This window comes from Stenotrophomonas sp. 1L-E-5-B-C3 (assembly GCF_057292075.1).
Map to the genome: position 1 here is coordinate 1 of NZ_JBXAWS010000015.1, position 54,387 is coordinate 54,387.

The following is a 54,387-nucleotide window of genomic DNA, read 5'->3' on the forward strand; positions in this document are numbered from 1 at the left end:
GCCTCTTTGGCGACCTGCAGTTTGAAACGCGCGTCGTATCTGTTCATGTATCCCTCGGGGTTGGATCTGGTGTCCAATTCCCGGGGGTCACTTCACCCCCTGGGGGCTTGGCCGCGGCATCCATGCCGCGGACACCCCCGCGAACCCACCCCGCCCGGCCTATGACAGTTTCCGTGGGCGTCCAGCCACGGAAAAGAAAAAGAAAAGCAAAAGCGGGTCGCTTCGCTGCGCTTGCTCTGGTGACGACCAACGGTCGTCACCCACCACAAGCAAGACACGTATCAACCAAGGTCGACACCCACCAACAGCAGTGCAGTACGCAGTCCCGGCAGATCGCGGGAACCTGTCGAAGGCGGGGCGCTGTGGGCTTGCGGGGTGTGAGCCGCATGGATGCGGCGACCAAGCCCCCATGGACGGGTTTACGGCGGCCCCGCAAGCCCACAGCGCCCCGCCTCCCCTCAGGAAGCCAGCCTTTGACGTTGACGTTGCTTCGGCTTCGGCGGGTGCAGGGCGCAGCCCTGCCGAACAACATCCCTCAGTAACGCGGCCGGCCTTCTTCCAGCACCTGGCGCAGGAACGGCACGGTGATCCGCCGCTTCGCCGCCAGCGACTCACGGTCCAGCCAGTCCAGCAGCGTGATCAACCCACCCAGCTCGCGCCCGGTATGCGACAGCAGCCACTCGATGGATGCCTCGTCGATCGCCAGCCCACGCCGCAGCGCGCGCTCGCGCAGCACCGCGGCCCGCCCTTCCTCGTCCAGCGGCTGCAGCAGCACGCGCACGCACTGGCCCAGCCGCGAACGCAGGTCCGGCAGTACCAGGCCCAGTTCGCCCGGCGCCTTCTGCGCCGTGTACAGCACGGTCACGCCGGCAGCGCGCGCGCGGTTGTGGAAATCGAACAGCGCGATCTCGTCCTCGCGGTTGCCGGCAATCTCATCCAGGCCGTCCAGCGCCACCAGCTCGCGCGCCTCCAGCCCATCCAGTGCCGCGCGCACGCGGCCGGCGGCGCTGGCCAGCGGTACATAGGTCGGCAGCCGGCCAGCCTGCTCCGCGCTGGAACACATCGCCAGCGCCTGATGGGTCTTGCCGGTGCCCGCCGCGCCTTCCAGGTAGACCCAATCATGGCTGGCGCCGACCGCGATCGCACGCAGCTGCGCCAGCGCACCGTCCGGCGCGCCGATGAAGGTCTCCAGGCGCTGGTCCCGCGGGTAATGCAGGGCCAGCGGCAGTTGCGGCACACCCATCACTTCAGGTCGGGGCCCTTGTCGGTCGGGAGGATGATATGGGGCTGGTCGACCACGCCATCAAGCACGATCGCCGGCTTCTCACCCACGTACAGTTCACTCTGGCGATAACGCTGGTGCGCGTAGCGCAGCAGCACGTTGGTCACCGCTGCCACCGGCAGCGCCAGCAGCATGCCGAGGAAGCCGAACAGCTGGCCGCCGGCCATCACCGCGAAGATCACCGCCACCGGGTGCAGGCCGATCTTGTCGCCAACGATGCGCGGGGTCAGCACGTAGCTTTCCAGCAACTGGCCCACGGTGAACACCACACCGACCAGGATCAGCAGCTTCAGGTCGAAGCCCTGCGCCTGCACCAGCGCGGCCACGATGGCCATCAGGATGCCGGTGGTCGCGCCCAGGTAGGGAATGAAACTGATCAGGCCGGCAATCAGGCCGATCAACAGGCCCAGCTTGAGGCCGACCAGCGACAGGCCACCGGCATAGATCACGCCCAGCGCCAGCATCACCAGGAACTGCCCGCGGATGAACGCACCCAGCACTTCGTTGGATTCACGCGCCAGCGCGCTGATGGTGCCGATCTGGTTGCGCGGGATCACCGACGCGACCCGCTCGACCAGCTTGTCCCAGTCACGCAGGAAGTAGAACGCCAGGATCGGCAGCAGCAGGATGTTGACCACCCAGGTCACCATCGCGAAGCCCGAGCGCGAGACGTAACCCATGAACGTGGTGGCAAAGCCGCCGGCCTGCTGCCAGTGGCTGCGTACCCATTCGATCAGGCGGTCCGGATCCATCCACTGCATCACTTCCAGGCCGGTCTTCTGCTCGAACCAGGGAATGCCCTTTTCCATCAACCACGCCTGTGCCTGCGGCGCGACCGCGATCAGGGTGGTGATCTGGCGCTCGATCATCGGCACCAGCACCAGCAGCAGCGCCACGATCACCAGCACCATCGCCGCGAACACCAGCACCACGCCGGTCATGCGCGAGCGGCCGGTGGCCTCGATGCGGTCCACCAGCGGGTCGCCCAGCCAGGCCAGCGCCAGCGCCAGCACGAACGGGGTCAGGATCGGTGCCAGCAACCAGACGATCCAGCCGATCAGGCCGGCGAACAGGATGTACTTCAGCCGGCGCAGGAACTGCGCGATTTCCGCTTCCGGGGTCAGGGTCATCGCAGGCGGTACTCGTTGCTGACAGGCGGGGCCACCGGGGTGCCAGTGGTGTCATCGATGGGCGTCGGCAGCGCCGGCAGCGGCGCACTCGGCACCAGCACGCCGTTGTCGCCCAGCATGCGGTTGAAGCCGGCCAGGCCGGTGGTCATCTCCAGGTTCAGCTCCAGCTGGCTGGCAGAGGCGTGCAGCGGGGTGACGTTGCGCACCACCGGTACCTCGCGCAGGCCGGCAGCCAGGCGCAGGTAGTCGTCGGCGCTGTTGATGCCGGTGACCACCACCCGGTAGGTGCCGGCCTGGCCCACGGCCGCGCCGGCCTTGGCATAGCGCTTGACCAGCGCATCGGCGGCACCATCGGCACCGGCCGCCATCGCGCGCATCGCGTTGGCGTCCTTGCTGGTCCACTTGTTCAGCTCACGGCCGTTGTCGACGAACACCCAGTCCGCCTGCCAGCCGCCGTTGGCGCGGTACAGCTTGCCGATCAGCTGCATCGGCGGCGAGTAGCGCGAAGAGGCGCGGGCCACGGCGGCGCTGTCCTGGCGCCAGATGGCACCGGCCAGTGCCTGTTCGGCGGCACCACCGCTGGGCAGGCCCAGCTTGTAGCCGCGCTCGATGGCGCGGTTCAGCAATGGGCGGGCGGCGTTGGCCTGCTGCACGCTGACCAGGCGCGGACCGCTGCCGTCGTCGACGGCCAGCCACAGCACCGGCTTCGGTCGCGGCTGCGGCCACAACGGCAGGCCCAGCGCCGACACCAGCGAATCAACGTCATCCTCGCGGAAGCGGGCGACCAGCAGCGTCCGGAAGCTTGGGGCACCTCCAGCGCCCACGCTCTGGTCCTGCTTGTAGTCGTAGCTGGCCACGTAATCCTTGGCATTGCGCAGCGCCTGCGCCACGCCAGGGCGCGACATCACGCTGCGATCCCCGGACAATTTGCCCAGTACAACGCTCAAGGCGCGGGCCAGGGCGCCGTTGCGATCGGCCTCGGCTTGGCTGTTGACGGGCACTTCGGCCTCGTACGCGCCACTGGCGGTGGCGACATCACCCTCGGTGCGAAGGCCGCTCTGGGCCATCGTGGCCACCGGCAGGCTCAGCGCAAGGAGCAGGGTCAAAATCAGGCTGCGGCGCATCAGGACATCCATTGGCTCGACGTATCCGGGGGAATTGTTGCCCGAATACGGCCTTTGCGCCAATGCGGCCTGTTAAAATCGCCCGTTCAACCCCTGCCAGCGCCGACGCCCGTGACCAACACCCCGTCTTCCGCCCCTTCCCCCCTCACCTACCGTGACGCGGGTGTCGACATCGACGCCGGCAACGAGCTGGTCGAGCGGATCAAGCCCCTGGTCAAGCGCAGCTTCCGCCCGGAAGTGATGGGCGGCCTGGGCGGCTTCGGCGCCCTGTTCGACTTGTCCAACAAGTACCGCGAGCCGGTGCTGGTGTCGGGTACCGACGGCGTGGGCACCAAGCTGAAGCTGGCCCACCAGCTGAACCGCCACGATACGATCGGCATCGACCTGGTCGCCATGTGCGTGAACGACGTGCTGGTGCAGGGCGCCGAGCCGCTGTTCTTCCTGGACTACTTCGCCACCGGCAAGCTGGACATCGACACCGCCGCGGCGGTCGTGGGCGGCATCGCCAACGGCTGCACCGAGGCCGGCTGCGCGCTGATCGGCGGCGAAACCGCTGAAATGCCCGACATGTATGCCCCGGGCGAGTACGACCTGGCCGGCTTCACCGTCGCCGCGGTCGAGAAGAGCGAGCTGAAGGATGGCGCCAGCGTGGCTGCCGGCGACGTGCTGATCGGCATCGCTTCGTCCGGCCCGCATTCCAACGGCTACTCGCTGGTGCGCCGCATCTACGACCGTGCCGGCCGCCCGGCCGAGCTGGAGCTGGAAGGCGGCGTGAAGCTGGTCGACGCGCTGATGGCACCGACCCGGCTGTACGTCAAGCCGATCCTGTCGCTGCTGAAGTCGCACGGCGCGGCCATCCACGGCATGGCCCACATCACCGGTGGCGGCCTGACCGAAAACATCATCCGCGTGGTACCTGAAGGCCTCGGTCTGGACATCCAGGCCTCGTCCTGGACCCTGCCGCCGGTGTTCCAGTGGCTGCAGAAGGAAGGCGCGGTGGCCGACAGCGAGATGTGGCGCACCTTCAACTGCGGTATCGGCTTCGTGCTGATCGTCGCGCCGGACCAGGTCGCTGCCGTGTCCGAGGCGGTCAAGGCCCAGGGCCTGGACCACTGGACCATCGGCCAGGTGGTCACCGCTGAAGGCGCCGAGCGCGTCCACATCGGCTGATCCCGGCAACCCAGGAGCCCGCATGGACGCAACGCCCCCCTTGTCGCCCGCCCCCGTGCCGCCGCCGCTGGCGACGGTACCGGTGTTCAGCACTCAGGATGCCGACCACCTGCGCATGCTGGCCATCGCGCACTACGTGGTCGGCGGCCTGATCGCGCTGTTCTCGCTGATCTTCATCATCCACATCGTGCTGGGCATCACCGCGCTCACCGGCAACCTGCCGATGAATTCCGGCGGCCAGCCGTCGTCGCCGGCCGAGCAGCGCCTGTTCGGCTGGATGTTCACCATCATCGGCTGCGTCATCGTGTTCGGTGGCGTCACCCTGGGCGCGTTCGTGGCCTATGCCGGCCGCTGCCTGACCCGCCGCCGCCGCTACCTGCTGTGCCTGATCGTGGCCGGCCTGGCCTGCTTGTTCGCGCCAGTCGGCACCGTGCTGGGGGTGTTCAGCCTGATCACCCTGCTGCGTCCGCAGGTCAAGGCCGCCTTCGACCTTCCCGCCACGCCCGCATGACCGCCTCCGGCAATCCGCCGCCGCTGCCGCGGCAGACCCTGGCGCAGCTGCAACTGGCCAGCCATCTGCAGACGCTGAAAGTGCTGTTCTACGCGTTGGCCGGCTTCCATTGGTTCGCCACAGTGGCCTTCCTCGGCCTCAGCGGCTGGGTGGCCCACTCACGCGGGCTGGACGATGCCTGGATGCTGACCACGGTCTATGCCTCGATCGCCGTGCTGGCGGCCGTGCTGGGGTTCGTGCAGCTGCATACCGCGCGCCTGTTGACGGCCCGCACCGGGCTGGCCTGGTGCCGGCGCGCGGCGTGGCTGGCGCTGCTGGCCGGTCCGCTGGGCATGGCCCTGGCCGCCTATGCCTGGGTGTTCCTGTCCAAGTCGGAAATGGCCGCGCTGTTCGACCGCGGCGACCACCTCAGCGTCTGAGCCGGCAGGCAGACGAACCATCCCCCTTTCGATCGACCCGACATGTCCTCGCCTGCCATCGCCACTACCGCCGCTGCAACCGCCTACCGTTTCTCCGGCCCCAAGAAGCTGGCCTTCGCCGCCGTACTGGCGGTGTTCGCGATCAGCTGGGTCCATCCGCTGTGGCCGATCGAGCAGGCCCTGCACAGCACCCTGACCGTGATCGGCCTGGCCGCGCTGCTGTGGGTGGACCGCCGCGGCGGTTGGCTGGGCAATGGCGCCTTCATCGCGATCTGCGGCTTCATCGCCCTGCACTGCGTGGCAGCGCGCTGGCTGTATTCCAACGTGCCCTATGACGCGTGGTCGCAGGCGCTGTTCGGCTGGTCGCCCAACGCGGCGTTCGGCTGGCAGCGCAATCATTTCGACCGCCTCATCCATTTCCTGTTCGGCGTCTGCTTCACCCCCGCCCTGCTGCAGCTGGCCCGCCACGCCTGGCCGGCACTGCGGGTGGGCCAGGCCTTCACCCTGGCGGTGATGACGGTGATGTGTGCCAGCCTGGTCTACGAGTGGTTCGAGTGGGCCATCGCGCTGGCCCTGTCGCCGGATGCCGCCGAGGCCTACAACGGCCAGCAGGGCGACATGTGGGACGCGCATGCCGACATGCTGATGGCCACCGTGGGCAGCCTGCTGACCTGGCCGCTGATCCGCCGGAGTTCGCTGCAATGACCACCCCCACCCGTATCGCCGTGCTCGCCTCTGGGCGCGGCAGCAACCTGCAGGCGATCCTCGATGCCATCGGCAGCGGGCGCCTGCAGGCTGAAGTGGTCGGCGTGTTCTCCGACCGGCCCACCGCGGAGGCGCTGCAACGCGTGGCGCCTGCACTGCGCTGGGCGCATGCACCGAAGGAATTCAGCGACCGCGCTGCCTACGAGCAGGCACTGGGTGATGCCTTGGCTGCAGTTGAGCCGGACTGGATCATCTGTGCCGGCTACATGCGCATCCTCGGCGCTGGCTTCGTGCAGCGCTTCGATGGCCGCCTGGTCAACATCCATCCGTCGCTGCTGCCGCTGCACAAGGGCCTGGACACGCATGCACGGGCCCTGCAGGCCGGCGATGCCGAGCACGGTGCCAGCGTGCACCTGGTGGTGCCGGAGCTCGATGCCGGCGCCGTGCTGGCGCAGGTGCGTGTCCCGGTGCAGCCGGGCGATGACGCGGACAGCCTGGCCGCGCGCGTGCTGGCGGTAGAGCATCCGCTGTTGATCGCCACGCTGCAGCTGCTGTGTGGCGGCCGCCTGGCTGAACGGGAGGGCCAGCCCTGGCTCGACGGTCACCCCCTGTTTAGCCCATTGGCCCTAGATTCCGCCGGTAACCTGAACCGGTAACTCCATTGCACACGCCCCGCTGACTGCGGGGCTGGCATCCTGCCTCCTCCTGCGGTCCCTGTCCTCCATGAAGACCACGACCCTGTTGTCCACTTCACTGCTGCTGTCGCTTGCCGTGCTTCCCGCCGTGGGCTGGAGCCAGGCGCAGGCGCCCGCCACCCCGCCGGCACCCGTGCCCGTGGCGCAGCCGCCCGCCGAACCGGCCGTACCGATGCCGGCGGCGCTGGCCTGGGAGCCGCCGCCGCTGCAGCCGTTCAGCGCCACTTACCAGGCCTTCTACAAGGGCAAGGAGGCCGGCGATGCCAGCATGCAGGTCACCCATACCGGCGGCAGCCAGTGGCGGGTGGACATGCAGGTGGTCGGTCGCCGCGGCTTCGCCAGCGTGCTCGGCCTGAACATCGAGCAGAGCACGGTGTTCGAGGAGCGCAGTGGCATCTATGCACCGCTGAGCCAGAGCACCGTGCGCAAGGGCCTGTTTCTCGGCAAGAAGGCCGTGGGCACCTACAACTGGCAGGCCGGCACCGCGCAGTGGAGCGGTGACGTGAAAAAGGAGCGCGCGCAACCGATCCCGCTGCAGGCGGGTGACCAGAGCGCGCTGCTGATCAATCTGGCGATCATGCGCGATGCCCGCCCGGGTGCCGCCATGCACTACCGCTACGTGGACATGGGCAAGGTCCGTCAGCACGACTACCAGGCCGCAGCACAGACCGAGAACGTCGAGGTCGGTGACCTGTCCTACAACGCGCTGCGGGTCTATCGGACCAACGGCGGCAACAACGAAACCATTCTCTGGATCGCCAACGGTGTCCCCACCCCGGTGCGCATCCTGCAACGCGAGGACGGCGAAGATCGCGTCGATCTGCGCCTGATCGAATACCAAGGAGTCTGAGCATGAACACCCTGACCCGCCCCCTCACCTGGATCGCAGCGGCCGCACTGACCGTGGCCAGCCTGCCGGCCATGGCGCTGGAACCGTTCAAGGCCGATTACCTGGCCAGCTACATGGGCATGCAGGCCAACGGCACCATGACCCTGGCCAGCGAAGGTGCCAACAAGTGGCGCTACAGCCTGCAGGTGAAGAACCAGCTGGCCGACCTCAGCCAGAGCACGGTGTTCGAGGAAGTGCGTGGCCAGCTGCGCCCGCTCAGCAGCCAGGACCGTTCGGCGCTGCTGGTGAAGAAGCGCAACGTGCAGGCCAACTACAACTGGAGCAGCAACCAGGCCACCTGGACCGGCGACATCAAGCCGGACCGCGCTGGACCGATCGCGTTGAAGGCCGGTGACATGGACGCGTTGCTGATCAACCTGGCGATCGCCCGTGACCTGGCCGCCGGCAAGCCGCTGACCTATCGCATGGTCGACGAAGGCCGCATCAAGAACATGACCTATCGCGTGATCGGCAAGGAGTCGATCACCGTGGCCGGCAAGAGCTATGAAGCCACCAAGGTCTCGCGTGCCGACGGCAACAAGGAACTGATCGCCTGGATCGTGCCCGAGTTCCCGGTGCCGGCGCGCATGCTGCAGCGTGAAAGCGGCCGCGATGCGCTGGACCTGACCATCAGGGCGATGAACTGATTGCAGGGGTCGGATCCCTTCCCCGGGAAGGGCTCTGACCCCGGTTGCGACATGGTGGGGTCAGAGCCCTTTCCGTCGGAAAGGGATCCGACCCCGCGCAAAAGAAACGCCCGCTTTCGCGGGCGTTTTCTTATTTCTTCGCTTCAGCCGGCTTCTGTTCCTCGGCCGGTTTGAACTCGGTCCGGCAATCCACCCGGATCTGCTCGCCGCTGCTGCGCCAGACAAAGGTCCGGCAATGGCGGCTGCCGTCCTGGCTGTCATTGACCGACACCGCATAGAACGACTGGATGATCTCGTCACGCGAGACCGTGCCGTCGCCGTTCCAGTCCATGTCCTTCTGCTCGATGCCCTGGGTGATGGCCAGGTTGGCGTACCAGGCATAGCCCAGCCACGCCAGCACGATCAGCACCAGCGCCAGCAGCGCCTTGCGACGCGGGCTGAACCTCCCGCGCAGGATCATGGCACGCGCCGGATGGTGGCACCGAGCGAAGACAGCTTCTCTTCGATGTTCTCGTAGCCACGATCAAGGTGGTAGATGCGGTCGATGGTGGTCTCGCCGCTGGCCATCAGGCCAGCCAGGATCAGCGAGGCCGACGCACGCAGGTCGGTGGCCATCACCGGCGCGCCGCTCAGGTGTTCGTTGCCACGCACGATGGCGGTATGGCCTTCGACCTGGATGTCCGCGCCCAGGCGCAGCAGTTCGTTGACGTGCATGAAACGGTTCTCGAAGATCGTTTCGTTGATCACGCCAACGCCATCGGCCACGCAGTTGAGCGCCATGAACTGCGCCTGCATGTCGGTCGGGAACGCCGGGTACGGCGCGGTGCTCAGGTTGACCGCCTTCGGCCGCTTGCCCTGCATGTCTAGGGTGATGGTGTCGTCGGTGGTCTCGATCTTCGCGCCCGCTTCGACCAGCTTGGACAACACTGCGTCCATGGTGTTCGGGCGCGCACGGTTGACCGTGACCTTGCCACCGGTCATCGCCGCGGCCACCAGGAAGGTACCGGTCTCGATGCGGTCGGGCAGCACTTCATGGCGGCCGCCGGACAGGCGCTCGACGCCTTCGATCACCAGGCGGGCAGTGCCCAGGCCTTCGATCTTCGCGCCCAGTGCGATCAGGCAGTGCGCCAGATCAGTCACTTCCGGCTCCATCGCGCAGTTGTCGAGGATGGTGGTGCCTTCAGCCAGCACCGCGCCCATCAGCACGTTCTCGGTACCGGTGACGCTGACCATGTCGAAGGTGAAGTGGCCACCCTTCAGGCGCTTGGCGGTGGCCTTGATGAAGCCGTTCTCGACCACGATCTCGGCACCCAGCGCCTGCAGGCCCTTGATGTGCTGGTCGACCGGACGCGAACCGATCGCGCAGCCGCCGGGCAGCGACACTTCCGCCGCGCCGAAACGCGCCAGCAGCGGGCCCAGCACCAGGATCGAGGCGCGCATGGTCTTGACCAGCTCGTACGGCGCAACGTGCTGGTTGACCGAACGCGGGTCGACCACGATCGCGCTGCCGCGCGACAGCGTGCCCTGGTCGATGGTCACTTTCGCGCCCAGTTCGCCCAGCAGCTTCACCGTGGTGACCACGTCGTGCAGGTGCGGCACGTTGGTGATCTCCACCGGCTCGTCGGCCAGCAGGGTCGCGCAGAGAATGGGGAGGACGGCGTTCTTGGCGCCGGAGATGCTTACTTCACCGTGCAGCGCAGCGCCGCCGGTCACAACGATCTTGGCCATGTATTCGGGATCTTCTGCGGTTCAGCCGGCTTCGGCCGGGGTCACGGTTTTCAGTGCCAGCGCGTGGATCGCGCCGCCCATCAGGTCGCCCAGAGTGGCATACACCATGCGGTGGCGTGCCAGCGGCATCTTGCCGGCGAAGGCGTCACAGACCACGGTCGCTTCGAAATGCACGCCATCGTCGCCCTGCACGTCGGCGCGGGCGCCGGGCAGGCCGGTTTCGATCAGATTGCGGATGGTGTCGGCGTCCAACGGGCTTTCCTAATAAAATGTACGTCCATTCTACTTCCGCTGCGTGGCGTCCGCATGGCCGAATCCCTGTTGCCCCCCCGTTCCGTCGACCCTGCCGGCCTGGTCGCCAGTGGCCGCCGCGTGTTCGAGATCGAGCGGCAGGCGCTGGATGCCGTGGCCGACCGCCTCGGCGAGGCCTTCCAGCAGGCCTGCCAGGCGATCCTGGCCAGCCGCGGCCGGGTGGTCGCCACCGGCATGGGCAAGTCCGGGCATATCGCCCGCAAGATCGCCGCCACCCTGGCCTCCACCGGGACCCCGGCCTTCTACGTGCACCCGGGCGAGGCCGGCCATGGCGACCTCGGCATGATCACCGAGGACGACGTGGTGCTGGCGCTGTCCTATTCGGGCGAGTCGGACGAAGTGCTAATGCTGCTGCCGGTGCTCAAGCGCCAGGGCAACGTGCTGATTTCCATGACCGGGCGCCCGCAGTCCAGCCTGGGCACCGCCGCCGACATCCATCTGGACGTCAGCGTACCGGCCGAGGCCTGCCCGCTGGCGCTGGCCCCGACCTCCAGCACCACCGCCTCGCTGGCGATGGGCGATGCGCTGGCGGTGGCCCTGCTCGATGCGCGCGGCTTCACCGCCGATGACTTCGCCCGCTCGCACCCGGCCGGCAGCCTCGGCCGCCGCCTGCTGCTGCACATCACCGACGTCATGCACACCGGCGACGACCTGCCCAGCGTCGGCGCCGGCGCCAGCCTCAGCGAAGCACTGATGGAGATGAGCCGCAAACGGCTCGGCATGACCGCCGTGGTCGACGCGGACGGTGTGCTGATCGGCCTGTTCACCGACGGCGACCTGCGCCGTGCGCTGGACAGCGCGCTGGACGTACGCACGGCGAAGATCGCCGATGTGATGACCCGCAACCCGCGCACCATCGGTGCCGACCAGCTGGCGGTCGAGGCCGCGCGCCTGATGGAAACCCACAAGATCACCGGCCTGATCGTGGTCGATGGCCAGGGCCGCGCGGTCGGTGCCCTGAACATTCATGACCTGTTGCGGGCGCGGGTGGTTTAACCGACAGTCCGTAGACCCCATTCAGTCTGTAACGCCGCACCCGCCCCCACCGAGCCTGCCGCCCTGATGCCCTGGTCCCCCCTGCCCGCCTTCCCCGCCCACCTGCATGCCGCCGCGGCCCGTATCCGCCTGGCCTGCTTCGACGTGGACGGCACCCTCACCGACGGTCAGCTGTACTACGACAAGGACGGCAACGAGAGCAAGGCGTACTTCGTGCAGGACGGCCTGGGCCTGAAACTGCTGCAGCAGCACGGCATCCACCCCGTGCTGATCACCGCGCGCAACAGCCAGTCCGCGCTCAGGCGCGGCGCCGACCTCGGCATCGATACCCAGATTGCCGTGGGCGACAAACTGGCCAGCGTGCAGGCCCTGTGTGCCCAGCACGGCATCGGCCTGGAACAGGTGGCGTTCATGGGCGATGACCTGCCTGACCTGGCACCGCTGGGCGCGGTCGGACTGGCGGTGGCGCCGGCCAACGCGCATCCGTGGATCGCCGAGCGCGTGCACTGGCAGACCCGTGCCGACGGCGGCCGTGGTGCTGCACGCGAGCTGTGCGACGTCCTGCTGGCCGCACAGGGCCATGTCGATGCGGTGCTGGCGAGGTTCGGCGCATGAATGCTCCTTCGCTCAACTGGCGCACCCTCCTCGGCATCGGCCTGCTGCTGGCGGCCCTGCTCAGCAGCTGGGCGGCGCTGCGCAACCGCGACAAGGGGCCGGCCAATGACGGCAAGGAAGTCGGCGTGGACTACATCCTGCACGACTTCCAAATCGTCGCCCTGGATGAGCACGGCAAGGAGTCCACCACCCTGCGTGCACCGCTGCTGGAGCGCCAGCGCGGCGACCAGACCATCAACATCGCTACCCCGCTGTTCGAGATGCCGGACAAGGATGGCAAGCACTGGACCCTGCGCGCCGAGACCGGTTGGCTCAGCGCCAAGGGCGATGAGATGAAGCTGCGCGGCAACGTGGCTGGCGACAGCCCGGCCGCACCGGGCACCGTGCCGACCACCTTCCGCACCGACCACCTGGACGTGTTCCCCAAGGAGAACCGCGCCCGTACCGATGCCCTGGTGACCATGACCCGCCCCGGCATGGAACAGTCCGGCGTGGGCTTCGAGGTGGATTCGAAGAACAACACGTATCATTTCCTCAGCCAGTCCAAGGGCCGCTACACGCCCAAGCACTGATTCCGCCGCCAGCCTGCGACGTCTCCGGACAGGCGCAAGGCCGGCAGCCCCACCCGCACGCCCCCGGTCCACCCGGGAGGCCCCCACCGGTAGAACGGACCCCGATGAAGATTCCCTTTGCAGCCGTACTCGCGCTTGGTCTTCTTGTCCCCAGCGCCGCCTTCGCCAAGTCCACCGACCGCAACGAAGACATGCACATCGATTCCGGCGCGCAGTCGGGCATGCTCACCGGCGACGGCAAGACTGTGCTGTCGCAGGGCGTGGTCATCACCCAGGGCACGCTGGACCTGCGCTCGTCCGAGGCCGAGATCTACCTCAAGGACGGCGAAGCGGTGCGCGTGGTGTTCACCGGCAAGCAGGCCAAGATGAAGCAGCAGCTCGACGATGGCACCTGGATGGATGCCCTGGCCGACCGCATCGACTACGACATCAAGACCGAGATCATCACCCTGACCGGCAACTACAAGGTCACCAGCGCGCGCGGCACCAATGCCGGCCAGCGCATGGTCTACAACACCCGCAGCGGTGAAATGAACTCCGGCGGCGACGGCAGCCGCGTGCGCACCGTCATTCCGCCGAAGAACAAGACGCCGGCGGCACCGGCCGCACAGCCCAAGGCCAGCACGCCGGCAGCACCGGCCGGGAGCAAGAAGTAATGCTCGTCGCCAAGGGCCTGCGCAAGCGCTACAAGCAACGCGAAGTCGTCAAGGATTTCGGGTTGACCCTCGATGCCGGTGAAGTGGTCGGCCTGCTCGGCCCGAACGGCGCCGGCAAGACCACCTGCTTCTACATGATCGTCGGCCTGGTCGCCGCCGATGCCGGCAGCATCGTGCTTGACGGCAAGGACATCACCGGTGACCCGATGTACACCCGCGCCAAGCAGGGCGTGGGTTACCTGCCGCAGGAACCGTCGGTGTTCCGCAAGTTGAGCGTGGCCGACAACATCCGCCTGGTGCTGGAACTGCGCGAGAACCTCGATTCGAAGGGCCGCGAGCGCGAATTGAACAGCCTGCTCGACGAACTGCAGCTGGGCCACGTGGCCGACCAGCTCGGTGCCAGCCTGTCCGGCGGCGAGCGCCGCCGTTGCGAGATCGCCCGCGCACTGGCAGCACAACCGCGCCTGATCCTGCTCGACGAGCCGTTCGCCGGCGTCGATCCGATTTCGGTCGGCGAGATCCAGCGCATCGTCACCCACCTCAAGCAGCGTGGCATCGGCGTGCTGATCACCGACCACAACGTGCGCGAGACCTTGGGAATCTGCGACCGCGCGTATATCCTCGCCGAGGGCAGCGTGCTGGCCCAAGGCTCGCCGGAAGCGATCCTGGACAACGCCGACGTGCGTCGCGTCTACCTTGGGGATTCCTTCAAGCTGTGACGGCTAGCGCCGGGTCCCTCTCCTTCCTTTCGGCACAGGCATGAAGACTCGGCTGCAGACATCGTTGGGACAGCAGCTGGTGCTCACGCCCCAGCTGCAACAGGCGATCAAGCTGCTGCAGATGTCCAGCACCGAGCTGGAACTGGAAATCGCGCAGGCAGTGGAAAGCAATCCACTGCTGGACTGGGCCGACAGCAGCGACAGCAGCAGCGCCGCCAACGAAACCAGTGACAACCCCGACGGCGATGCAGCGGCCGAACGTGCCGACAACGGCGACGACTGGGCGCCGGCCGAACTGGACTGGAGCGCGGCCGGCAGCGGCGGCAGCTTCGACGATGACGACGATACCGGCAGTGCCGCCGAACGCGTGGCCGAAACCGAAACCCTGGCCGATCATCTGCTGTGGCAGCTGCACCTGTCGCACCTGACCGCACGTGATCGCAGCATCGGTGCCGCACTGATCGATGCACTGGACGACGATGGCTACCTGCGCGAACCGCTGGCAGGCATCGCCGAAACCCTGCTGCCGGCCATCCATGCCGACCAGGACGAGATTCTTGCCGTGCTGCACCGGATCCAGCGTTTCGATCCGGTCGGCGCGGCCGCGCGCACCCTCGGCGAATGCCTGCAGCTGCAGCTGGAGGTGCTGGACGACACCACACCGGGCCTGGCATTGGCGCGACAGATTGCCGCGGGCCCGCTGGAACGGTTGCCGCGCAGCGGCGTGGCCGGGCTGGCCCACGAGTTGAAACTGCCGCTGGCCGAGGTCGAGACTGCAGTGACCCTGCTGCGTTCGCTGGATCCTCGGCCGGGCACGCAGATCGCCCCCCTGTCGCAGGACACCTACGTGGTACCCGATGTCGTGGTGTGGCGGCAGAACGGCGTGTGGCGCGCTGCACTGGCCGCGCATGCCGGGCCAAGGGTGGTGATCCACCGCGGCTACGAACAGCTGATCCGCCGCTGTGGCGAGGCCGATGCCGGCTACCTGCGTGCACAGCTGCAGGAAGCGCGCTGGCTGCTGAAAGGGCTGCAGCAGCGTGGCGAAACCCTGCTGCGCGTCGTGCGCAGCCTGATCCTGCAACAGGCTGGCTTCCTTGAATTCGGCGAACAGGCGCTGCGCCCTCTGACACTGCGCGAGATCGCCGCCGAGCTCGGCCTGCACGAATCGACGGTGTCGCGCGCGATTGCCCGCAAGCACGTGCGTACGCCACGCGGCACCCTGCCCCTGCGCGCCTTCTTCGCCTCCGGCATCGACACCGAAGGCGGCGGCGAGGCCTCCAGCACGGCCATCCAGGCGATGATCCGACGCCTGATCGACGACGAGAACCCACGCAAGCCGCTTTCTGACGCCAAGCTGGCTGACCTGCTCAAATCGTCGGGAATTCCAGTAGCGCGGCGCACCGTGGCGAAGTATCGTGAAGCCATGAACATCTCCGCCTCGCACGAAAGGGTCAGAATCGCTTGACGCGCCGCCGCGCCCGGCGGAGAGGTTCATTGGCACATCCGAACACAGGAGAAACCCGATGCGCATCGAAACGTTTGGCAAAGATGTCGAAGTCACCCCGGCCCTGCAGTCCTATGTAGAGGAGAAGCTGGCCCGGATCGGCAAACACTTCGACCAGCACTGCGAAGCGCGGGTGACCCTCAAGCTGCAGAAGACCGAACACCACGTCGACGCCAGCCTCAACATTCCCGGCCAGACCCTGCACGCCGAGGCCAATGCCCAGACCATGTATGCCGCGATCGACCTGCTTGCGGACAAGCTTGACCGTCTGGTGATCAAGCACAAGGAGAAAAAACAGCAGCACGCGCCACTGCCGGTGGGCGACAATGGTGGCTGATCGCCACCGTTCCCCGCAGACATGCCCCTGACTGACCTCCTGGCGGCCGTGCAGACCCAGCTCTGCACGGCCACCGACCGCGACAGCGTCCTGCAGGCCGCCGCCGGGTTGCTGGCCTGCCGCCAGGCCAACGCCGAACAGATCTACCTGAACCTGTGCCAGCGCGAAGCGCTGGGCAGCACTGCGATCGGCCACGGCATCGCCATCCCCCACGGCCGCGCGCCGACGCTGGACCGCCCCCGTGGCGCACTGCTGCGGCTGGCCACCCCGGTCGACTTCGGTGGCGATGAGCCGGTGGACCTGGTGTTCGCGATGGCCGTCCCTGCCCACTACACCCACCAGCACCTGATGCTGCTGTCCGAGCTGGCCGAGCTGTTCTCGATGCCCGCCATCCGCGATGCCCTGCGCGCGGCCGGCGATGCCCGGGCCCTGCGCGAGGCGCTGGAGCTGACCCCACCTGCGAGTGCCGCATGAATACCAGCATCACCGCCCGTGAACTGTTCGAACAGCAGCGCGAGCGGCTGGGGCTGCGCTGGGCCGCAGGCAAGTCCGGCGAGAAGCGTGAGCTGGAGGCCGGCAACACGGTCTCGCGGCGGCCCTCGCTGGCCGGTTACCTCAACGCGATCTACCCCAACAAGGTGCAGATCCTCGGTACCGAGGAACTGTCCTGGCTGGATGCGCTGGAACCGCGCCAGCGCTGGGAAACCATCGAGAAGATCATGCAGTCGCATCCGCTGGCGCTGGTGCTGACCCGCAACCAGCCCTGCCCGGAAGACCTGCGCGCGGCGGCGGACGAATCCGGTACGCCGCTGTGGCTGTCGCCCAAACGCGGCCACGAACTGCTGAACCATCTTTCTTATCACCTGGCGCGCACGCTGGCGCCGCGGGTGATCCTGCATGGCGTGTTCATGGAGATCTACTCGATCGGCGTGCTGATCACCGGCGAGGCCGGTTCGGGCAAGAGCGAACTGGCGCTGGAGCTACTCAGCCGTGGCCACCGCCTGGTCGCCGACGATGCGCCGGAGTTCACCCAGATCGCCCCGGACGTGCTCGACGGCACCTGCCCGGAGCTGCTGCAGGACCTGCTGGAAGTACGCGGGCTGGGCGTGCTGAACGTGCGCGAGATGTTCGGCGACACGGCTGTAAAGAAGAACAAGTACCTTCGGCTGATCGTCCACCTGACCAAGCCGATGACCGAACCCACCCCACATGGCTACGAGCGCTTGACCGGCGATTCGGGCACCCGCCATGTGCTGGACCTGGATGTTCCGCTGATCACCCTGCCGGTGATGCCCGGCCGCAACCTGGCCGTGCTGACCGAGGCGGCCACCCGCCTGCACATCCTGCGCACCAAGGGGATCGACCCGGCGGCCATGTTCATCGCCCGCCACAGCAACCTGCTGGAACGGCGAACACCCTGACTCCCCCGTCCCTCGAAGAGCCTGTCCATGAGCACCGCACCCCCCTCCGCCCCGACCCTGATCATCGTCAGCGGCCTGTCCGGCTCGGGTAAATCCGTCGCCCTGAAGACCTTCGAGGACCAGGACTACTACTGCTCGGACAATCTGCCGATCAACCTGCTGCCCGATTTCGTGCGCAGCCTGCTGGCCAACCATGACGGCAGTGCACCGCGCCGCCTGGCGGTGGGCATCGACGTGCGCGGCCAGTCCAACCTGAGCCAGCTGGGCAACTGGCGGCAGCTGGCCACCGATGCCGGCGTGGAAGTGGAGGTGCTGTTCTTCGAAGCCAGCGACGAAGCGGTGCTCAAGCGCTATGCCGACACCCGCCGTCGCCACCCGCTGAGCCAGCTGGGGCTGTCACTGCCCGAAGCGATCGCCCGCGAGCGTGAATTGACCGCACCGTTGCGCCGTGAAGCCGATGCGGTGATCGACACCAGCACGCTCAACGTGCACCAGCTGCGGCGACGGATCATCACCGAGTTCGCGCTGGACCACGCCACGCGCCTGTCGCTGCTGTTCGAATCGTTCGCCTACAAGCGCGGCGTGCCGGCCGAGGCGGATTTCGTGTTCGACGCGCGCGTGCTGCCCAATCCGCACTGGGATCCGGACCTGCGCGCGCTGAGTGGCCGCGAACCGGGCGTGCGTGATTACCTGGAAGCGCAACCGGACGTGCAGCGCTACCTGGCCCAGCTGACGGATTTCCTCGATACCTGGCTGCCGAAGCTGGGGGATGGCACGCGCAGCTACGTGACCGTGGCGTTTGGCTGCACCGGCGGCAAGCACCGCTCGGTGTTCCTGGCCGAACGCATGGCGCGCCACGCCCGTGAGATGGGCTGGGAAGACGTGGCGACCTACCACCGCGAACAGGATTGAGGGTGGTCGGCCGGGCTGCGCCCGGCACCCGCTGGTAGTGCCGGCCGCTGGCCGGCAACAGCAAAAGCAAAAGCGGCATTCCGTGGGATGGCGAGGCGGTGTGGGTAGGCAGGACACGCCGTAAACCCCGCTCCGCGGTCCGGCCCAGCCGCTGGCGGCTGTGCGTTCGGGCGCTTGCAAAGCAGTGCTTCGCAAGCAAAGCGCCCTCACCCCTGGGGGCTCGATGGCGCCTTGCTCGTGTGCGCTGTCCTGCGCACACAGCAAGACCGGGGTTGGGCGTCCTGCCCAACCCGCCCGAGGCATGCCTTGGGCCCATGGCGCCAACGGTCCTGCCTACCCACACTGCCCCGCCTCTGACAGATTCCGTGTGCTGTTGGTAGATGTCGACCCTGGTCGACACGGTAGATCCATGCCATGCGTGGATGAATCTCTGTCAGGCATCGAAAAAAACGGATGGGGTCGGATCCCTTTTCAACGGAAAAGGGCTCTGACCCGAGCAACACTGAATACGGGACACTGTGCCCCTCTCCTGCTGCTATCGCCAATTCACCTTGACCTGTTAACGTGCAGTAATGACCTGTGGCATTCTCCTCGTAACACATCCTGGGGTCGGGACCGCCCTGCTTGACGTGGCGACCCGGCTCCTGCGGCAGTTGCCGCTGAAAACAGAAGCTTTCGAAGTACCGTTCGACGCAGACCTGGACGCCCTGCTTCCGCTCGCCTCGGCCGCCCTGCGGCGGGTCGATGGGGGAAATGGCGTGCTGATCCTGACCGACCTGTACGGTGCCAGCCCCGCCAACCTTGCCGGGCAGCTGGCCCGGCTGGGTACCCCGGTTCGCCGGGTGTCGGCGCTGAGCCTGCCGATGTTGCTGCGGGTGATGAATTATCCGGAACAGGGACTGGATCAACTGCCCGCCACAGCCGCGGCGGGTACCCGTAATGGAGCGATAGTCGACGATGCTTGAACGAGAACTCACCGTCAGCAACCGCCTGGGCCTGCATGCCCGGGCCACCGCCAAGCTGGTGCAGACCCTGGCGCCGTTCCGCTGCAACGTGACCATGGCCGCCAAGGGCCGTGAGATCAACGCCAAGAGCATCATGGGCGTGATGCTGCTGGCCGCCGGCCAGGGCACCCCGGTCACCGTGCGGATCAACGGCGAGGACGAAGTCGCCGCGATGGAGGCGGTGGTCGGCCTGTTCGAGCGCCGCTTCGACGAGGACAACTGAGCGTGCCACGCGCACGCGCCGGCCAGGTCAGTTCCGGCCAACGGCCGGTACAGCTGCTGGCCGGCCATGGTGCGGCCCGAGGCACCGCGATGGGCCGCGCCCGTGTGCGCCTGCCGCATGCACTGGAGGTTGCCGAGCAACGGGTCGCCGTCCACCAGGTCGAGGCCGAACTGGCCCGCCTGCACCGTGCCGTGGATGCCGCGCGCACGGAAATGCACGAGCTGCGACAGCGCCTGCAGGGTGCACTGAACCAGGAAGTGGGCGAGTTCCTCGACCTGCATGCTCTGCTGCTGGACGACCCCGAGCTGCTGTTCGGGCTGGACGAGCTGATCCGCAGCGGCCCGTACAGCGCCGGCTATGCGCTGCGCCTGCAGCGTGACCGCCTGGCCAAGGTCTTCGATGGCATGGACGATGCCTATCTGAAGAGCCGCATGGATGACCTCGACCATGTGATCGGCCGCATCCATGCCTTCCTGCAACCCGAGCGGCCGCCAGCGGTGAAAGGCCTCGCCGGTGAAATCCTGGTCTGCGACAACATCGCGCCCTCCGAGCTTGCCCAGTTGCAGGCGCAGGGCGTGGTCGGCATCGTCACCGCCGCCGGCAGCGCGCTGTCGCACAGTGCGATCCTGGCGCGCAGCCTGCACCTGCCCTTGATCGTCAACGTGCCGCAGCTGCTCAGCCGCATTGCCGATGGCGACGTGCTGATCATCGACGGCGCAGACGGCAGCATCACCTCCAACCCGCAGGCCGACAACCTGCGCGACTACCGCGCGCGGCTGAAAGAACACGCACGCGAGCAGCGCGAACTTGGCCGCCTGCGCAGCAAGCCCAGCCGTACCCGCGACCAGGTCGACATCGCCCTGCTGGCCAATGCCGAATCGCTGGAGGACGTCACCCAGGCGCATGCGCTGGGCGCACACGGGCTGGGCCTGTACCGCACCGAATTCCTGTTCCTGCAGCGCAACGAGCTGCCGGACGAAGAAGAACAGTTCCAGACCTACCGCGATGCCGCACTGGGCATGAGCGGGCGACCGGTGACCATCCGCACCCTCGACCTCGGTGCGGACAAGGCCGACCGCACCGGCCTGACCCTGAGCAACGAAGAGAACCCGGCACTGGGCCTGCGCGGCGTGCGCCTGTCGCTGGCGCGGCCGAAGGTGGCCGACACCCAGCTGCGCGCGATCCTGCGCGCCTCGGCCTACGGCAAGCTGCGCGTGCTGGTGCCGATGGTCAGCACCCGCGAGGAGCTGCTGGCGGTGCGCCGGCGCATGCTCAAGCTGACCGAGCAGCTGCGAGGCGAAGGCCACATGGTGTCCGACCACGTGCCGCTGGGCGCAATGATCGAGGTACCGGCCGCCGCGCTGGCACTGGAGAGCTTCATCGATCTGGTCGACTTCCTGTCGATCGGCACCAACGACCTGGTGCAGTACCTGCTGGCGGCCGATCGCAACAACGAAGCGTTGGGCGAACTGTACTCGCCGCTGCATCCGGCGGTGCTGCGGCTGCTGCAGATGGTGATCGAGACCGGCGTGCGCCATCGCATCCCGGTGGCGGTGTGTGGCGAGATCGCCGGTGATGCACGAATGACCCCACTGCTGCTGGCACTGGGCCTGACCGAATTCAGCCTGCACCCCGGCACCCTGCTGGAAGTACGCCGCGCGATCCGCGACGCCGACCTGGGGGCACTACGCGCACGAGCTCCCAAGCTGCTGGCCGCCCGCGACCGCCGTGCCATCGAGCGCTGGCTGGCGCTGGTGGCGGACGCGTCCTGATCGCAGCACACCCCGTTCGCCGGGCATGGCCCGGCGCTACCGCCGCACGTCGCCTGGTAGCGCCGGGCCATGCCCGGCGGCTATGCGTTGAAACATCCCCTTGCGATAATGACGCGCTGAACACCCCTGTTGCCGCATCCTTGCCAGGATCGCGGCTTTTCTTATCCCGCGGGAGCTGCGATGGCTGAGGCTGTACGCCACGACAAGACTGCGCGCCAGTTGCGGATGCTGTCCGATGCACTGGACAGCGGCCGACTGGGCCCGGTGCGCCGCCTGGTCAATACCCTGGCGCCGGCCGAGATCGGCAACCTGCTCGAATCGCTGCCGCCCGGCAAACGCGAGATCGTCTGGGGCCTGGTCGATCCGGAAGATGACGGCGAGGTGCTGGTCCACGTCGGCGACGACGTGCGCGAAAGCCTGCTCGCCGACATGGACCCGGACGAGATCATCGCCGCGGTCGAAGACCTGGACATCGACGATCTGGCCGACCTGGTCGAGGATCTGCCGGACACGGTCATCGACGAAGTCCTCAAGTCGATGGACCGCGAGAACCGCGAGCGCCTGGAACAGGTGCTGTCCTACCCCGAGGACAGCGCCGGCCGCCTGATGAACCCGGACGTGGTGACCGTGCGTGCGGACGTCAACGTCGACGTGGTGCTGCGCTACCTGCGCCTGCGCGGCGAGCTGCCCGACCACACCGATCACCTGTTCGTGGTCAGCCGCCGCCACCAGTACCTGGGCCGGGTGTCGCTTGCCTCGCTGGTGACCCATGAGGACACCACGCCGATCAACCGCCTGATCGACGATGAGCAACCGGCGATCGATGTCGGCGAGAGCGACCAGGAGGTGGCGCGGCAGTTCTCCGACCATGACTGGATCTCCGCGCCGGTGGTGGATGACAACAACATCCTGATCGGCCGCATCACCATCGATGACGTGGTCGACATCATCCGTGGCCAGGCCGAGCACCAGGCGCTGGGCGCCGCCGGCCTGGACGAGGACGAGGATCTGTTCAGCCCGGTCTGGCGTGCGATGCGCCGCCGCCTGATGTGGCTGTCGGTGAACCTGTGCACCGCCTTCCTCGCCTCCAGCGTGGTCGGCCATTTCGAAGGCACCATCGACAAGCTGGTGGCGCTGGCGGTGCTGATGCCGATCGTTGCCGGCCTCGGTGGCAATGCCGGCACCCAGGTGCTGGCGCTGATGGTGCGTGGCCTGGCGTTGGGCCAGGTCGGCAGTTCCAACGCACGCACGCTGTTGTGGAAGGAAGTACGGGTGGCCCTGCTCAACGGCGTGGTGCTCGGCTCGCTACTGGGCCTGATCGTGCTCGCCTGGTTCCATTCACCTGGTCTGTCGGCGGTGATCGCCATCGCGCTGACCTGCAACCTGCTGTTCGCCGCGTTGGCCGGCGTGCTGGTGCCACTGACGCTGAAACGCTTCGGCTTCGACCCGGCGCTGGCCAGCGGCATCTTCCTGACCGCCGTGACCGACTCGATGGGCTTCTTCACCTTCCTCGGCCTGGCCACCCTGGTGCTGCTGCACTGACCGTATCAAGGGTCGGATCCGCACCGCGCGGGGCGCTGACCCGATCCCAACTGGAACACCCATGGCAACGACGATCGAAAATTACTTCCAGCCCGGCTGGCGTGACCAGCAGTACACCTGCACGGCCTGCGAATGGAAGGGCAGCTCGCGCGCCATGGTGATGGAGTTGGACGAAGACGCCACCGAGTACGACTGCCCGGTCTGCGAGAACCCACTGCTGGTGGTGCTGCATCCGGATATGGCGCAGGTGCAGGCGGCCGCCGCCGAAGGCAATGCTGAAGCACAGGAGCAGCTGGACATCATCGCCAGCTTCCCGCACCCGGAGTGACGCAGCGCATGATGCCAGGCTGATCGCGGCGGACTACGATGCGGACGATCCTGCCGCTACGGGAAAGCCCATGGTCCGTTCGCTGTCGCGCTGGCTGCCACTGCTGGCCGTTCTGATGATGACCGCTTGCACATCGCTTCCAGACAGCGCGCGCGGACGCTTCGAAGCCCGCGCGGTGAAGGTGGATGGCGAGACGGCCTACTACCAGGTGTTCATTCCGGCCGGCGTGCAGGCCGCCGCTCCCACCCACCTCCCGGTCATCCTGTTCCTGCACGGCTCCGGCGAGCGCGGCAGCGATGGTGTCAGGCAGACCCACGCCGGGCTGGGACCTTACTTGCGCGAGCACCCCGGCTTCCCTGCGCTGGTGGTGTTCCCGCAGGTGCCAGGCCACGAGGAATGGAGCGGCCACAACAACCGTGTCGCGCTGGCGGCACTCGATGCAGCGATCGCCGAATTCGGCGCCGACCCTGCCCGGCAGTACCTGACCGGCATGTCGATGGGCGGCTACGGCAGCTGGAATATCGCCCTGGACGACCCACGCCGCTTTGCCGCGATCGTGCCGGTATGCGGTGCCGTGCTGGCACCGCGTGCGAAGCGGCCGACCCTGTTCGTCGAGCAGGTCGCGCAGGAGTCTGATCCGTATGCGGAGATCGCCAAGCGCCTTCAGCACACACCGATCTGGATCTTCCACGGCGCGCTGGACGATGTGGTGCCACCGGACGACGACCGCAGGCTGCATGCCGCATTCCAGAGCGCCAACGCACGCGACGTGCGCTACACCGAATACCCGGAAGGCAACCACAATGCCTGGGACGCCACCTACGCCGACCCGGCGATGTGGGCGTGGCTGTTCGCGCAGAAGCGCTGAACCGCAGCTTCTGCTGGAAAACATCTGTTGGTGGATGCCTACCGTTGGTCGGCTTGGGTATTGGTGGGTGGCGACCGTTGGTTGGCTTGGGTATTGGTGGGTGCCGACCGTTGGTCGGCACTATCTCTCCGCTTCGGGGTAATCCATTGCTTGGTACCTCCCATCGATCTCCCATCGGCACCAGGCATACGGATACTCTCCCACGCAGCTCGCCAAGTTCGCCCTGAGCGGGTTGGCGACGATGTACATCGCATGGCGGAACAGTGATTCTTCAGAACGAATGGCGTGATCGTGATAGCTCGATTGCCAGAATGGTCCTGTCCTACCCAGCATGCGGTTGATCCGCAATGCACTGCTCGATTTGAAGCGTTGCATGACGTAGTCCAGCGAGAACGCACGGACCTCCACCAGCCAATGGATGTGGTCCGGCATGACCACATAGGCAAGTGAGTGCGTCAGGCCTTCAGCATCAATGCGACGGAACACATCCATCACCTCCTGTGCCGCAGTGGCATCATCGAAGTAGCGTCGACGTTCCTGGGTGACGGTGGTCAGGATGTAGGATTGCCCGATCCGGGAATGGCGGCCAAGTCTCAGGCGTGCGCGGTTCATGGGCACAAGCGTGTGCCTGCCGGCATCCCTCTTCTATCGGGCAACCACGTCAGTACAGGTAGGCCCGGAACCATTCAAAGGCTAGGCCCGCACTTCACCGCACTGATGGTTCAGTGCCGATCAACGGTCGGCACCCACCGGATCGGATAAGGACAGATCAACCGTGCCGACCAACGGTCGGCACCCACCCAGACAGTTCAGGGTGAATCCCTTTTGTGCCGACCAACGGTCGGCACCCACCAGGGCGATCAGCCCAGCAGCGTTTCCAGCACGGCCATGCGCACGGCGACGCCGTTGGCGACCTGGCGCAGCACCCACGACTGCGGGCCGTCGGCCACTTCGTCGGTCACTTCCACGCCGCGGTTGATCGGGCCTGGATGCAGCACGGCTGCATCCTTGCCGGCGCGGGCCAGGCGTTCGTTGGTCAGGCCGTACTGCGCGTGGTACTGCTCCAGCGACGGCACCAGGCCTTCCTCCATGCGCTCGCGCTGCAGGCGCAGCATCATCAGCGCGTCGACGCCTTCCAGCATCGCGTCGAAATCATCACCGACCACGCAGCCCTTCAGGGTCTCGTCGTCGGGCAGCAGCGACTGCGGGCCGCACACGCGGATCTCGCCCACGCCCAGCGTACGCAGCGCATGCAGGTCGGTGCGGGCCACGCGCGAATGCTTCACGTCGCCGACGATCACCACCTTCATCTTCGAGAAATCAGGGCCCTTGGCCTGGCGCAGGGTCAGCATGTCGAGCAGGCCCTGGGTCGGGTGCGCGCTGCGACCGTCACCGGCATTGATCAGCGCGGTGCCCTCGCCCGCCGCTTCGGCCAGTGCGGCCACGGCGCCATCATCGGGGTGGCGCACCACGAAGCCGCGCACGCCCATCGCTTCCAGGTTGCGCAGCGTGTCGCAGGCGGTTTCGCCCTTGCGCGTGGACGAGGTCGAGGCATCGAAGTTCAGCACGTCGGCGCCCAGGCGCTGCGCGGCCAGCTGGAACGAGCTGCGGGTGCGCGTGGACGGTTCGAAGAACAGCGTGCACACCGCTGAGCCGGCCAGCACCTGGCGCTTGTTGCCGACACGACCGACCGCGGCATCGCGGATCTGGCCGGCGCGGTCAAGCAGCTGCAGCAGGGTCTCGCGCGGAAGGCCTTCGAGGGTCAGCAGGTGGCGCAGGCGGCCGGAGGCATCGAGTTGCTGGGCGGTCATGGCGGTGTCGGGCAGTCAGGGAATGGGGATGGCATCGTCGGGGGACGACAGCCAGCGGTCGATGATCACCGCCGCGGCCACGGCATCGAGGGCGGCCGCATCGCGGCGGCGCTTGCGCCCTTCGGCGCGCTCGACAGCGAAGCGGCGGGCGGCCTCGACCGAGCTGGAACGCTCGTCGATCATCACCACCGGCAGCTTGAAACGTTCCCGCAGCTGGCGGGCAAAGCCCTGCGCGCGCTTGCGGTTGGGCTGGTCCTGGCCGTCCAGGGTCAGCGGGTCACCGACCACCAGGCCATCGGGCTTCCATTCCTTGATCAGGCGTTCGATCGCGGTCCAGTCCGGGCCGTTGCCGTGCACGTCGACCACGGCCACCGCGCGCGCATGCGCAGCGAAGGCACTGCCGATGGCCACGCCGATACGCCGCGAGCCGACATCGAAACCCAGAACGGTGCCGTCACGGCGGATGACCGGGGCAGCAGACACCGGTGCGGGCGCGGTCGGCTCAGACATGGCCGCTGTAATCGGTCAGCCGGAACAGGTCCACGCCGATGCGCGAGGCCGCGCCCTGCCAGCGCTGCTCCAGCGGCAGCTGGAACACCAGCTCGGCATCGGCTGGCACGGTCAGCCAGCTGTTCTCGGACAGCTCGCTTTCCAGCTGCCCTGCGCCCCAGCCCGCACAGCCCAGCGTGACCACGGCATTGGCCGGGCCTTCGCCGCGCGCCATCGCTTCGAGGATGTCGCGCGAGGTGGTCAGGTACAGGCCTTCACCCACGATCAGGCTGGAATCCCATGCGCGCGCGTCGTCATGGATGACGAAGCCGCGTTCGGGATGCACCGGGCCGCCATTGAGCACCATGCGCGCCTGCAGGTCGCCATCACCGGTGGTGATGTCCATCTGTGCCAGCACTTCGCCCAGCGTGTATTCGGAAGGTTGGTTGACCAGCACACCCATCGCACCGTTCTCGTCGTGCTGGCAGATCAGCGCGACGCTGCGGGCGAAGGTCGCGTCGAGCAGCGACGGCAGCGCAACGAGCAGGTGATCGGCGAGGGAGGTCGGCGTTACAGGCATGCCCCCATTCTACCTGCTGGGGGCGGGATGGTCGCGCGATGGACGCGCGCGGCGATCGGCTAGGATGGTGCTTTGCCATGGAAGGTCGTCGATGCAGTCTTCATCGCCCCTGACCCTGCCCGCACGCAGCGCCATCGTCCTGATCGCGCTGCTGCAGGGCCTGATGCTGTATGCCGCGCAGGAGCTGTCTGATGCGTGGCCGTTCCGCGATATCGGCTGGCGCTACTGCTGGTACGCCTGGGTGCTGGCTATTCCCAGCGCGGTGGCGCTGAGCCTGGTCGATCTGGGCCAGCGCCGCCTGTGGCTGCAGGCCATGCTCGGCTCGGCGGTGGTGCTGGCGCTGGCCGCCTGGATCGGCTGGAACCTCAACGGCGAAACCGCACTGGAATCGGGCGCACTGCAGTTCCCGCTGACCCTGGGCATGGCCGTGGCAGTGTTCGTGGCCCTGCCCTGGTGGCAGTTCCAGCTGCAGCATGGGCATTGGCGCGCCAGCTATCCGGAGCTGTTCGAGCGTGCCTGGCAGAACGGCCTGACCCTGGCCCTGGCGGCGCTGTTCACCGGGCTGACCTGGCTGCTGCTGTGGCTGTGGGCGGCCCTGTTCCAGCTGCTGGACGTGACCTTCTTCCGCGATCTGTTCCGGCAGGACGCGTTCATCGCGCTGGCCACCGGCAGCCTGGCCGGGTTTGGTGTGCTGATCGGGCGCACCCAGCACCGCGCGATCCAGATCACCCGCCAGGTGCTGTTCGCGATCTGCCGCGGGCTGCTGCCGCTGCTCTCGTTCATCGCCGTGCTGTTCGTGCTGAGCCTGCCGCTGACCGGGCTGGAACCGCTGTGGAAGACCCGTTCTGCCGCGAGCCTGCTGCTGGTGCTGTCGCTGCTGCTGGTGTCGTTCACCAATGCGGTCTACCAGCAGGGCGACGACACCGCGCCCTACCCCCTGCTGCTGCGCCGGCTGGTCGAGGCCAGCCTGCTGGCGCTGCCGGTCTATGCGGTGCTGGCGCTGTATGCACTGGGCCTGCGCGTGGTGCAGTACGGCTGGACCCTGGACCGCTTCTGGGCGGTGCTGATCGCGCTGGCCGTGGCCGGCTATGCGCTGGGCTACGCGTTGGCGGTAGTGCGCCGGCGGGGCCGCTGGCTGCAGACGCTGGAGCCGGTCAACCGCTGGATGTGCTGGGCGGTGCTGGCACTGGCATTGCTGGGCAACTCGCCGCTGCTGGACCCGGTGCGGCTGACCCTGTCCAGCCAGCTGGCGCGGCTGCGTGCGGACCCGCCGGCGATCACCAGCAGCGACGTCAACGTGCTGCGCTTCGACCTCGGCCACCGTGGCGTGCAGGCGTTGCGCGAACTGCAGGACGATCCGGCCATCACCGCCGATGCCAACGCGCCACAGGTGATCGCCGATGCGCTGGCACGCACCTCACGCTGGGACGGCGGCACCCGCCTGGACAAGGGCCCGCAGGATATCGCCGCCCTGCAGCGCGCGCTGAAGCTGGCCAAGGGATCCAGCTCGCCACCGGACGATTGGTGGCAGGCACTGGCCACCCGCGCGATCAACGGCGAATCCTGCGCCCAGAGCGAGCGCGACTGCCTGATCGTGCATCGTGACCTGGATGGCGACGGCAGCGCCGAGGTGCTGCTGTGCGAGCTGTACAACATCCGTGGGCCGGACTGCGTGCTGTACGCGCGCGGCAAGGACACGCGCTGGCATCGGGCCGGTTCGCTGTTCGGTGCCGCCAGCGGCCAGGCCGAGGCGATCAACCAGGCCCTGCGTGACGGCAAACTCACGCTTGTGCCACCGCGCTGGCCGATGCTGTCCATCGGCGGGCACCCCGCGGTGGCCATCGATCCCGAACCCGAATCCAACGAGTCTTCTCCATGAGCGGTTACTGCCTCATCGCCCCGGGCCATCCGGTGCACGACTACTACCACGCCAACGAATACGGCTTCCCGCAGCGTGACGAGCGCGAGCTGTTCGAGCGGCTGGTGCTGGAGATCAACCAGGCCGGGCTGAGCTGGGAGACCATCCTGAAGAAGCGCGAGGGCTTCCGCGCGGCCTATGACGGCTTCGATGTGGATCGGGTTGCAGCCTACGCCGAGCAGGACATCGAACGGCTGCTGTCGGACGCGGGCATCATCCGCAACCGGCTGAAGGTGCTGGCGGCGATCCACAACGCACAGGTGATCCAGCAGCTGCGGGCCAGCCACGGCAGCTTCGCGGCGTGGCTGGACGCGCACCATCCGCGCAGCAAGGCCGACTGGGTGAAGCTGTTCAAGAAGACGTTCCGCTTCACCGGCGGCGAGATCACCGGCGAGTTCCTGATGAGCCTGGGCTACCTGCCCGGTGCGCACGCCGAGGACTGCCCGGTGCATGCGCGGCTGCTGAAGCTGTCGCCGCCGTGGTTGCAGGCCTCCCGGTAGTGCCGGCCGCTGGCCGGCAGCCTCGGAATGCTGCAGGTGTTGCCGGCCAGCGGCCGGCACTACCGTCGAATCGTCACACGCCCATGTAACGGCCCGGGCGGTGGTTGAACATCAGCACCAGGCTGAGCACCACCGCGCCGATGGCCGAGTACAACACCTTCGACGGTGACAGCACGAAGAACGCGGCCACCATCAGGCAGGCGTCGTAGGACATCTGCACCTTGCCGGCGCTCCAGCCACGGGTGCGCTGCAGGTACACGGCGAGAATGCCGATGCCGCCGAGACTGGCGCGGTGGCGGATGAAGAACAGGATGCCCAGGCCGGACAACGCGCCACCAACAATCGCCGAATACAGCGGGTTGATGTGCGAGAAATCGATCCAGCGCGGCAGCAGGTCGGTCAGCACGCCACAGGCGGTGACCGCAGCAAAGGTCTTCAGGGTGAATTCCCAGCCCATGCGCCGCAGTGCCACCCAGTAGAACGGCAGGTTGACCAGCACGAACACCAAGCCGAAGTTCCAGCCCATCGAGTAGTGCAGCAGGAAGGCCATGCCGGCCATGCCGCCGATCATCAGCCCACCCTTGGCGAAGATGGCCAAGCCAAGCGAGGCCACCATCGTGGCAAGCACCATGCCCTGCACGTCCTCGGCAATCGAGTGGCGCAGCGCTTTTTCGTCGGCGGTGGTGCCGGCGCTGTCGGGCGGTGGGGTCAGCGGACCAGCGGTGACCAGGTGGCCGTCAGCGTCGTCGCACGGCGCGGAGCCATGGGCGGGAAGGGACATACGGGTGGGGGAACAGCAGGTGGGGAGCGCTATTAGACACGATCCGCATGACAGTTGCAGATGAAATCGTTCAGCTGCGCTCGCCCATTCAGGTTATTTCGGAGGTGTCACCGGCAGCACGGCCAGCATGTCCTCGCCATCGTCGTCCATGCCGGTCTCGACGAAACCGAAGCTGCCATAGAAGGCGCCCGCCACCGGATTGTGCGGGTTGTAGCAGATCTCGATCTCGGCCAGACCGGGCGTATCCCGGATCTGCGCCAGCGCCAGTTCCAGCGCGCGCCGCCCGATGCCGCGCCCCTGCCAGCGCTGATCGACCATGAAGCGCCAGATCGAGATGCGCTGCGGCGTCTCCGGCACCCACATGAAGAATCCAACCAGCTCGCCATCGGCCTGGATGGCACGGGTCTGGTAGCCGGGATGGAATGCGGCCTGCACCAGCGACCAGGTGTTGCCGGCGACGAAATCCTGCTGCGCCTCACTGACGTCGAGGTCGCACACGGCTTCGTAGTTGTCGACGGTGATCGCGTCCAGCGTGACCTGCATATGGGCGTCCTGCCTCGGGATGAGCGCCCAGTCTGCCTGACTCTGGATGCCGTGTGGCCTGACCCCACACGACCGTTCAGCGCAGCGTTGCCTGCCTCATCCCTTCCCGGCCAGATGGTGCGCCACCAGCGCGTTGGCGCGGCCATGGCCCAGCCCATGCTCGCTTTTAAGGAAGCTCACCAGTTCCATGTGTTTCAGCCCAGGCTGCTTCGCCAGCAGCCCGAACCAGTGCGTCACCGGCTGACCGTAGGTCTTCTCGATGGAGGGAAAGTACGAGGCCGGGCCCTTGGGCTTTTCAGTGCTCATGCGGAAGCTCCTTGCGATGGATGTACCGGTACGACGAACCGGGGAGCCGGAAATCGACAGATCCGTTCAATCCGGGAGCCGTATCATCCCGTCATGCCCCGTGAAAATCTCAACGACCTGCAGGCCTTCGTCCACGTTGCCCGCGAAGGCAGCTTCACCAGGGCCGCCGCCCAGCTGGGCGTTTCACAGTCCGCACTCAGCCATGCCATGCGCGGGCTGGAAGAGCGACTCGGCGTGCGCCTGCTGACCCGCACCACCCGCAGCGTGTCCACCACCGAGGCTGGCGCCCGCCTGCTCGATACCCTCGCCCCGCGCCTGGCCGAGATCGAGGACGAACTGGCCGCACTGGCCGAGTACCGCGAGCGACCGGCCGGCACCATCCGCATCAATGCGACCGGCCATGCCGCCGAGTACATCGCCTGGCCGCGGCTGGCACCATTGCTGCAGCAGTATCCGGACCTGAAGGTGGAACTGACCACCGACTACGGCCTGGCCGATATCGTCGCCGAGCGCTACGACATCGGCATCCGCCTCGGCGAACGGTTGGCGCGCGACATGATCGCGGTACCGGTCAGCCCGCCGCTGCGCATGCGCGTGGTCGGTGCACCCAGCTACTTCCACCAGTACGTGGTGCCGCGGCATCCGCACGACCTGGCCAACCACAACTGCGTCACCCTGCGCCTGCCCACGCATGGCGGGCTGATGCCGTGGGATTTCGGCCAGGACGGCAACGAGCTGAGCGTACGCGTGAGCGGCCAGTGGATCTTCAACAGCATGGGCATGACCCGTGCTGCCGCATTGGCCGGCAGCGGCCTCGCCTGGTTGCCGGAAGACCAGGTGCAGCCGATGCTGGACGATGGCCGCCTGCAGTCGGTGCTGGACGACTGGTGCCCGCACTTCGATGGCTACTACGCGTATTACCCGTCGCGCCGCCACGTCACCGTGGCGATGCGGACGGTGCTTGATGCACTGCGTGGGCCGATGGGGAGTTGAGGAGTGCGGACCAACGGTCCGCACCCACCACCAACGGTCCGAACCCACCTGGTGATCAACCCTTCGCCTGCGCGGCGCGCTGCGCGTTGTAGCGCTCGCCGACGATGGAGATTTCCTCCAACGTCTGCGCGATGCGTTGCAGTTCCTCCGGCGCCAGCTGCAGGTCGGCCGCGCCCAGGTTTTCTTCCAGGCGATGGATCTTGGTGGTGCCCGGAATCGGCACGATCCACGGCGCCTGCGCCAGCAGCCAGGCCAGCGCCACCTGCGCCGGGGTGGCGCCACGGGCCGCGGCGATCGTGCTGATGCGGTCAACCAGCGCCTGATTGGCTCGACGCGCCTCCACTTCAAAACGCGGCACGGTGTTGCGGAAGTCGTTGGCGTCGAAGGTGGTGTCGGCGTTGATCGCGCCGGTCAGGAAACCACGGCCAAGCGGGCTGAACGGTACGAAGCCGATGCCCAGTTCCTGCAACGTGGGCAGCAGCTCGCGCTCCGGCTCACGCCACCACAGCGAGTACTCGCTCTGCACGGCGGCCACTGGCTGCACCGCATGCGCACGGCGAACGGTCGCGGCGCTGGCCTCGGACAGGCCGAAGTGGCCGACCTTGCCCTCGGCGATCAGGTCGCGAACGGTGCCAGCGACATCCTCGATCGGCACGTTGGGGTCGACGCGGTGCTGGTAGAACAGGTCGATATGGTCGGTGCGCAGGCGCTTGAGGCTGGCCTCGGCCACCGCGCGGATGTTCTCGGGGCGGCTGTCCAGCCCGGTATCGACGCGCGCATCCTTGAAGCCGAACTTGGTGGCGATCACCAGCCTGTCGCGGTACGGCGCCAACGCCTCGCCGAGCAGGTCTTCGTTGGTGTACGGGCCGTACACTTCGGCGGTGTCGAAGAAGGTCACGCCACGCTCGACGGCGGCCCGCAGCAGGGCGATGCCCTGGCCCCGCTCCACCGGTTGGCCGTAGCCATGGCTCAGGCCCATGCAGCCCAGGCCGAGGGCGGAAACCTTCAGGCCACTGCGGCCGAGTTCACGTGTCTGCATCGTCGTGCTCCAGAGGGGGAGCGCTGACGATACGCCTGCAGAGCCCACGGATTGAATGGGCAGCATTGCAGTTGGTCATGACTGGAATTCATCAATGCGCGGAGCCGCCCGCCCGTAGAGTCGAGCTTGCTCGACTCTACGGAACACGCAGATCACCGGATCTCGGAGATCTCCACGCCATCCAGCCCCTGCGACAGGGTGCGCGCGTCGCCGCCCTGGCTGAGCTTGATGCGCAGGCGCACTTCGTTCTGCGAATCGGCGTAGCGCAGTGCGTCCTCGTAGCTGATCTCGCCGGCCTGGTACAGCTCGAACAGGCTCTGGTCGAAGGTCTTCATGCCCAGCTGGACCGAATCCTTCATCACTTCCTTCAGCTTGTGGATCTCGCCATCGCGGATGTAGTCCTGCACCAGCGGCGTGCCCAGCAGGATCTCCATCGCCACCTTGCGCGAGCGGCCATCGGGCGACGGCACCAGCTGCTGCGCAACCACGCCCTTCAGGTTCAGCGACAGATCCATCAGCAACTGGTTGCGACGATCTTCCGGGAAGAAGTTGACGATGCGATCCATCGCCTGGTTGGCGTTATTGGCATGCAGGGTGCACAGCACCAGGTGGCCGGTTTCGGCGAACGCGATGGCGTGGTCCATGCCTTCGCGGGTACGCACTTCGCCGATCATGATCACATCGGGCGCCTGGCGCAGGGTGTTCTTCAGCGCGGCTTCCCAGCTGTCGGTATCGATGCCGACTTCGCGCTGGGTGATGATGCAGCCTTCATGCTTGTGCACGAATTCGATCGGGTCTTCGATGGTTATGATGTGGCCGGTCGAGTTCTGGTTGCGGTAGCCGATCATCGCTGCCAGCGAGGTCGATTTACCGGTACCGGTGGCGCCGACGAACAGGATGATGCCGCGCTTGGTCATCGCCAGCGTCTTGATGATCGGCGGCAGGCTCAGCTCTTCCACGGTGGGAATGCGCGTCTCGATACGACGCAGCACCATGCCCACCTGGTTGCGCTGGTAGAAGCAGCTGACACGGAAGCGGCCGACACCGGACAGGCCGATGGCGAAGTTGCACTCGTGGGTCTTTTCGAACTCTTCGCGCTGCGCCGGGGTCATCACGTTCAGCACCAGGTCGCGGCTCTGCTGCGGGGTCAGTGGTGTCTGCGTGATCGGCGAGATCTTGCCGTTGACCTTCATCGCCGGCGGCATGCCTGCAGTGATGAACAGGTCCGAGGCGCGCTGGTGCGCCATCAGCTTGAGGAACGATGTGAAATCGATGGTGGTGGCGGTGGTGTTCACGAAAGGCTCCAGGAATCGGTCGGTGGAGGGGACATCGCGGGGACGGCCGCGCCTTGCTGCGCGCTGCCCCGCCATTGCCTCGCCTTACTCGAACAGACGCTTGTCCTTGGCGTACTCGCGGGCCTGGTTGCGGGTGATCAGGCTGCGCTTGACCAGGTCCTGCAAGTGCTGGTCCAGGGTCATCATGCCGTACTGCTGGCCGGTCTGGATGGCCGAATACATCTGCGCGACCTTGTCCTCCCGGATCAGGTTGCGGATGGCCGGGGTGCCGACCATGATTTCCCACGCAGCGGTACGACCGCCGCCGACCTTCTTCAGCAGCGCCTGCGAGATCACTGCACGCAGCGACTCGGACAGCATCGAGCGCACCATCGGCTTTTCGCCGGCCGGGAACACGTCAATGATGCGGTCGATGGTCTTGGCGGCCGAACTGGTGTGCAGGGTCCCGAACACAAGGTGGCCGGTTTCCGCCGCGGTCAGCGCCAGGCGGATGGTTTCCAGGTCACGCAGTTCGCCGACCAGGATGATGTCCGGATCCTCACGCAGTGCCGAGCGCAGCGCTTCGTTGAAGCCATGCGTATCACGGTGCACTTCGCGCTGGTTGATCAGGCACTTCTGCGAGGTGTGCACGAATTCGATCGGATCCTCGACGGTGAGGATGTGGCCGTACTCGTTCTTGTTGATGTAGTCGATCATCGCCGCCAGCGTGGTCGACTTGCCCGAACCGGTCGGGCCGGTGACCAGGATCAGGCCCTGCGGCTGCTGGATCACTTCGCGGAACAGCGGCGGGCAGGCCAGGTCCTCGAGGGTGAGCACCTCGGACGGAATGGTACGGAACACCGCACCGGCGCCGCGGTTCTGGTTGAACGCATTGACACGGAAGCGCGCCAGCGACGGGATCTCGAAGGAGAAGTCCACTTCGAGGAATTCCTCGTAATCGCGGCGCTGCTTGTCGGACATGATGTCGTACACCAGCGCGTGGACCTGTTTGTGGTCCAGGGCTGGGATGTTGATCCGGCGCACGTCGCCGTCCACGCGGATCATCGGCGGCAGGCCTGCGGACAGGTGCAGGTCGGACGCTTTGTTCTTTACGGAAAACGCCAACAGCTCGGCGATATCCATGAGCGGCTACTCCCCAATAACGGCTTCGACTGGAAGGATCTTTCCCCGGGCGGCAGTATAGCCTCCTGATTCAACGGAACGCGTTACGTGGCCACTCCCCTGCCCCAGATCCTGAGCAACCTGCACGCCGCCGCCGAGGCCGCTGGCAGGCCCGATCCACGCCTGCTGGCGGTGTCCAAGACCCAGCCGGCCGAGGCCGTGGCCGCGCTGGCCGCACAGGGCCAGCACGCCTTCGGCGAGAACTACGTGCAGGAAGCACTGGCCAAGATGCAGGCGCTGCAGCACCTGGACCTGGAATGGCACCTGATCGGCCACTTGCAGTCGAACAAGGCCGAGGCCGTGGCCAGCCACTTCGACTGGGTGCAGAGCGTGGACCGGCCCAAGCTGGTGACCGCGCTGGCACGCCATCGCCCCGTCGCACGCGGCCCGCTGAACGTGCTGATCCAGGTCAACATCGACGACGAATCCAGCAAGCACGGCTGTGCACCAGAGGATGTGGATGCGCTGGCTGCCGCCATTGCCGCCGAACCCAGCCTGCGCCTGCGCGGTCTGATGGCGATTCCCGCACCGTGGCCCGAGGCCGAGCGCCGCCGGGATGCATTCGTGCGCATGCGCACACTTTTCCAGTCGTTGGTTGCCCAGCACGCGCAGATCGACACGCTGTCGATGGGCATGAGCAGCGACTACGCCGAGGCCATCGCCGAGGGCGCCACCCTGGTGCGTATCGGCACCGCTCTGTTCGGCGCGCGCCCGCGCCCGGCCTGATATTCCAAGGAGCCTTCCATGGCAGTTGATTCCATCACCTTCATCGGCGGCGGCAACATGGCCCGCAGCCTGATCGCCGGCTTGATCCGCCAGGGCGTGCCTGCCGCGCACATCCACGTGGCCGAACCAGTGGCCGCATTGCGCGAGTCACTGGCTGTCGACTTCGGCGTGCAGGTGCACGACAACGCCGCTGATGCCGCCGCACAGGGCAATACCTGGCTGCTGGCGGTGAAGCCGCAGGTACTGCGCGATGTATGCCAGTCGCTGCGGGCGCTGGCACAGGCGAACCGACCGCTGGTGGTGTCGATTGCCGCCGGCATCACCAGCACGCAGCTTGAACGCTGGCTGGGCGGGAACCTGCCGGTGGTGCGCGCGATGCCGAACACGCCGGCCCTGCTCGGCGCCGGCGTGACCGGCCTGTACGCCACCGCGTCGGTGGACGCGCAGCAGCACGCACGCGCCGAACAGGTGCTGGCCAGTGCCGGGCGCACGGTGTGGATCGACAGCGAGTCGCTGATGGATTCGGTCACCGCGGTCTCCGGCAGTGGGCCGGCCTATGTGTTCCTGCTGGCCGAAGCGATGGAAGCGGCGGGTATCGCACAGGGTCTGCCTGCAGAAGCGGCGCGCACGCTGGTGGTGCAGACCCTGCTGGGTGCCTCGCGCATGCTCGATGAAGCCGGCGAAAGCCCGGCCGAACTGCGTCGCCGCGTGACCTCGCCGAACGGCACCACCCAAGCCGCGATCGAGAGCTTCCAGGCCGGTGGTTTCGAGGCGCTGGTGGATACGGCGCTGCGCGCCGCGCAGGTGCGTGGGCAGGAACTGTCTGCGGCGAATGATTGATCCCGATGTGTGCCGACCAACGGTCGGCACCTACCATCATCCACGCATGGCGTGGATGCTCACTGCCCCAATGTGGCCATGACGAAATCGACGAAGCACTGCAGGCGCGGACGCGGCCGTCGATCCGGCAGGTAGATCAGGTGCATCGGTCGTGGTTCGGGCAGGTAGTCGCGCAGCAGGGGCTTCAACCGCCCTGCCGCAATCTCGCCGGCCAGCAGTGCGGTCGGTTGCAGCACCAGCCCTGCGCCGGCCACGGCGGCCTCGCGCAGTGCAACACCATCATTGCAGGTCAGCCGCGCCTCCCAATCCACCTGTTCACCGTTGGCCAGCTGCCAGCCATGGCCACCGCGCCAGGCCAGATGGCTCAGGCAGTCATGCCCGGCCAGATCCTCAGGGGTGCGCGGCGTGCCACGCCGGCGCAGATAGGACGGTGCCGCGCACAGGCTCATCGCGTACGGTGGCAACGGCCGCGCCACCACTTCCTGTGACGGCAGCGGCCCAACGCGGATTGCCACGTCGAAGCCATCCTCGATCAGGTCCACGCGGCGGTTGCTCAGGTCCAGTTCGATGTTCAGCAACGGCTGCTCACGCAGCAGCCCGGACAGTACCGGCGCCAGCACGCAGCTGCCCCAGGTGGTCGGCGCGCTGACCCGCAGCAGGCCCCGTGGCTGCACCTGCAGGCCGGCGACATCGGCCTCGGCCTGCTGCACCTGCTCCAGCACCTGCCGACAACCGGCCAGGTAGGCGCTGCCGGCTTCGGTCAGGCGCTGGCGCCGGGTGTTCCGCTGCAGCAGCGCCGTACCCAGGTGCGCCTCCAGCTGCTGGATGTACTTGCCCACCATCACCGCCGAGACCTGCAGCTGCTCGGCGGCACCGGTGAAGCTGCCGCGCTCGGCCACGGCGACAAAGGCCTGCATGCAGCGAAGCGTATCCATTGCTAACCCTTAGTTAGGAATCCACTAAGCATACGCACCTTACCGAACCTGGCTGTGACGGCGCAGACTGCGCTCATTCCCCCTCTCGCAAGGAACCGCCATGAAGATTCTCCTTGTGGGTGCCAGCGGCACCCTCGGCCAGGCGGTCGCACGCCAGCTTGGCCAGCAGCACCAGATCCTCGCCGCCGGCCGCACCAGCGGCGAACTGCGCGTGGACCTCACCGACGATGCCAGCGTCGCCGAACTGTTCGCGCGTACCGGCCCGGTCGATGCGGTGATCTCCACCGCCGGCAAGCTGCACTTCGGCCCGCTGCAGGCAATGACCCCGGCGCAGTTCAACATGGGCCTGCAGGACAAGCTGCTCGGCCAGGTACGGCTGGCGCTGGTCGCGCAGCACCACCTCACTGCCGGAGGTTCAATCACGTTGACCAGTGGCATCGTCAGCGCGCAGCCGATCCGCGATGGCGTCAACGCCACCTCGGTGAATGCCGCGCTGGAAGGCTTCGTGCGTGCCGCTGCGCTGGAACTGCTGCCGCGTGGCCTGCGCATCAACGTGGTCAGCCCCAACGTGCTGATCGAATCGATGGCCGCCTACGGGCCCTACTTCCCCGGCTTTGAAGCGGTGAGCGCACAGCGCGCGGCACTGGCCTTCCAGCGCGCGGTGGAAGGCATCCAGAGCGGCGAGACGATCACGGTCTGGTAAGAAAAAGGGGACGGAGGGGATTAAGTCGTTTGTGCACTTGCGACTTAATCCCCTCCGTCCCCTTTTTGTCGGTCACTCCCAGCGCATGGGGCCGTCGCCGCGTTCGCCGAGGACGTCCCCCGGGTTGGCCAGGCGGCAGTGCTGCAGCGACAGGCAGCCACAGCCGATGCAGCCGGTCAGTTCGTCGCGCAGCAGCTGCAGCATGTGGATGCGCTCCTCCAGTTCGGTGCGCCAGCGTGCGGACAGCTTGGCCCAGTCGGCCTTGGTCGGTGCGCGCCCCTCGGGCAGGCTTTCAAAAGCGCGGCCAACGGCTTCCAGCGGCATGCCCACCCGCTGTGCCACGCGGATCACGGCCAGTCGGCGCAGCACGTCACGGCTGTAGCGGCGCTGGTTGCCCGAGGTGCGCAGGCTGCTGATCAGCCCCTTGCGCTCGTAGAAATGCAGCGCGGAAATGGCCACGCCACTGCGCTGGGATACTTCGCCAACGCTCAGATCCTGGGACACCATTACTTGACCTCAACTGCAGTTGAGGTGTCATGCTGCTATCTTCGCCGCCAGTTGACAAGCGCGGCCCGCACCTGACCCGTATGACCCCCACTGCCTCTTCCGTCGACGCCAGCATGTCGGCCGACACTTCGATCCTGTCCGCACGCTACCGCGCCACCACCATCGGCATGGTCGCGCTGGTCGCCCTGCACGCCTTCGAGGCCTTGGCGGTGGCAGCGGCGATGCCGACCGTGGCCGAGGCGCTGGATGGCCTGCGCCTGTATGCACTGGCGTTCGGCGGCACGCTGGCCACCAGCGTGATCGGCATGACCCTGGCCGGGCGCTGGGCCGACCGCCAGGGGCCGGCGCGTCCGCTGTGGTATGGGCTGGCCTGCTTCGTGCTGGGCCTGCTGCTGGCCGGCTTCGCCATGCGTATGGGCATGCTGGTGGCAGGCCGCCTGCTGCAGGGCCTGGGTGCCGGTGCGATCTCAGTCTCGCTGTACGTGATGGTCGGGCGCAGCTACCCCGAGCACCTGCGGCCAAAGGTATTTGCCGCGTTCTCCGCAGGCTGGGTGGTGCCGTCGATGATCGGCCCGGCACTGAGCGGCCTGATCGTGCAGCACCTCGGTTGGCGTTGGGTGTTCCTGGCGGTGCCGCTGCTGGCGGTCCCGGCCGCGCTGCTGCTGCGCCCGGCACTGGCACGCATGCAGCCCACTGATGCTGCCAGCAGCGACGAAGGACGCGGCAACGTGGTGCGCTGGGCCAGCGGTGCCTCGTTGGCGGCCCTACTGCTGTACTTCGGTGGCCAGCAACGCGGCGTGCCGGCCCTGCTCTGCATCGGCGTGGCGTTGCTGGCGCTGCTGTTCTGCGTGCACCGCCTGTTGCCAGCTGGCACGTTGCTGCTGCGCCGCGGGCTGCCCAGCGTGATCGCCCTGCGCGGCATCGCTGCAGCAGCATTCTTTGCTTGCGAGGCCTACCTGCCCCTGCTGTTGCAGCGCGAGCGCGGACTCTCACCCAGCTGGGCCGGCGCCGTACTCAGCCTCGGTGCGCTGGGCTGGTTCGCGGGCTCCTGGCTGCAAGGCCATCAACAGCGCGGATGGTCGCGCCAGCAGCTGCTCCGCGTGGGCACGCCGCTGATGACGATCGGTATCGCCGCCACGCTGGCGGTGCTGTTCAATGCGGTTCCGCTGCCGGTCGCACTGGTCGGCTGGGCGGTGACCGGCTTCGGCATGGGCATGATCTACGCCAGCCTGTCGGTGCTGACCCTGTCGCTGTCGGCGCCGCATGAGCAGGGCGCCAACACCTCGGCGCTGCAGCTGAGCGAGGCGCTGTCGGTGACCACCGCACTGGCGGTTTCCGGTGCACTGTTCGCGCTGTTCGTGGACAGCGCGCCACACACCGGCTACTTCCTGTGCCTGGCGATTACCTTCGGTCTGGCCATGCTGGCCACGGTGATCGCGCGGCGGGTGTAGCGCCGCAGGACGGATTCCGCCGGGCATGGCCCGGCGCTACCGAAGAGGCGGATCACGTCAACGCAGCGCCCCCCGGAAAGGCGCACCGCGGTAGCGCCGGGCCATGCCCGGCGAGCGCAGCGGTCAGGGTTTCGCGCCGGTCCCCACATCATCGACGTCGCGATGCAGGATACGCCGCACCTCCAGCACCGCCTGCGGGGTTTCCTGCACGCTGTGGCCGGAGATGATCACCTTCTCCGACAGCGCGCCCGGCAGGTGTGCGCTCCAGTACGGCACCAGCCCATCATCGGACTTCTCCACCGGCAGCTCCGGCTTGCGCTGGGCAATGATCGAGTGGTACTTCAGGCCGGTCTCGATCGGCAGCTGCGCGGCGGCCTTCACGAACGGGTCGCTGGCCTTGAGGTTGTCGATGCTGTTGGGAATCTTCGGCTTGGCGGTACCGTCGACCTGCTGCTCGGCCTGCGCCAGTGCCAGGAACACATCCTCGAACTTGCCGAGGATGGTCAGCGGCAGCCGCACCAGGCGGCCGATCAGGCGACCGACCTTGTTGCCGGCGATGTCGGTGCCCTGGTGCGGTGCGGCGATGAAGATCGCACGCTCCACGTTCGGCTGTGCCTTGAAATGCAGCAGCGGCCCCAGCTTGTTCTGCACCCGCTTCAACCGTTCACCCTTCAGGTCGTAGTTGGCCAGCAGGTCGTTCCACAGTACATCACCCGAATCGCTGACCAGCAGGCGCGCCAGTACGCCACCCATGCTGTGGCCGATGTAGACCATGTCCTTCGATGCACGCGTACTGCCGTCGGGATCGAAATGCTTCAGCGTGTCGTTGAACGCGTTGGCGATCTCGTAACGGTTCAACGCGATCGGCGCATTGGTCGGGTAGTAGACCTGCCACACCTGGAACTGCTGGCGCAGCTCGGGATCACCCATGATTTCGTTGGCCAGGTTCACCCACGCTTCCGGGCTGCTGGCCAGGCCGTGCAGCATGAAGATGATCCGGCGGTTCGGATCCCACGGCTGCATCAGGTAGATGTGCGGCTCGCCGATGCCCTCGCTCATGCCGAACAGGGTGCGCAGCGACTGCCGCGCGAAGCCACTCTGCGCCAGCCACAGGCCGTAGGCGGCAGTGAAGTTGCCGGCCAGCGGTACCTGCTCACCGTGCAGGGTGATGCGCTCGGTCGCTTCCGGCGAATAGGCATCCAGCTCGACCCGGCGCGTGCGCATCACGTCTTCCAGGCTGCTGCCTTCGAACCGCAGCAGCGCAGTGACGTTGATCGAGGACATCTCACTGAACTCGGGCACCGAATCGTCATGACGATGGCGGCGGCCACGACGCTCGTCGTCTTCATCATCCGGTGCCGTTTCGGCCTTCGGGCCATCCGGTGCGATCACCGGCGCAACCAGCTTCGGCGGATCCATCACCATCACCAGCTCGGCACCGAAGCCATCGCGGCGATAGGTGCTGCGCAGGCCGACAAAGCTGACGGTGCCGGCCGGAACCAGCTGCGCGGGAATGCTCTTCAGGCCCAGCTGCTGGTAATTGGACGCCAGCGACCAGCTGCCAACCGTGATCGGCTTCGTGTAGTCCTCACCGGCCAGTGCAGCGGCACGCGCGCGCACGAACAACACCACCGCCGCCTTTTCGGCCGCGTAGTTGTAGTAGTCACGCACCTGCGTCTGGCGGTCCTCGAAGGCTCGGTCGGACGGCGAGCGGCCGCTGTAGAACAGGTAGGCATAGGCATAGCGCGCGGCCTCCAGCCACGCATCCAGCGCCGCATCGCTCATCGGTGGATCACCGGCAGCGGTCTTCTTCGGCGTCATCGCCAATGCCGCCTTCACCCACAGCTCGGACAGCGCCGACAGGCGTTGTTCGACATTGAGGTCGTCGGTCATCAGCAACGTGCTTCGGCAGACCAGGAAGTCCTTCTCGCACTGCGATTCGTCCAGGCCCGCTGCGCTGAGCGTTTCACGCGCGGCCGGGCTGAGCTTGCCGGTGTTGAGCACATCCGCGCGCTTGTTGACCAGCGAATCACTGGATTTGACCTGCTTGACGGTGACCATCGCGCAGCCGCTGCTGCCCAGCAGCAGGAAGGCGACGAACAACACCGGCAGCAGGCGCTGCCAGCGGGTCAGAAAGAGTTGGGTCATTACTGCGGGTCCTGCTCGGTGCCGGGCACGCCCTGGCGGATCACGGTGGAGAAATGCGCGCCATCACCCAGGTCCAATGCGCGCTGGGTGATGCGGCCCTTGTCGTGCAGCTCGGCGTATGGCACGCCCGGCGTGAGCGCACCGACCTCCTGCGCGTACTCGGCGAGATAGCCGGACAGCAGCAGGCGGTAATCCAGCGGCAGGCGCGGTGCGATGTGGCGGGCCAGGTCGAAGACGATGGTCGTGCAGTTGCTGGTCAGCGTGTTGTAGAAGCCCGGCTTCGCATCCAGCTCGCGCGCCTGCGCGATGTACGCGGCGAACAGTTCCTTCAGCTGTGCGCGGTCCATGCCGTGCAGGCGGTACAGGTAGACATCCTCGCCCCGCGCGTTGGTACGCGTGCGGATGATGTCGGTCTCCTCCGAAGCCACCAGGGTCATCTCGAACTTGCGGAAGAAGCCGCCCAGCGCGGAGAACGACTCACCGCGCTCCTTGCGGATCTCCAGCGAGAACACCACGTGGCGACCATCCTCGAAACCGAACGAGATCAGCGTGTGGGCGATCGCCGGGCCCATCCAGTACGACAGCACCAGGTCGGCCGAGCGCAGCTGGTCCAGGTCGTATTCGCGGCGCACCCAGTGCGCGTCGTAGTCGGTTTCGCTGCGCCAGCTGAAGTCGCGCACGTTGTCCAGCACCACATGGCGCCCGTCGAAGGACACCACATGCAGGCGCTGGGCCACGTCGTCGGCCCATACGCGGTCCTGGCGCGGGGTCAGCAGCAGCCACCACAGGCCGGCCAACGCCAGCGCCACACCGAAGGCCGTGCCCAGGCGGCGCGAGGCACGCCCGCGCGCGACCCGCCACGACGCCCACAGCGCCACCAGCAGCCACAGCACGGCGACGCCGGTGGCCAGCCAACCCGGTCCCGGCAGCTGGTAGGCCAGCAGCCCGCTCACCCACAGCGCCGCCAGCGCCATGGCACTTCCTGTCATCCAACGTCCTGCGGCGTTCACTGGCACCCTGTCGCGGTCTCGAAGCCGCATAGTTAGCCACAAGCGGGTTCACCGTGGCATCTACGGACCGTTCAGGCTGGGCGGCGCACCGTCGGCGGCGGCCTCTGCGGCCAGGTTCACTTCACAGGAGCAACGATGGGCATCACTTCCGTGGCCGGCGTTCCGGTCCAACCCCGGCACCGAGCCACCTGCCACTGCGGCACGGTCGAACTGCTGCTGGACCTGCCGGACGGTATTGTCGAACCCCGCCGCTGCGACTGCTCGATGTGCCGGCGCCGGGGGGCCATTGCCGCCAGCGTCAGCCGCGCGGGCCTGCAGGTGGTGCGCGGGCAGAACCACCTGCAGCTGTACCAGTTCAACACCCATGTGGCCGAGCACTATTTCTGTGGCGTGTGCGGCATCTACACCCATCACCGGCGCCGCTCCAACCCGGAACAGTACGGCTACAACGTGGCCTGCCTGGAAGGCATCGACCCGTTCGCGCTGGGTGTGATCCCAGTCAACGATGGGGTCAACCATCCCGCCGACCGCACCGGTTAGTGGCGAGTGCGTCGTGGCGGTGCGGCAACCTTCTGCCAGGGGGCCATGCCGCTGCGGCCGGCCCGCACCGGGCGCTTCAGCCAGGGCCGGCGGGGCGTCGCCTGCGGTTCGGTGGCGACCGGAGGAGGAACAGGCCTACGGCCAGGCCAGAGATGGTCGAGCAGCCACATGGCGGGTCTCCGTGGGGGACGGGGACCTGTACGCTAGCGATGCCTGGGCAAAGAACCGGTGAGGGCCCTGCGGCAGTCAGATGACAGCGGCGGTCCACTCTCAGTGCTGCGGCCGTGAACCTCCCAGGCGGCGTACCAGCACGAAGAACAACGGCACCAGCAACACCGCCAGCACCGTGCCGGAGAGCATGCCGCCGATCACGCTCATGCCGATTTCACGACGGCTGACCGCACCCGCACCGGTGGCCAACGCCAACGGAATCACACCGGCCACAAATGCCAACGACGTCATCACGATCGGACGCAGGCGCAGGCGTGCGCCCTGCAGCGCCGCCTCCACCGCCGAACTGCCGGCGCGATAGCGGGCTTCGGCAAACTCAACGATCAGGATCGCGTTCTTGGCCGACAGGCCGATGGTGGTCAGCAAGCCGACCTGGAAGTAGATGTCGTTGACGAACCCGGCCGCCGTGGTCGCCAGCACGGTACCGATCACGCCCAGGGGGATCACCAGCACCACCGCCACCGGCACCGTCCAGCTCTCATAGAGCGCCGCCAGGCACAAGAAGATGAAGGCGATGGAGGCGGTGTACAGCCACAACGTCTGGTTGCTGGCCAATTGTTCCTGGTAGGACAGGCCACTCCACTGCAGGTCGAACCCGGGTTGATCGGCAACCAGCGCCTGCATGCGCTGCATCGCCTCGCCCGAACTGCGGCCTTCAGCGGCGCTGCCCTGGATCTGCATCGCCGGCAGGCCGTTGAAGCGCTGCTGCAGCTGCGGCCCACGCGCCCAGTGGCTGCTGGCGAAACTGGCGAACGAGGCCATCTGCCCAGTGCCGCCGCGCACATACCACTGGCCGATGTCGTCGGGCACGCTGCGGTAGGGCTGGTCGCCCTGCATATAGACACGCTTGACCCGGCCACGGTCGAGGAAGTCGTTGATGTAGCTGCCGCCCCAGGCCGCGGACAACGTCGAATTGATGTCGGCCTGGGCCAGGCCGAGCGCGCTGGCCTGGGCGTGGTCGATGTCCAGCCGCAGCTCGGCCTTGTCGCCCAGACCGTTCAAGCGCACCGAGGTGAGCCCGTCGTCTTCGCCGGCCGCGCGCACCACCTGTTCCTGCGCCGCCTGCAGGGCCACGCGCCCGGCCGCGCTGGTGTCCTGCAGCCACAGTTCGAAGCCGCTGGACTGGCCCAGTCCACGCACTGCCGGCGGTGCCAGTACATTGACCTTGGCATCCGGCAAGCTGCGGAAGTAGGCATTGGCGCGTTTGATGATCGCTGCAGCGGTGTTGTCGCCCGTGCGCTCATCCCAGGGTTTCAGTGCGAGAAAGCCCTGCCCCGCGTTCTGGCCGGTGCCGGCATTGTTACGGCCGACCACCACGAACACCACATCCAGGTTCTGCTTCTCGTGCTCCATGAAGTAGCGGCTGATCTGTTCGCCCAGCGCCTCGGTACGCGCCATCGGCGTGCCCTCCGGCGTGGAGAACTGGAAGGTCACCTGGCCTTGGTCCTCCACCGGCAGGAAGCCGGTGGGCATGCGCGCGTACAGCGCTACCATGGCGATCACCAGCAGCAGGTAGAACGCCATCCAGCGCCGCGGCCGGGAGACGACGCCGCCGAGTCTGCCCTGGTAGGCCAGCTGGCTGCGCTCGACGCCGCGGTTGAACGCCCGGAAGAAGCGGCCCTGCGGTTTCTGCGCCGAAGACGGCTTGAGCAGGGTCGCGCACAGCGCCGGGGTCAGCGTCAGCGCCACCAGCGCCGACAATGCCATGGCAGATGCGATGGTGATCGAGAACTGCCGGTAGATGATGCCGGTGGAACCGCCGAACAGCGCCATCGGCAGGAACACCGCACCCAGTACCACGGTGATGCCGATCAATGCGCCGGTGATCTCGCCCATCGACTTTTCGGTCGCTTCGCGCGGTGGCAGATGTTCTTCGTGGATGATGCGCTCCACGTTCTCCACCACCACGATCGCATCGTCGACCAGCAGGCCGATCGCCAGCACCATCGCGAACAACGTCAACGTGTTGATGGTGAATCCGGCAACGGCCAGCACGCCGAAGGTACCCAGCAGCACCACCGGCACGGTAATCGCCGGGATCAGCGTGGCGCGCAGGTTCTGCAGGAACAGGAACATCACCACCACCACCAGCACGATGGCTTCGATCAGGGTGTGGATGACCCCCTCGATCGAGACCCGCACGAACGGCGTGCTGTCACGCGGATAGGCCACCTGCAACCCCGGCGGGAAAGTCGGCCGCAGCCGTTCGATCTCCGCGCGCACTGCATCGGCAGTAGCCAATGCGTTGGCACCCGAGGCCAGGGTGACCGAGAAGCCGGCCGCCGGATAACCGTTGAGATAGCTGCTGGTCTGGTAGTTCTCCGCGCCGATCTCGACCCGTGCGACGTCACCCAGCAACACCGCAGCACCATTGGGCAGCGTGCGCAGGATGATCGCGCGGAACTGCTCGGGGGTCTGCAGGCGCGACTGCGCGGTCACCGTAGCGTTGAGGCTCTGCGTCGGGCTGGACGGCATCGCGCCCAGCTCACCCGCCGTCACCTGCGTGTTCTGCGCCTGGATCGCAGCGCGCACGTCCGACGGCATCAGGTCATAGGCGCGCAGCTTGTGCGGGTCCAGCCACACGCGCATTGCGTAAGCCGAGCCGAACACGTTGATCTCGCCGACACCGGGAATGCGGCTGATCGGATCCTGCACGTTGCTGACCAGGAAATCGGAGACGTCCACGCGCTCCATGCGCCGGCTGGTGTCGTACAGCGAGACCACCATCAGCGAGTCGCCCTGCGACTTGGCCACCGTCACGCCCTGCTGCTGCACTTCCTGCGGCAGCCGGTTGATGGCCTGGTTGACACTGTTCTGCACCTGCACCTGGGCAATATCCGGGTTGGCGCTCTGGTCGAAGGTGACCGTGATGCGCGCCTGCCCCGATGACGAACTGGTCGATGAGAAATACAACAGGTGATCGATGCCCTTGATCTGCTGTTCGATTACCTGGGTGACGCTGTCTTCCACCGTCTGCGCCGAGGCACCGGTGTAGTTCGCGGTGATGTTGACCTGCGGTGGTGCGATGTCCGGGTACTGCTCCACCGGCAGCTGGGTCACCGCGATGGTGCCGAAGGCCATGATGCAGATCGCCAGGACCCAGGCGAATACCGGGCGATGGATGAAGAAGCGCGGCAGCATCTGCTCAGTCCTTCCCGGCCGGTGCCGGTGCAGGCTTCACCCGTACCGTCATGCCATCGGCCAGGCCCTGCGCGCCGGCTACCACCACCTGCTCACCGGCGGCCAGGCCATCGAGCACCAGCCACTGATCGCCCACCGCACGCGCGGTGCGGAACAGGCGCAGCCGCGCCTTGCCGTCCTTGTCCACCAGCCACGCCTGCGCCTCGCCCTTGGGGCTGCGATCGACCGCGGCCTGTGGCACCAGCAGCGCCTGCTGGCGGGTCCCCTGCCCCACCAATGCGCGCACATACATGCCCGGCAGCAGCTGCCCATCCGGATTGGGGAAACGCGCCCGCAGGGTGATGCTGCCGGTTTCCTGCTGCACGTCCACGTCGGCGAATTCCAGCGTGCCGGGCAGCGGGTAGTCGGTGCCATCGGACAGGCGCAGCCGCACCGGTGCTGTGTCGGCCTGCACGCCACCGTCGGCGATGGCGCGGCGCAGTGCCAGGTACTCATTGCTGGACTGGGTGATGTCCACGTTCATCGGGTCCATCTGCTGCACCCGTGCCAGTGGATCGGCCTGGCCCGAGGTGACCAGCGCCCCCGGCGTGAACAGCGCGCGGCCGATGCGCCCGGCAATCGGCGAGGTCACCGTGGCAAACCCCAGCCGTGTGCTGGCGGTGTCACGTGCCGCCTGTGCGGCCTGCGCCGCGGCGGCAGCCTGCTGGTCGCTGGCGATCGCATCGTCCACGTCCTGGCGCGCGGCCAGCTGGTCCTTGCCCAGCGCCTGCATGCGCTGCGCCCGCAGGCGCGCGGTCACCGCAGCGGCCTCGGCGGTCTTCAGGTTGGCCTGCGCCTCGTTCAGCGCCGCCTGGTACAGCGCGGGCTCGATCTGGAACAGTGGCTGCCCGGCCTTCACCCACTGGCCCTGCTCGAACAACCGCCTCACCAGCACGCCATCGACCTGCGGGCGCACGTCCGATTCCTGCGAGGCGACGCTGCGCCCGGGTAGTTCCTGCTGCAGTGCCAGCGGCTGGCTGCGCAGGGTCAGCACGGTCACCTCCGGTGCCGCGGCGCCGGGCTTGGGCGCGTCCTTGCCGCAGGCGCTGAGCAGGCCCGCCAGGGCAAGCGCCAGCAGCGGCAGGCCCGCGGTTCGCGGCAGCCGCCAGGCACGGTACGGACGGGAGGGGTTCGGAAGGATCATCGGCTGCAGGGTTCCACGCGTGGGGGAGCGTTCGGCGCCGAATATAGAAGACGTGGCGGCACGATCCTGCTAAATCGCGCATGAAACATTTTTCATTTGCAGTCGCTGCCCACGATTGCGAGGATGCCCCTGTCCCACTCTGCACACTGGCCCATGCCGCGCGTACTCACCATCGAGGACGATCTTGTCACCGCCGAGGAGATCGCCACCGAACTGCGCAGCCACGGCTTCGACGTGGACCTGGCCAGCGACGGCAGCAACGGCCTGGCGCTGGCACGTGCAGGCGACTACGCGGTGATCACCCTGGACCGCATGCTGCCCGGCATCGACGGGCTGGCCCTGGTCACCACGCTGCGCCGTGAAGGCATCACCACGCCGGTGCTGATGATCAGCGCACTGTCGGACGTGGATGAACGCGTGCGTGGCCTGCGCGCCGGCGGCGACGACTACCTGACCAAGCCCTTCGCTTCGGACGAGATGGCTGCACGCGTGGAAGTGCTGATCCGGCGTCAGGGCCCGACTGGCGCCATCGACAACGTGCTGCGTGCCGGCGACCTGGAACTGGACCTGATGACCCGTTCGGCGCGACGCGGCGGGGATGAAATCGCGCTGCTGCCGACCGAGTTCAAGTTGCTCGAATTCCTGGTCCGCAACGCCGGCCAGGTGGTCACCCGCAGCATGCTGTTCCAGGAAGTCTGGGGCTACCACTTCGATCCGGGTACCAACCTGATCGACGTGCATATCGGTCGCGTGCGCAAACGCATCGAACAACCCGGCCGGCCGCAGCCGATCATGACCGTCCGTGGAACCGGCTATGTCTTCGACGCGCAATCCTGACCACTGGCGTTCCTCCAGCAGCAGGCTGCTGGGCCTGTACTGCATTCTGTTCGTGGCGTGGTCGAGCCTGCTGCTGGGCGTGATGTACTGGCGCATCTCGGACTACCTCAGTGACCTGACCGAATCGGGCCTGCAGCAGCGCGCCCACCTGTTCATGAGCTTCGACGGGCCGGCACTGGATGAAGCATTGCGCGACAGCCAGCGCTTCGATCTGCACCAGGTCTATACCTATGGGTTGTTCGACAAGGCCGGCATGCCGATGGCGGGCCCGCTGACAGCGATCCCCGAGGGACTGCCGCTGGATGGCAACTCGCATGCGGTGGACGGTTGGACGCTGGCCGATGGCCGCCACGACAACGGCGGCAGTGCGCTCGGCGTGGTGACCCGCGATGGCCGCACGCTGGTATTCGTACGCCAGAATGGCAAGCTCATGGCGGTCAACAGCATCATCCTTGATGCACTGCTGTGGGGCGTGTCGCTGACCGTCATTCCCGGCCTGGTGGGCTGGCATCTGCTGCGTCGGCGCCCGTTGAAACGTATCCAGCAGATCGAAGCGGCCACCAACCGAATTGTTGCCGGCGACCTCGGCCAGCGCCTGCCGGTCTCCAGCCGTCGCGACGAGATCGATCGGCTGTCGAGCATCGTCAATGCCATGCTGGAACGCATCGAACAGCTGATGACCGAAGTCAAAGGAGTCTGCGACAGCATCGCCCACGATCTGCGCACCCCGCTGACCCGCCTGCGCGCGCATCTGTACCGCATGCGCGTGGGCCTGGACGAACAGAACCCGCATGCCGATCCACTGGACAAGGCGCTGGCCGAGACCGACATGCTGATGGCGCGCTTCGCCGCGCTGCTGCGGGTATCCGAGCTGGAGAGCCACCAGCGACGTTCGGCCTTCGACGCGGTGGACATCGCCGATCTGCTGCAGGAACTTCACCAGTTCTACCTGCCGCTGGCCGAAGAGAAGCAACAGCTGCTGGAACTGCAGGTGGACCCGAAGGTGGGCCCGCTGCGTGGAGACCGCGAGCTGCTGTTCGAAGCGCTGGCCAACCTGCTGTCCAATGCCCTGCAGTTCACCCCTGCACACGGCCGCATCCTGCTGCGTGCGGTCGATGATCACGGCGCCCCGAGGATCGATGTGATCGACAACGGGCCGGGCATTCCGCCACAGGACCGCACGCTGATCTACCAGCGCTTCTTCCGTGGCAGCAGCAGCGCCGGCCAGGGGCCTGGATTCGGCCTGGGCCTGTCGATCGTGGCCGCCATTGCCGGCCTGCACGGCTTCCGTGTCCGCGCCGGCAGCGCCCCCGGTGGCGGCGCCTGGATGAGCATCCGCGGCGCGACGGACGGCCTGCCCTGACGCTGGGCTCAGGCACCTCAATCGCACTTGGGAATCATTTGTATTTGCGGGCGAGCATCCGGATAATCCGCCGTCACCGCCCTTCCCGGATCACTCCCGATGCCCGCTCTGCCGTTGCGTCCGCTGCTGTACACGCTCGCCCTGCCCACCCTGCTGGCCTCGGCCATCGCCCAGGCCCAGGACACCCCGGCGGCGCGCACCCTGGACAGGGTAACGGTGGTGGCCGAGCGGGCCAGCACCGCGACCAAGACCGACACCGCCCTGACCGAGACACCGCAGGCGATCAGCGTGGTCACCCAGCAGCTGTTCACCGATCGCGGCGCGCACAACCTGCAGGAAGTGCTGCGCTACAGCGCCGGCGTCACCGCCGATGCCTGGGGCCTGGATACCCGCAACGATGCCACCTCGGTGCGCGGGCTGGACCCGGTGCAGTACCAGGATGGCCTGCGCCGCAGCTACGGTTTCAGTCCCCTCGCCCGCCCGGAAACCTATGGCCTGGAACGGGTGGAAGTGCTGCGCGGCCCGTCCTCGGTGCTGTACGGTGCCGGCGCCACCGGCGGCATCATCAATGCGATGAGCAAGCGCCCGGCCTTCGGTGCCCTCAACGGCGAGGTCGGCGTGCAGCTCGGCAGTTTCGACCGCAGGCAGCTGCAGGGTGACATCGGCGGCGCATTGAACGATGCCGGCACACTTGCCGGCCGCTTCGTCGGGCTGGTGCGTGAATCGAACATGCAGACCGATGTATTGAAGGATGACCGCGTCTATCTGGCACCGTCGATCAGCTGGCGCGGCGAACGCAGCACCTTGACCCTGCTGGCCAGCTATCAGCATGACAAGACCGGCTCCAGCCAGCAGTTCCTGCCGCTGGCTGCGACCCTGCTGGCCCCGCCCGGACGCCGCCTCGACCCGTCCACCTTCATCGGCGATCCCGGCTTCGACCGCATCGACTCGCGTGTGTACAGCCTGACCGCGCTGTTCGACCACAGCTTCAACGACACGCTCAGCCTGCGCTCGGCAGTGCGTTACATCGATGGCAGGACCACCCTGCAGCAGATGTACGTCGACAGTTACAGCAATCCGGCTGATCCCTTCATCGACGCCGAGCGGCGCGTGGTCAACCGCACTGCCTACGGCACCCGCCCCGACGTGCAGATCTTCAGCGCCGACAATGCGCTGCAGTTCGACTTCGCCACCGGTGCCTTCCAGCATCTGCTGCTGGCCGGCGTGGACTACAGCCAGTACAAAGAGCAGCTGCAGCGGCTGGACGCCACCGGCACGCCGATCGACGTCTACACTCCGGTATCGGTCGCACCGATCGTGCGTGGCTGGGATCGTCAGCCGGACCAGACCTCCACCCAGCTGGGTGTCTATGTGCAGGACCAGATCCGCTGGGCCGACCGCGTCTCGCTGGTGCTGGGCGCGCGCCGCGACCATGCACGCTCGAAGACCGAAGGCCAACCCAGCCAGACCGACAACGCCACCACCTACCGCGCCGGGCTGATCGGCGAACTTGGCGCGGGCGTTTCGCCCTACCTGAGCTACAGCGAGTCATTCCTGCCGGTGTCCGGGCAGGATCTGTTCGGCAACGCCTTCAAGCCGATGCGCGGGCGCCAGTCCGAGGCCGGCATCAAGTGGCAACCCGCGCGCAACCTGCTGCTGACGCTGGCGGCGTACCGCATCACCGAAACCAATCGCCAGACCAACGATCCGGACAATGTGCTGAACGTGGTGCAGACCGGGCAGATCCGCTCCAAGGGCGTGGAGCTGGAAGGCCAGTTCCAGTTCGCCAACGACCTGACGGTCACCGCTGCCGTTGCGCGCAACGAGGCTGAGGTCAGCCGCAGCAACTTCGCATTGGAAGTGGGCCAGCGCCTCAACGACACCCCGCAGGACCTGGCCTCGGCATGGGTGTCGAAGGGCTTCCAGCTGGATGATGCCGCACGCCTGCGCCTGGGCCTGGGCGTGCGCCATGTCGGCAATACGGTGTCGCTGGGCAATGGCGGGCGCATCATCACGCCCAGCTATACGCTGGCCGATGCATTGCTGGAAGTGCAGGTGACCGACTGGACGATGGCATTGAACATCACCAACCTCACCGGCAAGCGCTACTACGCGCCGTGCCGCACTTTTGGCGACTGCTTCGCCGGCTACCCGCGCGTGGTGACCGGCACCATCAGCTATCGGTTCTGATCACAGCCAACGCTGGCCGCCGCAGCAGCAGGTGCAACAGCACAGCGCATGCGGCGGTCAGCAGCGCCAGGACACGCAGCAGTATCGCCAGCGCCTCGGCACTGGCCTGCTGCAGCTGTGCGCCGCTCATCGCAGGAAGCAGTGCCTGTGCCTGTGCATGCGCACCCGTCGCCAGATAGGCACCGGCGCGCGCCAACGATGCGGGTGATGCTCCCTGCAGCTGGTGGCCGATCAGCAGCGCAAGCAAGGCAGTAACTGCGGCCAATGCGATGCCTTCACCGGCCACCCGCACGGTTCCGAAAATGCCGGCGGCCATGCCCGCACGCTGCACCGGCACCACACTGACCGACAGCCCATCCATCAAGCCCCACGGCAAGGCCGTTCCAGCGCCGATCAGCATCAGCAACGGGACCCACTGCGAGGGCGACGGATGCGATGCGTGGCGCGACAACAGGTACAACCCAGAGGCACAGACCAGCAGGCCCAGCGTACACAGCCGCGCACTTCCAACGCGCTCCGCCCAGCGCGCGGCCAGCATCGGCAGCACCAGCATCGGCGCGGACAGGGCCAGCATCTGCAGCCCCACCAGGGTCGCGCTCTGTCCGTGCACACCCAGCAGCTGCAGAGGCAGTACCACCAGCAGCACTACGTAGCCGAAGCAGGTTGCGACCGGCAGCAGCTGGACACCCAGGAACGCAGGTTGCGAGAACAGTGAGAGGTCCAGCAACGGTGAGCGGTGCAGCCGTTCGATGCATACGAACACCCCACCCAGCAGCAGCGTCGCCAACAGCCCCAGTTGCACGCGCATGGCATGCAGGCCGAATTCACCCAGCCACAGCAGGGCCAGGGTCAACGCCGCCAGCATCAGGCTGAAGCCCAGCATGCCGCCGACATCCAGCCGCCCGCGTTCGCCATGGCTTTCGGGCAACACGCGCGCGCCCACTGCGAAGGCCGCCAGCGTCAGTACACCGCCTACGGCGAACACACTGCGCCATCCCAATGCCTGCAACAGCAGACCGGCGAGGAGCGGCCCCAGCGCCAGCCCCGCACCGAATGTGGTGCCCAGCAGGGCGAACACACGGGCA

General features: G+C 67.1%; 57 protein-coding genes (1 of these 57 only partly in view). 34 read left to right on the top strand and 23 right to left on the bottom strand.

What is annotated here, in order from left to right; all coding sequences use genetic code 11:
- Nucleotides 1–535: 535 nt before the first annotated feature.
- The 3 genes from hda to AC0Z6F_RS17095 are packed head-to-tail and all read right to left on the bottom strand — an operon-like array spanning nt 536 to nt 3,548.
- Nucleotides 536–1,243, bottom strand: a complete 708-nt coding sequence (gene hda, locus AC0Z6F_RS17085) for a DnaA regulatory inactivator Hda (protein ID WP_012510296.1) — start codon at nt 1,241–1,243, stop codon at nt 536–538.
- Complete coding sequence (locus AC0Z6F_RS17090; protein ID WP_004147375.1) at nt 1,243–2,412, bottom strand: AI-2E family transporter; 1,170 nt, start codon at nt 2,410–2,412, stop codon at nt 1,243–1,245. The genes hda and AC0Z6F_RS17090 overlap by 1 nt, the downstream gene beginning before the upstream one ends.
- Nucleotides 2,409–3,548, bottom strand: coding sequence for a DUF2066 domain-containing protein (locus AC0Z6F_RS17095; RefSeq protein WP_041864482.1), 1,140 nt, complete (start codon nt 3,546–3,548; stop codon nt 2,409–2,411). Before AC0Z6F_RS17095 ends, AC0Z6F_RS17090 begins: the two co-directional genes overlap by 4 nt.
- 99 nt (nt 3,549–3,647) lie before the next feature.
- On the opposite strand from AC0Z6F_RS17095, the gene purM reads away from it, so the two are divergent.
- From purM to AC0Z6F_RS17130, 7 genes are all read left to right on the top strand, one after another.
- Nucleotides 3,648–4,706: a phosphoribosylformylglycinamidine cyclo-ligase gene (gene purM / locus AC0Z6F_RS17100; protein WP_012510294.1), complete on the top strand. Its 1,059-nt coding sequence runs from the start codon at nt 3,648–3,650 to the stop codon at nt 4,704–4,706.
- A gap of 22 nt (nt 4,707–4,728) precedes the next feature.
- Nucleotides 4,729–5,217 carry a hypothetical protein gene (locus AC0Z6F_RS17105; protein WP_065722557.1) on the top strand — a complete coding sequence of 163 codons (489 nt, stop codon included), beginning with the start codon at nt 4,729–4,731 and terminating at the stop codon, nt 5,215–5,217.
- Complete coding sequence (locus tag AC0Z6F_RS17110; protein ID WP_485617946.1) at nt 5,214–5,636, top strand: hypothetical protein; 423 nt, start codon at nt 5,214–5,216, stop codon at nt 5,634–5,636. Before AC0Z6F_RS17105 ends, AC0Z6F_RS17110 begins: the two co-directional genes overlap by 4 nt.
- A gap of 42 nt (nt 5,637–5,678) precedes the next feature.
- Nucleotides 5,679–6,341 (top strand): DUF2238 domain-containing protein, encoded by a 663-nt coding sequence (locus AC0Z6F_RS17115; RefSeq protein ID WP_485617948.1) that lies wholly within the window; start codon nt 5,679–5,681, stop codon nt 6,339–6,341.
- The gene (gene purN, locus AC0Z6F_RS17120) at nt 6,338–6,997 is read left to right on the top strand and encodes a phosphoribosylglycinamide formyltransferase (protein ID WP_485617950.1); all 660 of its coding nucleotides are present in this window, start codon (nt 6,338–6,340) and stop codon (nt 6,995–6,997) included. The genes AC0Z6F_RS17115 and purN overlap by 4 nt, the downstream gene beginning before the upstream one ends.
- A 67-nt stretch (nt 6,998–7,064) precedes the next feature.
- On the top strand, nt 7,065–7,886 hold the full coding sequence (locus tag AC0Z6F_RS17125; protein ID WP_485617952.1) for a DUF3108 domain-containing protein: 822 nt from the start codon (nt 7,065–7,067) through the stop codon (nt 7,884–7,886).
- Nucleotides 7,887–7,888: 2 nt separating this feature from the next.
- Complete coding sequence (locus tag AC0Z6F_RS17130; RefSeq protein WP_004147349.1) at nt 7,889–8,572, top strand: DUF3108 domain-containing protein; 684 nt, start codon at nt 7,889–7,891, stop codon at nt 8,570–8,572.
- 130 nt (nt 8,573–8,702) lie between these two features.
- Here AC0Z6F_RS17130 and AC0Z6F_RS17135 read toward each other — a convergent pair whose 3' ends face one another.
- The 3 genes from AC0Z6F_RS17135 to AC0Z6F_RS17145 are packed head-to-tail and all read right to left on the bottom strand — an operon-like array spanning nt 8,703 to nt 10,552.
- Nucleotides 8,703–9,032: a hypothetical protein gene (locus AC0Z6F_RS17135; protein ID WP_004147332.1), complete on the bottom strand. Its 330-nt coding sequence runs from the start codon at nt 9,030–9,032 to the stop codon at nt 8,703–8,705.
- Complete coding sequence (murA, locus tag AC0Z6F_RS17140; protein WP_485617955.1) at nt 9,029–10,300, bottom strand: UDP-N-acetylglucosamine 1-carboxyvinyltransferase; 1,272 nt, start codon at nt 10,298–10,300, stop codon at nt 9,029–9,031. The genes AC0Z6F_RS17135 and murA overlap by 4 nt, the downstream gene beginning before the upstream one ends.
- 21 nt (nt 10,301–10,321) lie before the next feature.
- Complete coding sequence (locus AC0Z6F_RS17145; protein WP_012510288.1) at nt 10,322–10,552, bottom strand: BolA family protein; 231 nt, start codon at nt 10,550–10,552, stop codon at nt 10,322–10,324.
- Nucleotides 10,553–10,606: 54 nt separating this feature from the next.
- Between AC0Z6F_RS17145 and AC0Z6F_RS17150 the strand changes: the two genes are divergently transcribed.
- The 16 genes from AC0Z6F_RS17150 to AC0Z6F_RS17225 all read left to right on the top strand — a co-directional run bounded on the left by AC0Z6F_RS17150 (nt 10,607) and on the right by AC0Z6F_RS17225 (nt 24,081).
- Entirely contained in the window at nt 10,607–11,608 is a 1,002-nt protein-coding gene (locus AC0Z6F_RS17150; RefSeq protein ID WP_012510287.1) for a KpsF/GutQ family sugar-phosphate isomerase, read from the top strand.
- Nucleotides 11,609–11,674: 66 nt separating this feature from the next.
- Complete coding sequence (locus AC0Z6F_RS17155; protein WP_136640035.1) at nt 11,675–12,223, top strand: KdsC family phosphatase; 549 nt, start codon at nt 11,675–11,677, stop codon at nt 12,221–12,223.
- Entirely contained in the window at nt 12,220–12,795 is a 576-nt protein-coding gene (gene lptC, locus AC0Z6F_RS17160; protein ID WP_004147322.1) for an LPS export ABC transporter periplasmic protein LptC, read from the top strand. Before AC0Z6F_RS17155 ends, lptC begins: the two co-directional genes overlap by 4 nt.
- 104 nt (nt 12,796–12,899) lie before the next feature.
- Complete coding sequence (gene lptA / locus AC0Z6F_RS17165; RefSeq protein WP_004147320.1) at nt 12,900–13,451, top strand: lipopolysaccharide transport periplasmic protein LptA; 552 nt, start codon at nt 12,900–12,902, stop codon at nt 13,449–13,451.
- A complete protein-coding gene (gene lptB, locus AC0Z6F_RS17170) occupies nt 13,451–14,170 on the top strand; it encodes an LPS export ABC transporter ATP-binding protein (protein ID WP_485617958.1) in 720 nt (239 codons plus the stop codon). The genes lptA and lptB overlap by 1 nt, the downstream gene beginning before the upstream one ends.
- Before the next feature lie 40 nt (nt 14,171–14,210).
- A complete protein-coding gene (locus AC0Z6F_RS17175; protein WP_012510285.1) occupies nt 14,211–15,635 on the top strand; it encodes an RNA polymerase factor sigma-54 in 1,425 nt (474 codons plus the stop codon).
- Between the two features lie 58 nt (nt 15,636–15,693).
- Nucleotides 15,694–16,011, top strand: coding sequence for a ribosome hibernation-promoting factor, HPF/YfiA family (gene hpf, locus AC0Z6F_RS17180; RefSeq protein ID WP_004147311.1), 318 nt, complete (start codon nt 15,694–15,696; stop codon nt 16,009–16,011).
- 21 nt (nt 16,012–16,032) lie between these two features.
- Entirely contained in the window at nt 16,033–16,485 is a 453-nt protein-coding gene (locus tag AC0Z6F_RS17185) for a PTS sugar transporter subunit IIA (protein WP_012510284.1), read from the top strand.
- Nucleotides 16,482–17,432 (top strand): HPr(Ser) kinase/phosphatase, encoded by a 951-nt coding sequence (hprK, locus tag AC0Z6F_RS17190; protein ID WP_004147299.1) that lies wholly within the window; start codon nt 16,482–16,484, stop codon nt 17,430–17,432. Before AC0Z6F_RS17185 ends, hprK begins: the two co-directional genes overlap by 4 nt.
- Before the next feature lie 27 nt (nt 17,433–17,459).
- Nucleotides 17,460–18,344: an RNase adapter RapZ gene (gene rapZ, locus AC0Z6F_RS17195; RefSeq protein ID WP_485617963.1), complete on the top strand. Its 885-nt coding sequence runs from the start codon at nt 17,460–17,462 to the stop codon at nt 18,342–18,344.
- Between the two features lie 572 nt (nt 18,345–18,916).
- A complete protein-coding gene (locus tag AC0Z6F_RS17200) occupies nt 18,917–19,309 on the top strand; it encodes a PTS sugar transporter subunit IIA (protein WP_012510282.1) in 393 nt (130 codons plus the stop codon).
- Nucleotides 19,302–19,571: an HPr family phosphocarrier protein gene (locus AC0Z6F_RS17205; protein WP_012510281.1), complete on the top strand. Its 270-nt coding sequence runs from the start codon at nt 19,302–19,304 to the stop codon at nt 19,569–19,571. The genes AC0Z6F_RS17200 and AC0Z6F_RS17205 overlap by 8 nt, the downstream gene beginning before the upstream one ends.
- A 2-nt stretch (nt 19,572–19,573) precedes the next feature.
- Entirely contained in the window at nt 19,574–21,343 is a 1,770-nt protein-coding gene (ptsP, locus tag AC0Z6F_RS17210) for a phosphoenolpyruvate--protein phosphotransferase (RefSeq protein ID WP_012510280.1), read from the top strand.
- A 180-nt stretch (nt 21,344–21,523) separates the two neighbouring features.
- Nucleotides 21,524–22,885, top strand: a complete 1,362-nt coding sequence (gene mgtE / locus AC0Z6F_RS17215) for a magnesium transporter (protein WP_004147235.1) — start codon at nt 21,524–21,526, stop codon at nt 22,883–22,885.
- Nucleotides 22,886–22,946: 61 nt separating this feature from the next.
- On the top strand, nt 22,947–23,213 hold the full coding sequence (locus tag AC0Z6F_RS17220) for a hypothetical protein (protein WP_065722565.1): 267 nt from the start codon (nt 22,947–22,949) through the stop codon (nt 23,211–23,213).
- A gap of 70 nt (nt 23,214–23,283) precedes the next feature.
- A complete protein-coding gene (locus tag AC0Z6F_RS17225; protein WP_004147231.1) occupies nt 23,284–24,081 on the top strand; it encodes a carboxylesterase family protein in 798 nt (265 codons plus the stop codon).
- A gap of 120 nt (nt 24,082–24,201) precedes the next feature.
- On the opposite strand, the gene AC0Z6F_RS17230 is transcribed toward AC0Z6F_RS17225, so the two are convergent.
- From AC0Z6F_RS17230 to AC0Z6F_RS17245, 4 genes are all read right to left on the bottom strand, one after another.
- Complete coding sequence (locus AC0Z6F_RS17230; RefSeq protein WP_448122651.1) at nt 24,202–24,693, bottom strand: REP-associated tyrosine transposase; 492 nt, start codon at nt 24,691–24,693, stop codon at nt 24,202–24,204.
- A gap of 248 nt (nt 24,694–24,941) precedes the next feature.
- Nucleotides 24,942–25,892 carry an aspartate carbamoyltransferase catalytic subunit gene (locus AC0Z6F_RS17235; RefSeq protein ID WP_004147181.1) on the bottom strand — a complete coding sequence of 317 codons (951 nt, stop codon included), beginning with the start codon at nt 25,890–25,892 and terminating at the stop codon, nt 24,942–24,944.
- A 15-nt stretch (nt 25,893–25,907) separates the two neighbouring features.
- A complete protein-coding gene (ruvX, locus tag AC0Z6F_RS17240) occupies nt 25,908–26,402 on the bottom strand; it encodes a Holliday junction resolvase RuvX (protein WP_012510278.1) in 495 nt (164 codons plus the stop codon).
- Nucleotides 26,395–26,961 (bottom strand): YqgE/AlgH family protein, encoded by a 567-nt coding sequence (locus AC0Z6F_RS17245; protein ID WP_004147177.1) that lies wholly within the window; start codon nt 26,959–26,961, stop codon nt 26,395–26,397. Before AC0Z6F_RS17245 ends, ruvX begins: the two co-directional genes overlap by 8 nt.
- Before the next feature lie 91 nt (nt 26,962–27,052).
- Between AC0Z6F_RS17245 and AC0Z6F_RS17250 the strand changes: the two genes are divergently transcribed.
- Nucleotides 27,053–28,840 carry a DUF4153 domain-containing protein gene (locus AC0Z6F_RS17250; RefSeq protein ID WP_012510277.1) on the top strand — a complete coding sequence of 596 codons (1,788 nt, stop codon included), beginning with the start codon at nt 27,053–27,055 and terminating at the stop codon, nt 28,838–28,840.
- Nucleotides 28,837–29,379 carry a DNA-3-methyladenine glycosylase I gene (locus AC0Z6F_RS17255; protein WP_012510276.1) on the top strand — a complete coding sequence of 181 codons (543 nt, stop codon included), beginning with the start codon at nt 28,837–28,839 and terminating at the stop codon, nt 29,377–29,379. The genes AC0Z6F_RS17250 and AC0Z6F_RS17255 overlap by 4 nt, the downstream gene beginning before the upstream one ends.
- Before the next feature lie 73 nt (nt 29,380–29,452).
- Here the strand turns inward: AC0Z6F_RS17255 and AC0Z6F_RS17260 are convergent, their stop codons facing one another.
- From AC0Z6F_RS17260 to AC0Z6F_RS17270, 3 genes are all read right to left on the bottom strand, one after another.
- Nucleotides 29,453–30,160 (bottom strand): YitT family protein, encoded by a 708-nt coding sequence (locus AC0Z6F_RS17260; RefSeq protein WP_012510275.1) that lies wholly within the window; start codon nt 30,158–30,160, stop codon nt 29,453–29,455.
- 93 nt (nt 30,161–30,253) lie between these two features.
- Entirely contained in the window at nt 30,254–30,703 is a 450-nt protein-coding gene (locus tag AC0Z6F_RS17265; RefSeq protein WP_012510274.1) for a GNAT family N-acetyltransferase, read from the bottom strand.
- 96 nt (nt 30,704–30,799) lie between these two features.
- Nucleotides 30,800–31,009: a DUF4287 domain-containing protein gene (locus tag AC0Z6F_RS17270; RefSeq protein ID WP_485617969.1), complete on the bottom strand. Its 210-nt coding sequence runs from the start codon at nt 31,007–31,009 to the stop codon at nt 30,800–30,802.
- 93 nt (nt 31,010–31,102) lie between these two features.
- Here AC0Z6F_RS17270 and AC0Z6F_RS17275 point away from each other — a divergent pair, with 93 nt between their 5' ends.
- A complete protein-coding gene (locus tag AC0Z6F_RS17275; protein ID WP_012510272.1) occupies nt 31,103–32,002 on the top strand; it encodes a LysR family transcriptional regulator in 900 nt (299 codons plus the stop codon).
- 55 nt (nt 32,003–32,057) lie between these two features.
- Here the strand turns inward: AC0Z6F_RS17275 and AC0Z6F_RS17280 are convergent, their stop codons facing one another.
- The 3 genes from AC0Z6F_RS17280 to AC0Z6F_RS17290 form a co-directional block, all read right to left on the bottom strand.
- Nucleotides 32,058–33,041: an aldo/keto reductase gene (locus AC0Z6F_RS17280; RefSeq protein ID WP_012510271.1), complete on the bottom strand. Its 984-nt coding sequence runs from the start codon at nt 33,039–33,041 to the stop codon at nt 32,058–32,060.
- 152 nt (nt 33,042–33,193) lie between these two features.
- Nucleotides 33,194–34,336 carry a PilT/PilU family type 4a pilus ATPase gene (locus AC0Z6F_RS17285; protein ID WP_005408369.1) on the bottom strand — a complete coding sequence of 381 codons (1,143 nt, stop codon included), beginning with the start codon at nt 34,334–34,336 and terminating at the stop codon, nt 33,194–33,196.
- A gap of 84 nt (nt 34,337–34,420) precedes the next feature.
- Nucleotides 34,421–35,458, bottom strand: coding sequence for a type IV pilus twitching motility protein PilT (locus AC0Z6F_RS17290; protein WP_004147099.1), 1,038 nt, complete (start codon nt 35,456–35,458; stop codon nt 34,421–34,423).
- A gap of 87 nt (nt 35,459–35,545) precedes the next feature.
- On the opposite strand from AC0Z6F_RS17290, the gene AC0Z6F_RS17295 reads away from it, so the two are divergent.
- A complete protein-coding gene (locus tag AC0Z6F_RS17295; protein WP_100434151.1) occupies nt 35,546–36,223 on the top strand; it encodes a YggS family pyridoxal phosphate-dependent enzyme in 678 nt (225 codons plus the stop codon).
- Nucleotides 36,224–36,241: 18 nt separating this feature from the next.
- A complete protein-coding gene (proC, locus tag AC0Z6F_RS17300) occupies nt 36,242–37,063 on the top strand; it encodes a pyrroline-5-carboxylate reductase (protein WP_485617973.1) in 822 nt (273 codons plus the stop codon).
- Nucleotides 37,064–37,122: 59 nt separating this feature from the next.
- On the opposite strand, the gene AC0Z6F_RS17305 is transcribed toward proC, so the two are convergent.
- The gene (locus AC0Z6F_RS17305) at nt 37,123–37,998 is read right to left on the bottom strand and encodes a LysR family transcriptional regulator (RefSeq protein ID WP_065722575.1); all 876 of its coding nucleotides are present in this window, start codon (nt 37,996–37,998) and stop codon (nt 37,123–37,125) included.
- Between the two features lie 100 nt (nt 37,999–38,098).
- Here AC0Z6F_RS17305 and AC0Z6F_RS17310 point away from each other — a divergent pair, with 100 nt between their 5' ends.
- Complete coding sequence (locus tag AC0Z6F_RS17310; protein WP_012510267.1) at nt 38,099–38,701, top strand: short chain dehydrogenase; 603 nt, start codon at nt 38,099–38,101, stop codon at nt 38,699–38,701.
- Between the two features lie 72 nt (nt 38,702–38,773).
- On the opposite strand, the gene soxR is transcribed toward AC0Z6F_RS17310, so the two are convergent.
- Complete coding sequence (soxR, locus tag AC0Z6F_RS17315) at nt 38,774–39,208, bottom strand: redox-sensitive transcriptional activator SoxR (protein ID WP_004147068.1); 435 nt, start codon at nt 39,206–39,208, stop codon at nt 38,774–38,776.
- Nucleotides 39,209–39,237: 29 nt separating this feature from the next.
- Here soxR and AC0Z6F_RS17320 point away from each other — a divergent pair, with 29 nt between their 5' ends.
- The gene (locus AC0Z6F_RS17320; RefSeq protein ID WP_065722577.1) at nt 39,238–40,659 is read left to right on the top strand and encodes an MFS transporter; all 1,422 of its coding nucleotides are present in this window, start codon (nt 39,238–39,240) and stop codon (nt 40,657–40,659) included.
- Nucleotides 40,660–40,782: 123 nt separating this feature from the next.
- On the opposite strand, the gene AC0Z6F_RS17325 is transcribed toward AC0Z6F_RS17320, so the two are convergent.
- Nucleotides 40,783–42,807, bottom strand: a complete 2,025-nt coding sequence (locus tag AC0Z6F_RS17325; RefSeq protein WP_012510265.1) for an esterase/lipase family protein — start codon at nt 42,805–42,807, stop codon at nt 40,783–40,785.
- Nucleotides 42,807–43,781 (bottom strand): Lnb N-terminal periplasmic domain-containing protein, encoded by a 975-nt coding sequence (locus AC0Z6F_RS17330; protein WP_012510264.1) that lies wholly within the window; start codon nt 43,779–43,781, stop codon nt 42,807–42,809. The genes AC0Z6F_RS17325 and AC0Z6F_RS17330 overlap by 1 nt, the downstream gene beginning before the upstream one ends.
- A 171-nt stretch (nt 43,782–43,952) precedes the next feature.
- On the opposite strand from AC0Z6F_RS17330, the gene AC0Z6F_RS17335 reads away from it, so the two are divergent.
- Nucleotides 43,953–44,357 (top strand): GFA family protein, encoded by a 405-nt coding sequence (locus tag AC0Z6F_RS17335; protein ID WP_012510263.1) that lies wholly within the window; start codon nt 43,953–43,955, stop codon nt 44,355–44,357.
- Between the two features lie 270 nt (nt 44,358–44,627).
- Here the strand turns inward: AC0Z6F_RS17335 and AC0Z6F_RS17340 are convergent, their stop codons facing one another.
- Both AC0Z6F_RS17340 and AC0Z6F_RS17345 read right to left on the bottom strand, forming a co-directional pair.
- Nucleotides 44,628–47,729, bottom strand: a complete 3,102-nt coding sequence (locus tag AC0Z6F_RS17340) for an efflux RND transporter permease subunit (protein ID WP_004147062.1) — start codon at nt 47,727–47,729, stop codon at nt 44,628–44,630.
- A gap of 4 nt (nt 47,730–47,733) precedes the next feature.
- Nucleotides 47,734–48,912, bottom strand: a complete 1,179-nt coding sequence (locus AC0Z6F_RS17345; RefSeq protein ID WP_100467923.1) for an efflux RND transporter periplasmic adaptor subunit — start codon at nt 48,910–48,912, stop codon at nt 47,734–47,736.
- A 153-nt stretch (nt 48,913–49,065) separates the two neighbouring features.
- Between AC0Z6F_RS17345 and AC0Z6F_RS17350 the strand changes: the two genes are divergently transcribed.
- From AC0Z6F_RS17350 to AC0Z6F_RS17360, 3 genes are all read left to right on the top strand, one after another.
- A complete protein-coding gene (locus AC0Z6F_RS17350) occupies nt 49,066–49,749 on the top strand; it encodes a response regulator transcription factor (RefSeq protein ID WP_012510261.1) in 684 nt (227 codons plus the stop codon).
- A complete protein-coding gene (locus AC0Z6F_RS17355) occupies nt 49,727–51,112 on the top strand; it encodes a sensor histidine kinase (protein WP_012510260.1) in 1,386 nt (461 codons plus the stop codon). The genes AC0Z6F_RS17350 and AC0Z6F_RS17355 overlap by 23 nt, the downstream gene beginning before the upstream one ends.
- Nucleotides 51,113–51,211: 99 nt before the next feature.
- Complete coding sequence (locus tag AC0Z6F_RS17360) at nt 51,212–53,302, top strand: TonB-dependent siderophore receptor (protein WP_012510259.1); 2,091 nt, start codon at nt 51,212–51,214, stop codon at nt 53,300–53,302.
- Here the strand turns inward: AC0Z6F_RS17360 and AC0Z6F_RS17365 are convergent.
- A protein-coding gene (locus AC0Z6F_RS17365; protein ID WP_485617976.1) for an MFS transporter crosses the window boundary here: on the bottom strand, nt 53,286–54,387 show its 3' portion. It continues 416 nt past the right edge of the window; only the last 1,102 of its 1,518 coding nucleotides appear in the window; the start codon falls outside the window, past its right edge; its stop codon occupies nt 53,286–53,288. The two genes, AC0Z6F_RS17360 and AC0Z6F_RS17365, sit on opposite strands and share 17 nt — an antisense overlap.

Coding starts and splice junctions, on each gene's coding strand:
- AC0Z6F_RS17110 (WP_485617946.1), top strand. CDS start 5,214: ATGACCGCCTCCGGCAATCCGCCGCCGCTGCCGCGGCAGACCCTGGCG.
- AC0Z6F_RS17310 (WP_012510267.1), top strand. CDS start 38,099: ATGAAGATTCTCCTTGTGGGTGCCAGCGGCACCCTCGGCCAGGCGGTC.
- AC0Z6F_RS17325 (WP_012510265.1), bottom strand. CDS start 42,807: ATGACCCAACTCTTTCTGACCCGCTGGCAGCGCCTGCTGCCGGTGTTG.
- AC0Z6F_RS17305 (WP_065722575.1), bottom strand. CDS start 37,998: ATGGATACGCTTCGCTGCATGCAGGCCTTTGTCGCCGTGGCCGAGCGC.
- rapZ (WP_485617963.1), top strand. CDS start 17,460: ATGAGCACCGCACCCCCCTCCGCCCCGACCCTGATCATCGTCAGCGGC.
- AC0Z6F_RS17250 (WP_012510277.1), top strand. CDS start 27,053: ATGCAGTCTTCATCGCCCCTGACCCTGCCCGCACGCAGCGCCATCGTC.
- AC0Z6F_RS17280 (WP_012510271.1), bottom strand. CDS start 33,041: ATGCAGACACGTGAACTCGGCCGCAGTGGCCTGAAGGTTTCCGCCCTC.
- AC0Z6F_RS17185 (WP_012510284.1), top strand. CDS start 16,033: ATGCCCCTGACTGACCTCCTGGCGGCCGTGCAGACCCAGCTCTGCACG.
- AC0Z6F_RS17135 (WP_004147332.1), bottom strand. CDS start 9,032: ATGATCCTGCGCGGGAGGTTCAGCCCGCGTCGCAAGGCGCTGCTGGCG.
- AC0Z6F_RS17235 (WP_004147181.1), bottom strand. CDS start 25,892: ATGACCGCCCAGCAACTCGATGCCTCCGGCCGCCTGCGCCACCTGCTG.
- hprK (WP_004147299.1), top strand. CDS start 16,482: ATGAATACCAGCATCACCGCCCGTGAACTGTTCGAACAGCAGCGCGAG.
- AC0Z6F_RS17320 (WP_065722577.1), top strand. CDS start 39,238: ATGCTGCTATCTTCGCCGCCAGTTGACAAGCGCGGCCCGCACCTGACC.
- hda (WP_012510296.1), bottom strand. CDS start 1,243: ATGGGTGTGCCGCAACTGCCGCTGGCCCTGCATTACCCGCGGGACCAG.
- AC0Z6F_RS17270 (WP_485617969.1), bottom strand. CDS start 31,009: ATGAGCACTGAAAAGCCCAAGGGCCCGGCCTCGTACTTTCCCTCCATC.
- mgtE (WP_004147235.1), top strand. CDS start 21,524: ATGGCTGAGGCTGTACGCCACGACAAGACTGCGCGCCAGTTGCGGATG.
- hpf (WP_004147311.1), top strand. CDS start 15,694: ATGCGCATCGAAACGTTTGGCAAAGATGTCGAAGTCACCCCGGCCCTG.
- AC0Z6F_RS17205 (WP_012510281.1), top strand. CDS start 19,302: ATGCTTGAACGAGAACTCACCGTCAGCAACCGCCTGGGCCTGCATGCC.
- AC0Z6F_RS17150 (WP_012510287.1), top strand. CDS start 10,607: ATGGCCGAATCCCTGTTGCCCCCCCGTTCCGTCGACCCTGCCGGCCTG.
- AC0Z6F_RS17095 (WP_041864482.1), bottom strand. CDS start 3,548: ATGGATGTCCTGATGCGCCGCAGCCTGATTTTGACCCTGCTCCTTGCG.
- lptA (WP_004147320.1), top strand. CDS start 12,900: ATGAAGATTCCCTTTGCAGCCGTACTCGCGCTTGGTCTTCTTGTCCCC.
- AC0Z6F_RS17230 (WP_448122651.1), bottom strand. CDS start 24,693: ATGAACCGCGCACGCCTGAGACTTGGCCGCCATTCCCGGATCGGGCAA.
- soxR (WP_004147068.1), bottom strand. CDS start 39,208: ATGGTGTCCCAGGATCTGAGCGTTGGCGAAGTATCCCAGCGCAGTGGC.
- AC0Z6F_RS17175 (WP_012510285.1), top strand. CDS start 14,211: ATGAAGACTCGGCTGCAGACATCGTTGGGACAGCAGCTGGTGCTCACG.
- AC0Z6F_RS17220 (WP_065722565.1), top strand. CDS start 22,947: ATGGCAACGACGATCGAAAATTACTTCCAGCCCGGCTGGCGTGACCAG.
- AC0Z6F_RS17125 (WP_485617952.1), top strand. CDS start 7,065: ATGAAGACCACGACCCTGTTGTCCACTTCACTGCTGCTGTCGCTTGCC.
- lptC (WP_004147322.1), top strand. CDS start 12,220: ATGAATGCTCCTTCGCTCAACTGGCGCACCCTCCTCGGCATCGGCCTG.
- proC (WP_485617973.1), top strand. CDS start 36,242: ATGGCAGTTGATTCCATCACCTTCATCGGCGGCGGCAACATGGCCCGC.
- AC0Z6F_RS17265 (WP_012510274.1), bottom strand. CDS start 30,703: ATGCAGGTCACGCTGGACGCGATCACCGTCGACAACTACGAAGCCGTG.
- ruvX (WP_012510278.1), bottom strand. CDS start 26,402: ATGTCTGAGCCGACCGCGCCCGCACCGGTGTCTGCTGCCCCGGTCATC.
- murA (WP_485617955.1), bottom strand. CDS start 10,300: ATGGCCAAGATCGTTGTGACCGGCGGCGCTGCGCTGCACGGTGAAGTA.
- AC0Z6F_RS17355 (WP_012510260.1), top strand. CDS start 49,727: ATGTCTTCGACGCGCAATCCTGACCACTGGCGTTCCTCCAGCAGCAGG.
- AC0Z6F_RS17155 (WP_136640035.1), top strand. CDS start 11,675: ATGCCCTGGTCCCCCCTGCCCGCCTTCCCCGCCCACCTGCATGCCGCC.
- AC0Z6F_RS17090 (WP_004147375.1), bottom strand. CDS start 2,412: ATGACCCTGACCCCGGAAGCGGAAATCGCGCAGTTCCTGCGCCGGCTG.
- AC0Z6F_RS17260 (WP_012510275.1), bottom strand. CDS start 30,160: ATGTCCCTTCCCGCCCATGGCTCCGCGCCGTGCGACGACGCTGACGGC.
- AC0Z6F_RS17290 (WP_004147099.1), bottom strand. CDS start 35,458: ATGGATATCGCCGAGCTGTTGGCGTTTTCCGTAAAGAACAAAGCGTCC.
- AC0Z6F_RS17245 (WP_004147177.1), bottom strand. CDS start 26,961: ATGCCTGTAACGCCGACCTCCCTCGCCGATCACCTGCTCGTTGCGCTG.
- AC0Z6F_RS17115 (WP_485617948.1), top strand. CDS start 5,679: ATGTCCTCGCCTGCCATCGCCACTACCGCCGCTGCAACCGCCTACCGT.
- AC0Z6F_RS17105 (WP_065722557.1), top strand. CDS start 4,729: ATGGACGCAACGCCCCCCTTGTCGCCCGCCCCCGTGCCGCCGCCGCTG.
- lptB (WP_485617958.1), top strand. CDS start 13,451: ATGCTCGTCGCCAAGGGCCTGCGCAAGCGCTACAAGCAACGCGAAGTC.
- AC0Z6F_RS17225 (WP_004147231.1), top strand. CDS start 23,284: ATGGTCCGTTCGCTGTCGCGCTGGCTGCCACTGCTGGCCGTTCTGATG.
- purN (WP_485617950.1), top strand. CDS start 6,338: ATGACCACCCCCACCCGTATCGCCGTGCTCGCCTCTGGGCGCGGCAGC.
- AC0Z6F_RS17340 (WP_004147062.1), bottom strand. CDS start 47,729: ATGCTGCCGCGCTTCTTCATCCATCGCCCGGTATTCGCCTGGGTCCTG.
- AC0Z6F_RS17130 (WP_004147349.1), top strand. CDS start 7,889: ATGAACACCCTGACCCGCCCCCTCACCTGGATCGCAGCGGCCGCACTG.
- AC0Z6F_RS17345 (WP_100467923.1), bottom strand. CDS start 48,912: ATGATCCTTCCGAACCCCTCCCGTCCGTACCGTGCCTGGCGGCTGCCG.
- AC0Z6F_RS17200 (WP_012510282.1), top strand. CDS start 18,917: ATGACCTGTGGCATTCTCCTCGTAACACATCCTGGGGTCGGGACCGCC.
- AC0Z6F_RS17335 (WP_012510263.1), top strand. CDS start 43,953: ATGGGCATCACTTCCGTGGCCGGCGTTCCGGTCCAACCCCGGCACCGA.
- AC0Z6F_RS17275 (WP_012510272.1), top strand. CDS start 31,103: ATGCCCCGTGAAAATCTCAACGACCTGCAGGCCTTCGTCCACGTTGCC.
- AC0Z6F_RS17350 (WP_012510261.1), top strand. CDS start 49,066: ATGCCGCGCGTACTCACCATCGAGGACGATCTTGTCACCGCCGAGGAG.
- AC0Z6F_RS17360 (WP_012510259.1), top strand. CDS start 51,212: ATGCCCGCTCTGCCGTTGCGTCCGCTGCTGTACACGCTCGCCCTGCCC.
- AC0Z6F_RS17255 (WP_012510276.1), top strand. CDS start 28,837: ATGAGCGGTTACTGCCTCATCGCCCCGGGCCATCCGGTGCACGACTAC.
- AC0Z6F_RS17330 (WP_012510264.1), bottom strand. CDS start 43,781: ATGGCGCTGGCGGCGCTGTGGGTGAGCGGGCTGCTGGCCTACCAGCTG.